This is a genomic window from Exiguobacterium sp. Leaf196 (assembly GCF_001423965.1).
Classification (GTDB): domain Bacteria; phylum Bacillota; class Bacilli; order Exiguobacteriales; family Exiguobacteriaceae; genus Exiguobacterium_A.
Genome location: NZ_LMPV01000006.1, coordinates 173,014 through 230,048, shown reverse-complemented (window position 1 = coordinate 230,048; position 57,035 = coordinate 173,014). Strand labels below are relative to the sequence as shown.

General features: G+C 47.1%; 66 protein-coding genes (2 of these 66 only partly in view). 65 read left to right on the top strand and 1 reads right to left on the bottom strand.

All coding sequences use genetic code 11. The features are described from left to right. The 7 genes from recG to rnc all read left to right on the top strand — a co-directional run. Positions 1–1,880 carry the 3' portion of an ATP-dependent DNA helicase RecG gene (gene recG, locus ASG02_RS07380; RefSeq protein ID WP_056062270.1) on the top strand. Its footprint begins 151 nt before the window's first position, so the window shows 1,880 of its 2,031 coding nt (coding positions 152–2,031); the start codon falls outside the window, past its left edge; it ends in the stop codon at positions 1,878–1,880. A gap of 85 nt (positions 1,881–1,965) precedes the next feature. Continuing rightward, complete coding sequence (gene fapR, locus ASG02_RS07375; protein WP_056062267.1) at positions 1,966–2,535, top strand: transcription factor FapR; 570 nt, start codon at positions 1,966–1,968, stop codon at positions 2,533–2,535. Next, complete coding sequence (plsX, locus tag ASG02_RS07370) at positions 2,532–3,527, top strand: phosphate acyltransferase PlsX (protein WP_056062264.1); 996 nt, start codon at positions 2,532–2,534, stop codon at positions 3,525–3,527. The genes fapR and plsX overlap by 4 nt, the downstream gene beginning before the upstream one ends. A 16-nt stretch (positions 3,528–3,543) precedes the next feature. Then, positions 3,544–4,464, top strand: a complete 921-nt coding sequence (gene fabD, locus ASG02_RS07365; protein WP_056062261.1) for an ACP S-malonyltransferase — start codon at positions 3,544–3,546, stop codon at positions 4,462–4,464. Then, positions 4,461–5,192, top strand: coding sequence for a 3-oxoacyl-[acyl-carrier-protein] reductase (gene fabG, locus ASG02_RS07360; RefSeq protein ID WP_056062260.1), 732 nt, complete (start codon positions 4,461–4,463; stop codon positions 5,190–5,192). Before fabD ends, fabG begins: the two co-directional genes overlap by 4 nt. Before the next feature lie 70 nt (positions 5,193–5,262). After that, positions 5,263–5,502 carry an acyl carrier protein gene (gene acpP / locus ASG02_RS07355; RefSeq protein WP_029342095.1) on the top strand — a complete coding sequence of 80 codons (240 nt, stop codon included), beginning with the start codon at positions 5,263–5,265 and terminating at the stop codon, positions 5,500–5,502. Between the two features lie 56 nt (positions 5,503–5,558). After that, positions 5,559–6,329 carry a ribonuclease III gene (gene rnc / locus ASG02_RS07350; protein ID WP_035406932.1) on the top strand — a complete coding sequence of 257 codons (771 nt, stop codon included), beginning with the start codon at positions 5,559–5,561 and terminating at the stop codon, positions 6,327–6,329. A gap of 70 nt (positions 6,330–6,399) precedes the next feature. Here rnc and ASG02_RS07345 read toward each other — a convergent pair whose 3' ends face one another. Further along, on the bottom strand, positions 6,400–6,600 hold the full coding sequence (locus ASG02_RS07345; protein WP_023468746.1) for a DUF1128 family protein: 201 nt from the start codon (positions 6,598–6,600) through the stop codon (positions 6,400–6,402). 126 nt (positions 6,601–6,726) lie between these two features. Here ASG02_RS07345 and smc point away from each other — a divergent pair, with 126 nt between their 5' ends. The 58 genes from smc to ASG02_RS07055 form a co-directional block, all read left to right on the top strand. Further along, entirely contained in the window at positions 6,727–10,290 is a 3,564-nt protein-coding gene (gene smc / locus ASG02_RS07340) for a chromosome segregation protein SMC (protein ID WP_056062255.1), read from the top strand. Next, positions 10,287–11,291, top strand: coding sequence for a signal recognition particle-docking protein FtsY (gene ftsY, locus ASG02_RS07335; RefSeq protein WP_035406938.1), 1,005 nt, complete (start codon positions 10,287–10,289; stop codon positions 11,289–11,291). The genes smc and ftsY overlap by 4 nt, the downstream gene beginning before the upstream one ends. 99 nt (positions 11,292–11,390) lie before the next feature. Continuing rightward, the gene (locus ASG02_RS07330; RefSeq protein WP_023468743.1) at positions 11,391–11,711 is read left to right on the top strand and encodes a putative DNA-binding protein; all 321 of its coding nucleotides are present in this window, start codon (positions 11,391–11,393) and stop codon (positions 11,709–11,711) included. Between the two features lie 12 nt (positions 11,712–11,723). After that, the gene (gene ffh, locus ASG02_RS07325) at positions 11,724–13,073 is read left to right on the top strand and encodes a signal recognition particle protein (protein WP_023468742.1); all 1,350 of its coding nucleotides are present in this window, start codon (positions 11,724–11,726) and stop codon (positions 13,071–13,073) included. A gap of 93 nt (positions 13,074–13,166) precedes the next feature. Beyond that, the gene (gene rpsP / locus ASG02_RS07320) at positions 13,167–13,442 is read left to right on the top strand and encodes a 30S ribosomal protein S16 (protein WP_023468741.1); all 276 of its coding nucleotides are present in this window, start codon (positions 13,167–13,169) and stop codon (positions 13,440–13,442) included. 62 nt (positions 13,443–13,504) lie between these two features. Continuing rightward, a complete protein-coding gene (gene rimM / locus ASG02_RS07315; protein ID WP_056062252.1) occupies positions 13,505–14,014 on the top strand; it encodes a ribosome maturation factor RimM in 510 nt (169 codons plus the stop codon). Further along, complete coding sequence (gene trmD / locus ASG02_RS07310) at positions 14,011–14,739, top strand: tRNA (guanosine(37)-N1)-methyltransferase TrmD (protein WP_035406944.1); 729 nt, start codon at positions 14,011–14,013, stop codon at positions 14,737–14,739. Before rimM ends, trmD begins: the two co-directional genes overlap by 4 nt. Before the next feature lie 112 nt (positions 14,740–14,851). After that, the gene (rplS, locus tag ASG02_RS07305; protein ID WP_023468738.1) at positions 14,852–15,205 is read left to right on the top strand and encodes a 50S ribosomal protein L19; all 354 of its coding nucleotides are present in this window, start codon (positions 14,852–14,854) and stop codon (positions 15,203–15,205) included. A 104-nt stretch (positions 15,206–15,309) separates the two neighbouring features. Beyond that, the gene (gene lepB / locus ASG02_RS07300) at positions 15,310–15,849 is read left to right on the top strand and encodes a signal peptidase I (RefSeq protein WP_035406947.1); all 540 of its coding nucleotides are present in this window, start codon (positions 15,310–15,312) and stop codon (positions 15,847–15,849) included. Between the two features lie 147 nt (positions 15,850–15,996). After that, a complete protein-coding gene (gene ylqF, locus ASG02_RS07295; protein ID WP_035409511.1) occupies positions 15,997–16,860 on the top strand; it encodes a ribosome biogenesis GTPase YlqF in 864 nt (287 codons plus the stop codon). Positions 16,861–16,911: 51 nt separating this feature from the next. Continuing rightward, entirely contained in the window at positions 16,912–17,664 is a 753-nt protein-coding gene (locus ASG02_RS07290) for a ribonuclease HII (protein WP_056062249.1), read from the top strand. Between the two features lie 12 nt (positions 17,665–17,676). Further along, complete coding sequence (locus ASG02_RS07285; RefSeq protein WP_056062246.1) at positions 17,677–18,543, top strand: flagellar hook-length control protein FliK; 867 nt, start codon at positions 17,677–17,679, stop codon at positions 18,541–18,543. Beyond that, positions 18,540–18,800: an EscU/YscU/HrcU family type III secretion system export apparatus switch protein gene (locus tag ASG02_RS07280; protein WP_056062244.1), complete on the top strand. Its 261-nt coding sequence runs from the start codon at positions 18,540–18,542 to the stop codon at positions 18,798–18,800. Before ASG02_RS07285 ends, ASG02_RS07280 begins: the two co-directional genes overlap by 4 nt. Positions 18,801–18,887: 87 nt before the next feature. Beyond that, positions 18,888–20,048, top strand: a complete 1,161-nt coding sequence (sucC, locus tag ASG02_RS07275; RefSeq protein WP_023468732.1) for an ADP-forming succinate--CoA ligase subunit beta — start codon at positions 18,888–18,890, stop codon at positions 20,046–20,048. Between the two features lie 13 nt (positions 20,049–20,061). Continuing rightward, the gene (sucD, locus tag ASG02_RS07270) at positions 20,062–20,979 is read left to right on the top strand and encodes a succinate--CoA ligase subunit alpha (RefSeq protein WP_056062240.1); all 918 of its coding nucleotides are present in this window, start codon (positions 20,062–20,064) and stop codon (positions 20,977–20,979) included. 82 nt (positions 20,980–21,061) lie between these two features. Further along, entirely contained in the window at positions 21,062–21,889 is an 828-nt protein-coding gene (dprA, locus tag ASG02_RS07265) for a DNA-processing protein DprA (protein WP_035406959.1), read from the top strand. A 48-nt stretch (positions 21,890–21,937) separates the two neighbouring features. Continuing rightward, positions 21,938–24,034 (top strand): type I DNA topoisomerase, encoded by a 2,097-nt coding sequence (gene topA / locus ASG02_RS07260; protein ID WP_035406961.1) that lies wholly within the window; start codon positions 21,938–21,940, stop codon positions 24,032–24,034. Positions 24,035–24,037: 3 nt separating this feature from the next. Beyond that, the gene (trmFO, locus tag ASG02_RS07255) at positions 24,038–25,342 is read left to right on the top strand and encodes an FADH(2)-oxidizing methylenetetrahydrofolate--tRNA-(uracil(54)-C(5))-methyltransferase TrmFO (protein WP_023468729.1); all 1,305 of its coding nucleotides are present in this window, start codon (positions 24,038–24,040) and stop codon (positions 25,340–25,342) included. Positions 25,343–25,487: 145 nt separating this feature from the next. Then, a complete protein-coding gene (locus ASG02_RS07250; RefSeq protein ID WP_231496840.1) occupies positions 25,488–26,393 on the top strand; it encodes a tyrosine recombinase XerC in 906 nt (301 codons plus the stop codon). A gap of 14 nt (positions 26,394–26,407) precedes the next feature. Next, positions 26,408–26,959, top strand: coding sequence for an ATP-dependent protease subunit HslV (gene hslV / locus ASG02_RS07245; protein WP_023468727.1), 552 nt, complete (start codon positions 26,408–26,410; stop codon positions 26,957–26,959). Further along, positions 26,952–28,325 carry an ATP-dependent protease ATPase subunit HslU gene (hslU, locus tag ASG02_RS07240; protein WP_035406964.1) on the top strand — a complete coding sequence of 458 codons (1,374 nt, stop codon included), beginning with the start codon at positions 26,952–26,954 and terminating at the stop codon, positions 28,323–28,325. The genes hslV and hslU overlap by 8 nt, the downstream gene beginning before the upstream one ends. A 16-nt stretch (positions 28,326–28,341) precedes the next feature. Continuing rightward, positions 28,342–29,121: a GTP-sensing pleiotropic transcriptional regulator CodY gene (gene codY, locus ASG02_RS07235; RefSeq protein ID WP_023468725.1), complete on the top strand. Its 780-nt coding sequence runs from the start codon at positions 28,342–28,344 to the stop codon at positions 29,119–29,121. Positions 29,122–29,372: 251 nt separating this feature from the next. Beyond that, the gene (gene flgB, locus ASG02_RS07230; RefSeq protein ID WP_035406967.1) at positions 29,373–29,735 is read left to right on the top strand and encodes a flagellar basal body rod protein FlgB; all 363 of its coding nucleotides are present in this window, start codon (positions 29,373–29,375) and stop codon (positions 29,733–29,735) included. Positions 29,736–29,738: 3 nt separating this feature from the next. After that, positions 29,739–30,137 (top strand): flagellar basal body rod protein FlgC, encoded by a 399-nt coding sequence (flgC, locus tag ASG02_RS07225; protein ID WP_035406970.1) that lies wholly within the window; start codon positions 29,739–29,741, stop codon positions 30,135–30,137. 17 nt (positions 30,138–30,154) lie between these two features. Next, positions 30,155–30,442 carry a flagellar hook-basal body complex protein FliE gene (gene fliE, locus ASG02_RS07220; protein ID WP_035406973.1) on the top strand — a complete coding sequence of 96 codons (288 nt, stop codon included), beginning with the start codon at positions 30,155–30,157 and terminating at the stop codon, positions 30,440–30,442. Positions 30,443–30,470: 28 nt separating this feature from the next. After that, a complete protein-coding gene (gene fliF, locus ASG02_RS07215) occupies positions 30,471–32,039 on the top strand; it encodes a flagellar basal-body MS-ring/collar protein FliF (RefSeq protein WP_056062237.1) in 1,569 nt (522 codons plus the stop codon). Between the two features lie 4 nt (positions 32,040–32,043). Further along, positions 32,044–33,051 (top strand): flagellar motor switch protein FliG, encoded by a 1,008-nt coding sequence (gene fliG, locus ASG02_RS07210; protein WP_035406978.1) that lies wholly within the window; start codon positions 32,044–32,046, stop codon positions 33,049–33,051. After that, positions 33,035–33,760 carry a FliH/SctL family protein gene (locus tag ASG02_RS07205; protein ID WP_035406981.1) on the top strand — a complete coding sequence of 242 codons (726 nt, stop codon included), beginning with the start codon at positions 33,035–33,037 and terminating at the stop codon, positions 33,758–33,760. The genes fliG and ASG02_RS07205 overlap by 17 nt, the downstream gene beginning before the upstream one ends. A gap of 10 nt (positions 33,761–33,770) precedes the next feature. Further along, on the top strand, positions 33,771–35,066 hold the full coding sequence (gene fliI, locus ASG02_RS07200; RefSeq protein ID WP_235514023.1) for a flagellar protein export ATPase FliI: 1,296 nt from the start codon (positions 33,771–33,773) through the stop codon (positions 35,064–35,066). A gap of 12 nt (positions 35,067–35,078) precedes the next feature. Then, positions 35,079–35,513: a flagellar export protein FliJ gene (locus ASG02_RS07195; protein WP_035406985.1), complete on the top strand. Its 435-nt coding sequence runs from the start codon at positions 35,079–35,081 to the stop codon at positions 35,511–35,513. After that, positions 35,510–36,052: a magnesium transporter MgtE N-terminal domain-containing protein gene (locus tag ASG02_RS07190; RefSeq protein ID WP_056062230.1), complete on the top strand. Its 543-nt coding sequence runs from the start codon at positions 35,510–35,512 to the stop codon at positions 36,050–36,052. Before ASG02_RS07195 ends, ASG02_RS07190 begins: the two co-directional genes overlap by 4 nt. 13 nt (positions 36,053–36,065) lie before the next feature. Next, positions 36,066–37,184, top strand: a complete 1,119-nt coding sequence (locus ASG02_RS07185; RefSeq protein ID WP_056062228.1) for a flagellar hook-length control protein FliK — start codon at positions 36,066–36,068, stop codon at positions 37,182–37,184. After that, positions 37,177–37,647, top strand: coding sequence for a flagellar hook capping FlgD N-terminal domain-containing protein (locus ASG02_RS07180; protein WP_035406995.1), 471 nt, complete (start codon positions 37,177–37,179; stop codon positions 37,645–37,647). Before ASG02_RS07185 ends, ASG02_RS07180 begins: the two co-directional genes overlap by 8 nt. Continuing rightward, positions 37,647–38,498, top strand: a complete 852-nt coding sequence (flgG, locus tag ASG02_RS07175) for a flagellar basal body rod protein FlgG (RefSeq protein ID WP_035406998.1) — start codon at positions 37,647–37,649, stop codon at positions 38,496–38,498. Before ASG02_RS07180 ends, flgG begins: the two co-directional genes overlap by 1 nt. After that, positions 38,495–38,731, top strand: coding sequence for a flagellar FlbD family protein (locus ASG02_RS07170; protein WP_035407001.1), 237 nt, complete (start codon positions 38,495–38,497; stop codon positions 38,729–38,731). Before flgG ends, ASG02_RS07170 begins: the two co-directional genes overlap by 4 nt. Continuing rightward, positions 38,706–39,155, top strand: a complete 450-nt coding sequence (locus ASG02_RS07165; protein WP_035407004.1) for a flagellar basal body-associated FliL family protein — start codon at positions 38,706–38,708, stop codon at positions 39,153–39,155. Before ASG02_RS07170 ends, ASG02_RS07165 begins: the two co-directional genes overlap by 26 nt. A gap of 9 nt (positions 39,156–39,164) precedes the next feature. Further along, complete coding sequence (gene fliM / locus ASG02_RS07160; RefSeq protein ID WP_029342065.1) at positions 39,165–40,148, top strand: flagellar motor switch protein FliM; 984 nt, start codon at positions 39,165–39,167, stop codon at positions 40,146–40,148. Between the two features lies 1 nt (position 40,149). Then, complete coding sequence (gene fliY, locus ASG02_RS07155) at positions 40,150–41,268, top strand: flagellar motor switch phosphatase FliY (protein ID WP_035407007.1); 1,119 nt, start codon at positions 40,150–40,152, stop codon at positions 41,266–41,268. Positions 41,269–41,280: 12 nt separating this feature from the next. After that, positions 41,281–41,646, top strand: a complete 366-nt coding sequence (locus ASG02_RS07150) for a response regulator (protein WP_035407009.1) — start codon at positions 41,281–41,283, stop codon at positions 41,644–41,646. Further along, complete coding sequence (locus ASG02_RS07145; protein ID WP_056062223.1) at positions 41,643–42,134, top strand: flagellar biosynthetic protein FliO; 492 nt, start codon at positions 41,643–41,645, stop codon at positions 42,132–42,134. Before ASG02_RS07150 ends, ASG02_RS07145 begins: the two co-directional genes overlap by 4 nt. Further along, the gene (gene fliP, locus ASG02_RS07140) at positions 42,131–42,799 is read left to right on the top strand and encodes a flagellar type III secretion system pore protein FliP (protein ID WP_035407016.1); all 669 of its coding nucleotides are present in this window, start codon (positions 42,131–42,133) and stop codon (positions 42,797–42,799) included. Before ASG02_RS07145 ends, fliP begins: the two co-directional genes overlap by 4 nt. 11 nt (positions 42,800–42,810) lie before the next feature. Further along, complete coding sequence (gene fliQ, locus ASG02_RS07135; RefSeq protein WP_023468705.1) at positions 42,811–43,083, top strand: flagellar biosynthesis protein FliQ; 273 nt, start codon at positions 42,811–42,813, stop codon at positions 43,081–43,083. Further along, positions 43,080–43,847, top strand: coding sequence for a flagellar biosynthetic protein FliR (gene fliR, locus ASG02_RS07130; RefSeq protein WP_035407018.1), 768 nt, complete (start codon positions 43,080–43,082; stop codon positions 43,845–43,847). The genes fliQ and fliR overlap by 4 nt, the downstream gene beginning before the upstream one ends. A 4-nt stretch (positions 43,848–43,851) precedes the next feature. Continuing rightward, positions 43,852–44,943: a flagellar biosynthesis protein FlhB gene (gene flhB / locus ASG02_RS07125; RefSeq protein WP_035407021.1), complete on the top strand. Its 1,092-nt coding sequence runs from the start codon at positions 43,852–43,854 to the stop codon at positions 44,941–44,943. Between the two features lie 14 nt (positions 44,944–44,957). Further along, the gene (gene flhA / locus ASG02_RS07120) at positions 44,958–46,982 is read left to right on the top strand and encodes a flagellar biosynthesis protein FlhA (protein WP_035407024.1); all 2,025 of its coding nucleotides are present in this window, start codon (positions 44,958–44,960) and stop codon (positions 46,980–46,982) included. A gap of 3 nt (positions 46,983–46,985) precedes the next feature. Further along, complete coding sequence (locus tag ASG02_RS07115) at positions 46,986–48,029, top strand: flagellar biosynthesis protein FlhF (protein WP_035407027.1); 1,044 nt, start codon at positions 46,986–46,988, stop codon at positions 48,027–48,029. Beyond that, on the top strand, positions 48,026–48,880 hold the full coding sequence (locus ASG02_RS07110) for a MinD/ParA family protein (RefSeq protein ID WP_056062221.1): 855 nt from the start codon (positions 48,026–48,028) through the stop codon (positions 48,878–48,880). The genes ASG02_RS07115 and ASG02_RS07110 overlap by 4 nt, the downstream gene beginning before the upstream one ends. Positions 48,881–48,901: 21 nt before the next feature. Further along, entirely contained in the window at positions 48,902–50,905 is a 2,004-nt protein-coding gene (locus ASG02_RS07105; protein WP_056062217.1) for a chemotaxis protein CheA, read from the top strand. A gap of 11 nt (positions 50,906–50,916) precedes the next feature. Further along, a complete protein-coding gene (locus tag ASG02_RS07100; protein WP_035407036.1) occupies positions 50,917–51,345 on the top strand; it encodes a chemotaxis protein CheW in 429 nt (142 codons plus the stop codon). Continuing rightward, the gene (locus tag ASG02_RS07095; protein WP_056062215.1) at positions 51,338–51,946 is read left to right on the top strand and encodes a chemotaxis protein CheC; all 609 of its coding nucleotides are present in this window, start codon (positions 51,338–51,340) and stop codon (positions 51,944–51,946) included. The genes ASG02_RS07100 and ASG02_RS07095 overlap by 8 nt, the downstream gene beginning before the upstream one ends. Next, the gene (locus ASG02_RS07090) at positions 51,939–52,421 is read left to right on the top strand and encodes a chemotaxis protein CheD (protein WP_056062212.1); all 483 of its coding nucleotides are present in this window, start codon (positions 51,939–51,941) and stop codon (positions 52,419–52,421) included. The genes ASG02_RS07095 and ASG02_RS07090 overlap by 8 nt, the downstream gene beginning before the upstream one ends. A gap of 13 nt (positions 52,422–52,434) precedes the next feature. Further along, a complete protein-coding gene (locus ASG02_RS07085) occupies positions 52,435–53,208 on the top strand; it encodes a FliA/WhiG family RNA polymerase sigma factor (RefSeq protein ID WP_035407044.1) in 774 nt (257 codons plus the stop codon). 11 nt (positions 53,209–53,219) lie between these two features. Then, on the top strand, positions 53,220–53,648 hold the full coding sequence (locus ASG02_RS07080) for a hypothetical protein (protein ID WP_056062209.1): 429 nt from the start codon (positions 53,220–53,222) through the stop codon (positions 53,646–53,648). Positions 53,649–53,777: 129 nt separating this feature from the next. After that, positions 53,778–54,512: a 30S ribosomal protein S2 gene (rpsB, locus tag ASG02_RS07075; protein ID WP_012370721.1), complete on the top strand. Its 735-nt coding sequence runs from the start codon at positions 53,778–53,780 to the stop codon at positions 54,510–54,512. Between the two features lie 82 nt (positions 54,513–54,594). Next, positions 54,595–55,476 carry a translation elongation factor Ts gene (tsf, locus tag ASG02_RS07070; RefSeq protein WP_056062207.1) on the top strand — a complete coding sequence of 294 codons (882 nt, stop codon included), beginning with the start codon at positions 54,595–54,597 and terminating at the stop codon, positions 55,474–55,476. A gap of 111 nt (positions 55,477–55,587) precedes the next feature. Next, a complete protein-coding gene (gene pyrH / locus ASG02_RS07065) occupies positions 55,588–56,307 on the top strand; it encodes a UMP kinase (RefSeq protein WP_029342047.1) in 720 nt (239 codons plus the stop codon). A 1-nt stretch (position 56,308) separates the two neighbouring features. Beyond that, complete coding sequence (gene frr / locus ASG02_RS07060) at positions 56,309–56,866, top strand: ribosome recycling factor (protein WP_023468691.1); 558 nt, start codon at positions 56,309–56,311, stop codon at positions 56,864–56,866. Between the two features lie 79 nt (positions 56,867–56,945). Next, positions 56,946–57,035: the start of an isoprenyl transferase gene (locus ASG02_RS07055; protein WP_035407050.1), read on the top strand. It continues 651 nt past the right edge of the window; 90 of the gene's 741 nt are visible here — the first part of the coding sequence; the start codon lies at positions 56,946–56,948; its stop codon lies beyond the right edge, outside the window.

The window sequence follows — 57,035 nt, the reverse complement described above, 5'->3', positions numbered from 1 at the left end:
CAATCCATGAGGATAAAGTCAAGTTCATGGGTCAAGTTCAGTCTGAACCACTTGTGCGCTATTACGGCAAAGGAAAGAACCGTTTGACGTTCCGTCTGCTCGTCGAAGAACGATATAGTGTGACCGTGACGATGTTCAACCGGGCATTCTACAAAGACCAATTGCAACTCGGGGCAGAAGTGACGGTCAGTGGCAAGTGGGATTTACACCGGATGACGATCTCTGCGACGGAATTGCAATTCGGGGCAATCGAAGGCGAATTGACACCAGTCTACTCGCTCCGGGGTGACATGCGGATGAAGACATTCCGACGCGTCGTCGACTTGGCATTCAAGGAGACTGAGGCATTAGCTGAACGAATCCCGGATAGCATCCGGAAGACGTATCGGTTGCAAGACCGGATGACGATGTTGAAGTCGCTTCATTTCCCAACGAATCGACAAGAGTTGACGGCTGCTCGTCGCAGTTATGTCTACGAGGAGTGCCTCTATTTCCAGCTGAAATTACAGGCGTTACGTCTTGGACGACGGAAAGGTCGAGGGATGGCCTTGCCTTTACATGAAACGGATATCGCGAATTTCATCAAGAGCCTGCCGTTTCCGCTGACAGGTGCCCAGCAACGTGTGACAAAAGAGATCCTAGACGACATCGGTCGCGGCGAACGAATGAATCGGTTGCTGCAAGGGGATGTCGGAAGCGGGAAGACCGTCATCGCTGCCATCGCCTTGTTCGCGACGGTTCGTGCGGGAAGACAAGGCGCTTTGATGGTGCCGACCGAAATTTTAGCGGAACAGCATGCAGCGTCGCTCGCCCCATTGCTTGAACCACTTGGGATTCGGGTCGGTCTGCTGACGAGTTCAGTCAAAGGAAAAGCGCGCGCGCACTTGCTAGAAGCCCTCGTGACAGGAGAAATCGATGTCTTGGTCGGAACACATGCGCTGATTCAAGACACCGTCCAGTTCAAGGCATTACACCTCGTCATCACCGATGAACAACATCGCTTCGGTGTCGAACAACGGAAACGATTGCGCGCGAAAGCCGAACAGGCAGATGTATTATATATGACAGCGACACCGATTCCGCGTACGCTTGCGATATCGGTCTTTGGAGATATGGATGTTTCGATCATCGATGAGATGCCGGCGGGACGAAAGGAAATCGAGACCTACTGGGCGAAACCGCAACAGATGGAACGCGTTTTCGGGTTCGTCGAGAAAGAATTGTCGCAAGGTCGACAAGCCTACGTCATCACGCCATTGATCGAGGAATCCGAATCACTCGAAGTTCAAAATGCGATCGAATTACATGCGACATTGACCGAACGGTTCAAGCCCTATCATGTCGGTTTGATGCATGGGCGCTTGACTTCTTCAGAAAAAGACGAGGTCATGCAGGCGTTCAAGGACAACACCGTTCAAATTCTTGTTTCGACGACGGTCGTCGAGGTCGGCGTGAACGTTCCGAATGCATCGATCATCGTCATTCATGATGCAGAACGCTTCGGGCTTGCTCAATTACATCAATTAAGAGGACGCGTCGGACGAGGCGATGCTCAGTCGTACTGTATTCTAATTGCTGATCCCTCTTCCGATACCGGAAAAGAACGGATTAAGACGATGACGGAGACGAACGATGGCTTCAAGCTAGCGGAAAAGGATTTGAAACTGCGCGGAGCCGGAAATTTCTTTGGTACCGAACAAAGTGGATTACCGAGATTCGTCTTAACCGATCCAGCACTTGATATTCAAGTCATGGAAACGGCCCGACAAGATGCAGTCCGATTACTGCGATCGGATGCTTTTTGGCAAGCGCCGGAATACGATGTCTTACGTGAATATATCGAACGGCAAGGGCTTCTTGAAGGAGAAAGAATCGAATAATACTTGAAAGTGAACAACAAGGGATATATACTACTGTTAGTACCAGGTAATAATAGTAGTCATCCTTCTTGTGGGAGGAACGTACATGCGGGTACCTAAAAAAGAGAGACAACAAGAATTATTACAGACGATCGAGCAAAATCCGTTCATCACGGATGAAGCGCTGGCGACACGATTTCGTGTCAGTATCCAGACGATTCGTCTGGACCGGATGGAATTAAAAATTCCGGAATTACGGGAGCGAATTAAACATGTCGCGACTGAACGCCTGGATGATGTGCGTACGTTGACTGAAAATGAAGTCATTGGTGATATGATTGACCTGAAACTTGATACATCTGCCATCTCGATCCTTGAGGTTTTGCCGGAACATGCGTTTAGTCGAAATGCAATCGCCCGTGGACATATCTTGTTCGCACAGGCGAACTCGCTTGCGATTGCGCTCATCGATGATGAACTCGCGTTAACGACCCGTGCGAACGTTCAGTTCACACGCTCCGTCCACGTCGGAGAACGCGTTGTCGCGAAGGCATTCGTCAGTTCCCATCGCCAAGATGGACGTTCTGACATCACGGTAGAGAGTTATGTCGGTGAAGAATGTGTCTTTATCGGCGAATTCACAGTGTATCGAAGTAGTAAGGAGGAATCGAAATGATTTTAGCAGTTGACGCCATGGGGGGCGACCATGCACCCCGTGCCATCGTAGAAGGGGTCGTTGCCTATCTGGCAGAACGTCCAAACGACAACATCGATATCCGACTAGTCGGAGATGAGTTGAAGTTACGCTCATACACAATCGAGGATCCGCGCGTGACGATCGTCCACGCAGCATCCGTCATCACCGGAGAAGATGGACCGGTACGTGCCATTCGCCGCAAGAAAGATAGCTCACTCGTTGTGGCTGCAAACCTGGTGAAATCAGGAGAAGCAGATGCCTTGATTTCAGCAGGCAACACGGGAGCGCTCATGACTGCCGGATTGTTCGTCATCGGTCGGATCGAAGGAGTTGACCGTCCTGCACTGGCCCCGACTTTCCCGACACGTAATGGGAAGGGTGTCGTCATCTTAGATGTCGGCGCCAACCCGGATGCGAAGGCAGAGCATTTGCTCGATTATGCCATCATGGGGTCTGTCTACGCAGAACAAGTTCGCGGTATCACACGTCCTAAAGTCGGGCTCCTGAATATCGGATCAGAAGCCGGTAAAGGGAATGCATTGACGAAGGAAACGTATCCGCTACTTGAGACAGCACCGATTCATTTCGTTGGGAACGTCGAGGCGAGAGAAGCGATGAGCGGTGACGTCGATGTCATCGTTACGGAAGGTTTTGCCGGCAACACGTTACTTAAGAGTACTGAAGGGGCAGCCAGTATGATCATGGGTGTCATGAAAGAACAATTCATGAGCTCGTGGACATCAAAGCTCGCCGCTCTCGTACTTAAACCGAAGTTGAAAAAAATGAAGCAGTTGCTCGCCTATGAAGAATATGGTGGTGCCGGACTATTCGGTATTGCGGCTCCGGTCATCAAGGCGCATGGATCAAGTAATGCCTATGCATTCAGCAGAGCGCTCGTTCAAGCTGAAAAGATGGTCGAACAAGAAGTCGTTGCCAAAATCGTTCAGGCGAAAGCAACTGAAGCACGTTAAGAAGGAGTGAGACGAGATGGGGAAAACAGTTTGGATGTTTCCGGGACAAGGGTCACAGACGTCTGGAATGGGACAGACGCTCATCACGCAAGACGAGACACGCCAAGCACTCGCTGACCTCGGAACGCGAATTGGTCTGGATCTGACGACGCTGATGACGACAGGGACGAAGGATGAATTGAAAGCGACGGATATCGCTCAACCAGCCATCGTCGCACACAGTGCATTACTCGCACAGCAGTACGCAGCACAAGGAAATACACCTGATTTCGTACTCGGACACAGTGTTGGAGAATATAGCGCGCTCGTCGCAGCTTCTGTCATCACACCGTCTGAAGCCGTCTATCTCGTCCGCGAACGCGGAAAACTCATGAATCAAGTCACGGGTGGAACGATGGCAGCAGTCATTGGCATGAATGATGTCGAGGCAGCCCATCACGCGGTTGAATCAATTGCGGCAACGGGAGAAATCGTTCAAATCGCCAACTACAACTGTCCTGGACAATTCGTCATCTCTGGACAAATCGCGGCGGTCGAATCTGCCACAGCGAAGTTAAAAGAGCTCGGAGCAAAACGAGTCTTACCACTTGATGTCTCGGGTGCGTTCCATTCGTCGCTCATGACACCTTTCGCACCACGATTCGAAGATATTCTCGTATCATCACCGTTTAAAGCGGCGAAGACGAAATTCATCTCGAACGTTGATTGTGCATTTCACGATCAACCAGACGAATTGATTCGTTTGCTCGTTCAGCAACTCTATTCGCCGGTCCGGTTCGAATCATGCGTCGAGCGTCTCATCGAAGAGGGTGCGGATACGTTCATCGAGTTCGGTCCGTCATCTCCACTTAGCGGTCTCGTGAAACGAATCAAAAAAGATGCGAAAATCATCAGCATCACGACACTTGAGCAATTGGAAGCGGAGGGAATTCGTTGAGTAAAGTAGCACTCGTCACTGGCGCGTCACGCGGTATCGGAGCTGCCATCGCAAAGCGATTGGCAACAGATGGTTTCCGTGTCGTCGTCAACTATGCAGGAAGCACGGACAAGGCGGAAGCTGTCGTCCGTGAAATCAAGGAAGCAGGCGGTGAAGCACTCGCGATTCAAGCGAATGTCGCTGAAGCGGATGCTGTCAAACAGATGATCAAACAAACGATTGATGCGTTCGGTCAACTGGATTGTGTCGTCAATAATGCCGGCATCACGCGCGATGGTTTACTGATGCGTATGAAGGAAGCAGACTTTGATGCCGTCGTCGATACGAACCTGAAAGGGGCGTTTCTTGTCACACAGGCCGCGACACGTCCATTGTTAAAAACAAGCGGTCGTATCATCAATATCGCATCAGTCGTCGGTATTTCTGGAAATCCAGGGCAAGCGAACTATGTCGCAGCGAAAGCGGGTCTGATCGGGCTGACGAAATCCGTCGCACGTGAACTCGCTAGTAAGGGCGTCACAGTCAATGCCATCTGTCCAGGCTTCATCGAGACGGACATGACGGATGAATTGACAGAAGAACAGCGGAACCTGTCACTCGGGCAAATTCCGTTGAAACGCTTCGGTCAAACCGACGATATCGCTTCACTCGTCAGCTTCATTGCTTCAGATGAAGCACGATACATCACAGGTCAAACTCTAGCCGTCGATGGCGGCATGACAATGTAACACAACTAACGGTAGTACTTTGCCAAATCGGCAATCATCTTATATACTCAACTCATGGAGGGATTTTAAAATGACAAAAGAACAAATCTTAGTAGACGTACAAGAAGCAATCGCAGAAAAATTAGGTAAAGAACAAAGTGAAATCACACTTGATAAGTCGTTCAAAGACGACCTCGGAGCTGACTCTCTTGAAGTCATGGAACTCGTCATGGACTTAGAAGACAAGTTCGAAATCACGATCGAAGATGAGCAAGCAGAAAACTTGAAGACTGTCGGCGATGTCGTCAACTACATCGAAACACAAGTCTGATCATTGAAGCTGACCCACCGCAATTTGCGGTGGGCTTTAGCTGTTTAGGAGGAACTATGACGAATCAAAAAGGACGTCGTGTCCGAAAAGGACCCTATGTAAAACGACGCAAGGATGCTCGGACGCTCGCTCAGATCGAGCAAAAATTCGAAGCGTTACAAGAGCGTCTGAATATCAGGTTTTCTAATGTTGAGCTATTGAAACAAGCCTTCACGCACTCTTCGTTCGTCAATGAACAACGTGAGTCGGAAGGGGATAACGAACGCCTAGAATTTTTAGGGGACGCTGTCTTAGAGTTGACGGTGTCACGCTATCTATTCGAACACTACCCGGAACGTTCCGAGGGGGAATTAACGAAATTGCGAGCGGCGATCGTCTGTGAACCGTCACTCGTCCAATTTGCGAATCACTATCAGTTTTCCGATATGATTCTGTTAGGTAAGGGGGAAGAACTGACCGGTGGTCGGAATCGTCCAGCCTTACTTGCGGATGTCTTCGAATCCTTCATTGGCGCCTTGTATCTTGACCAAGGCATCGAAGCAGCCGAACGATTCCTCGCCGAAGCGGTTTTTCCGAAAGTGGCGACAGGCTTTTTCGAAGAACAGACAGATTTCAAGAGTCAATTACAGGAAGCGATTCAACGTGTCGGTTTAGGTGTCATCGAGTATGAAATTATCGAGGAACGCGGTCCGGCGCATAGTCGGGAGTTCATCTCTCGTGTTCAAGTCGCGGATGAGCTCGAAGGGATTGGAACGGGGCGTTCGAAAAAAGAGGCAGAACAACAAGCGGCAAAACAAGCCTTACTTGAATTAAAAAAACAGTTTTAAGCAACAAAAGGCCGACCATCTCTCGAACGCACAAGAGATGATCGGCTTTTATCGTGTGGTGCTTACTCGATTAAACAGTCTTAAGGGATTTCAGTTCGTCGACGATCGCGTCGACCTCTGCAAGTGATAGCGAGTCTCGCATCATGACGAACTCATAAATCTCTTTTAAGTCCTCATTTTTTGAGCCATCGAACTGTTCTGCTTTAATGACCCCTTTGTTGATGATATTCAATTTATCTAAGATTGCTTCAATCATTTGTTCAATCGTCATCGTGTTATTCGCTCCTCTTCTTCTTGTTTCGCATGATACTACCTTAAAACCTATCATGTTGCTAGCGTTTCGGCTATGGTAAACTGAAAGAAATTCAAAAGAAATTTAAACATACGGGTGATCAAGATGTACTTAAAACGAATTGAAATCAATGGCTTCAAATCATTTGCCAATCGAACTGAACTAGAATTCCTTCCGGGTGTCACGGCAGTCGTCGGACCGAACGGAAGTGGAAAATCAAATATATCGGACGCTGTCCGTTGGGTGCTCGGAGAACAATCTGCGAAGTCACTACGTGGGGCGAAGATGGAAGACGTCATTTTTGCCGGCAGTTTGTCTGAACACCGAAAACAATTTGCAGAAGTGACGCTCGTCTTAGATAACGAGTCGGGAACGGTCGCGTTACCTTATCAGGAGATCAGTGTTACACGTCGTGTCAGCCGTAATGGCGATAGCGATTATTTTTTAAATAAAAAACCATGTCGCCTGAAGGATGTCCTTGATTTGTTCATGGACACAGGCTTGTCGCGTGACGCCTTTGCGATTATCGGACAGGGTCGGGTCGAACAAGTCATTTCCGGAAAACCGGAAGAACGTCGTGCTGTCATTGAAGAAGCAGCAGGCGTCTTGAAGTATCGTCATCGCAAAAAGCAAGCCGAGCGGAAATTAAGTGATACGGAAGCGAATCTATCGCGTGTCGATGATATTTTATATGAACTTGGTGGACGAATCGAGCCGTTACGTGAACAAGCGGCGCTCGCGAAAGAGTATCTCGTCGCTCGAGAACGGCATGATGTACTGGAACGTGGCATCTTGGCGCATGAAATCACGACGTATCAGACGGAGCTCGAAACACTGGCGCGTGATATCGCACAATGTGAAGAACGTCTTGCATCTCAAAAGACAACTCACGAAGAGACCGTCGTGTCCCGGGAGAAACAAGAAGCGACGCTTGAAGAAGAACGACAACAAGAAAACGCTTTGCAGGAGCAACTTCGACATGTCTCGACGCGACTTGTTGAGATCCAAGGTGCCCTTAACCTAGCAAAAGAACGTGAAAAACACGGGACCGAGACGAAAGAGCGACTCGAACAAGAGGTCGCGATCGTCGAAGAACGCGTCAAGGAACTAGAACTCGAACTAACCGCTTTACAGGAACGCCAAGCAGAAGTCGATCAGGAAGCAAAACGGATTACGGCTGAGCGAGAACGAGCTGATCAAGCGTTGACACAAACTGATCGTGATTTTGATAAGGAAGCCGAAGCATTACGTTCGGAAGCCTTTGAAGTGGCGAGCCGATTGGCTGCGACGAATAATGCCTATAATCGGGCGAAGCAAGATCTCATGCAGGCAGAAGAACAACAACGTTCCTTTACGGTGGATAGCGGTACGAAGCAGTCGACCCGTCGTCAACTTGAGGAAGACGTCGCTCGATTAGAAGCGGACGTTGCTTCGATCCGGACAGAATTAGATCAAGTGACTGAGGAAGAGGCAACGGCACTCGCAGCACGAGACGAACAACAACATGCGTTACGCCAAGTTGAACAGTCCGTTGCGGATTTAGAGCGACGTCGTCATAAGACGGAAGATCGGATTGAATTTCTTGAATCCGTCAAAGCCGACTATAGCGGTTATTTCGGTGCCGTTAAGACGATATTAAAACAACGAGATCATTACCCAGGTATTCACGGAGCGGTCGCGGAGTTGATTTCGGTCCCTGCGCGATTTGAAGCGGCAATCGAGACGGCGCTTGGTGGGGCAATGCAAAACATCGTCGTTGATACCGATGCGACAGGACGTCGTCTAATCCAGGAACTGCGACGCTTAAATGCCGGTCGAGCGACGTTCATGCCGCTCGCCTCACTCCAAACACGTGAAGTCAACCGTTCGGTGCGAGAACAAGTCGGGGAGATGTCTGGATTCGTCGGGATCGCAAGTGATCTTGTGACGACAGACGAGACGCTGACGAAATTAAAGATGAACTTACTCGGTACGACACTCGTCGTCGAATCACTTGAACAAGCGAACCAAATTGCCCGTTCGACAGGACATCGCTATCGTCTCGTCACGCTCGAAGGAGATGTCGTCAACGTCGGTGGAACGATGACCGGCGGAAGTCGGAAAAAAGGCACACCATTGTTCAGTCAATCGCGCGAGCTCGACGAGTTAAAAGAGGGACTGACGCGAGGGCAAGCGGTCATTCGAGAGCAGATGCGCCGCTTGGAAGATCTAAGAGCGGCGATTCAGACGCTTGATGCTACTGCTCGGACGCGGACAGAAACGATTCAAGAATTACAAGGACAACTCGAGCAATCGCGGGATACGTTGGCAGATGCGAAGCGTCACCTCGCCGTCATGACGTCCGAATTATCGGTTGAAGACCGGCAGATGGCACGTGTGCTCGAACAAGAACAGGAAGCACGCCGTATCATCGAAATGTCAGAAGTCGAGATCGCGAAATGGACGGAACGTCAAACAGAGCTCAGACAAGCACTTGATCGTCTTAAGGATGCTCAAGCTCGTGGTGCCGTCACGATGGACGAACTGAAGAAGGAACAAGCAGAAGCAGTTCTTGAAGAGCGGACGATTCAAATGAAACAAGCGCAACTCACGCAAGATATCGAGCGTCTGACGGAACAGGTCAGTCACGCGAAGCTTGAACGTGGTCATAAACGCCGTGACTTGCGTCATGTCCTCGAAGGATTCGACGAAGCGAAAATCGATGCCTTGCACGCGGAACAGCGCGAACAGGAACAGGAACAACAACGGGTCGAGACCGAACTCGTCGCGATCGGGCAACGGATTCAAGTGCAGGCAGAATCCTTGCGCTTAATTCGAATTCGCGAAGCGAAGACGAAGGACGATCAACAAACGACGAAACAGGCACTTGAGCAATTACGACTCTCACAAGGGAAAACGAGTACACGCCTTGAGACAAGACAAGAAATGCTCGAAGAGATGGGATTACTGCTCGAGTTGATCGCTCCGCTCGATCAATCGTATGATGAGGCGAAAGAGGAAATTCATCTGCTCAAGCGTCAACTCGAAGAAATCGGCATCGTCAATATCGGTGCAATCGAAGAATTCGCGGAAGTCGATGAACGGTTTACGTTCCTATCGGCGCAACGAGATGATCTCGTCGCCGCTAAAACGGATCTCTATGGTGTCATTGAAGAGATGGACCGGGAAGTCATTCGATTGTTCCGACAAACGTATGATGCCGTCCGTGAGCATTTCCGAGAAACGTTCCGGGAGTTGTTCGGGGGTGGAGAAGCCGACCTTGTACTCGTCGATCCGACTGATCTACTGACGAGCGGAATCGATATCGTCGCGAAACCGCCAGGCAAAAAGCTACAAAATTTGTCGCTCTTGTCAGGTGGAGAGCGTGCCTTGACGGCGATCGCTCTCTTGTTCGCGATTCTAAAGACCCGTCCTGTCCCATTCTGTGTCCTCGATGAAGTCGAGGCGGCACTTGATGAAGCGAACGTCGCGCGATTCGGCGAATTCGTCCATCAGCTAGCGCGCGAGACACAGTTCGTCATCATCACCCATCGGAAAGGAACGATGGAGGCGGCAGACGTCTTGTACGGCGTCACGATGCAGCAAAACGGGATATCTGAAGTGTTATCCGTTAAACTAGAAGAGGCACGACGTACATTAAGTGAAGAACCAAAGGAGATTAAACAATGAGTTTCTTTAAAAAACTGAAAGACCGCTTGACGACTTCGACGCAAGAAGTCACGACGAAATTCACACAAGGACTGACGAAGACACGCGATGGACTGGCAAGTGCCGTCAATGATCTCGTCTATCGTTTCCGCGAAGTCGATGAGGATTTCTTCGAAGAATTAGAGGAAGTATTGATTCAAGCCGACGTCGGCGTGACGACGACAATGGATTTGGTCGAGGAGTTAAAGACAGAAGTTAAACGACGTAACGTCAAGGATCCAAAAGAAGTACGTGATGTCCTCGTTGAAGTCGTCGCGAAGATGTTAGTTGAAGAGGAAGAGACAGCACTCGATCTCGATCATGAGCTGAACGTCATTCTCTTCGTCGGTGTTAATGGGGTCGGGAAGACGACGACGATCGGGAAACTTGCGAACCGCTTGAAACAAGAAGGCAAGAGCGTCATGTTAGCAGCGGGTGATACGTTCCGTGCGGGTGCAATCGATCAACTGCAAGTCTGGGGCGAACGCTCCGGTGTACCGGTCATCCGTCAAGGAGAAGGATCGGATCCGGCCGCTGTTGTTTACGACGCTGTCCAAGCAGCTAAAGCACGTAAGGTCGATGTCCTGATTTGCGATACGGCAGGACGCCTTCAAAACAAGGTCAACCTGATGAACGAACTTGAAAAGGTCAAACGTGTCATCGAACGTGAAATTCCAGGCGCTCCTCACGAAGTATTGCTGGCGCTTGACGCGACGACAGGACAAAACGCGATGGTGCAGGCGAAAGCCTTCAAACAAGCGACGAACGTCAGCGGGATCGTCTTGACGAAGCTTGATGGAACGGCAAAAGGTGGAATCGTCCTTGCGATCAAGAACGAATTGAACCTCCCGGTCAAGTTCGTTGGTCTTGGTGAAAAAATCGATGATTTACAACCGTTTGATGCAGAACAATTCGTGTATGGATTGTTCGGTGATGTCTTTGAAGAAAAAGAAAACGTTGACACGGAAGAAAGCGCAGAATAAGCGACGTTTCATGTAAAGAAAAAAACTTGACAACACACTGTGAGGGCTGTACTATACTATCTGTAAAGGAATTTCACTTAACATTGCGGAGGTGCTCGGATGACACTTGATAAAACGAACCGGATGAACTATCTGATTGACTTTTATCAGGAGCTTTTGACGCCAAAACAACGGAATTACATGTCACTCTATTACTTAGATGACTTTTCCTTAGGTGAGATCGCCGATGAGTTTGAAGTCAGCCGACAAGCAGTCTACGACAACATAAAACGCACGGAAGCCATGCTCGAGCAGTATGAAGAACGACTATCCCTGTTCAAGAAACACGAACGGCGAAAGCAGTTACTCGATCAGCTGAAGCAATGCGACCTTCCGGGTGAAGCCCTAGTGATCATTGAGACATTGGAGCAATTAGAGTAGGAGGCATTCTTAATGGCATTCGAAGGATTATCGGAACGGCTTCAAGCCAGTCTCGCTAAAATGCGAGGTAAAGGTAAGATTTCTGAAGCAGACGTCAAAGAGATGATGCGCGAAGTTCGCTTAGCGCTACTCGAAGCCGACGTCAACTTCAAGGTCGTCAAACAATTCGTAAATGATGTAAAGGAACGTGCCGTCGGACAGGACGTCATGACATCTTTGACGCCAGGGCAACAAGTCGTCAAGATCGTCCATGATGAATTGACGAATCTGATGGGTGCGGAAGTGTCACCATTGACGCTTGCGAACCGTCCTCCGACCGTCATCATGATGACAGGTCTGCAAGGGGCAGGTAAAACAACGACAACGGGTAAGCTTGCCAATCATTTACGTAAAAAACATAATCGTAGTCCTTTGCTTGTTGCGGCGGATATTTATCGTCCGGCAGCAATCAAACAATTAGAGACACTCGGGAAACAATTGGAGTTGCCGGTCTTCTCAATGGGAGATCAGGTCAGTCCGCAAGAAATCGTTACCGGTGCACTCGATTATGCAAAAGAGCATCATCACGATATCGTGTTGATCGATACGGCAGGTCGTCTGCACGTCGATGAGGAACTAATGCAGGAACTCGTTGATGTTAAAGAGATCGCCAAACCGCATGAAATCTTCCTTGTCGTCGATTCGATGACGGGTCAGGACGCCGTCAACGTCGCAGAAAGCTTCAACGAGAAGCTTGGCGTGACGGGGGTTGTTCTGACGAAGCTCGACGGAGATACGCGAGGTGGTGCAGCACTCTCCATCAAGGCAGTCACCGGAGCACCGATTAAATTCGTCGGTCTTGGAGAGAAGCTCGATGCCATCGAACCATTCTATCCCGAGCGGATGGCGTCTCGGATTCTAGGCATGGGAGACATGCTGACACTGATTGAAAAAGCAGAGTCACAAATGGACGCTACGCGTGCCAAAGAGTTAGAAAGCAAAATGCGCGATGCATCGTTTACATTCGATGATTTCATCGAGCAGTTGCAGCAAGTGAAACAGATGGGTCCACTCGACGAACTGTTGGGAATGATCCCTGGGGCAGGTAAAGGGAAGATGAAGGGGTTGAAAAACGCCCAAATCGATGAGAAGCAACTCGTGTATGTCGAAGCGATTATCCAATCGATGACGAAACGAGAGCGGACTGAACCTGAAATCTTGAATGCGAGTCGTCGGAAGCGGATTGCCCGTGGTAGCGGACGCAGTATCCAAGAAGTCAACCGTCTCATTAAACAGTTCGAAGACATGCGGAAAATGATGAAACAATTTTCCGGACAGATGGGCAAAGGGAAAAAGAAAGGCTTTGGCCTTCCATTCTTTTAAAAGTCTTTTCTCTTTTGCTGTAACGTTGTATACTAATGAAGTTGTCAATTTGACTAAACGAAAAAATCATCTATTATTTGGAGGGACTTACGAATGGCAGTTAAAATTCGTCTTAAGCGCATGGGCGCAAAAAAATCACCTTTCTACCGTGTGGTAGTAGCAGACTCACGTGCACCACGTGATGGTCGTTTCATCGAGCAAATCGGATACTACAATCCAGTTGCTAAACCAGAAGCAGAAGTTAAAATCAACGAAGAGCTAGCTCTTAAATGGCTCTCTGAAGGTGCTAAACCTTCGGACACAGTTCGTAACCTCTTCTCACAAGCTGGTATCATGGAGAAATTCCACAACGCGAAACTCGCGAAGTAAGACGTTAGGAGGTGAGCAAAAGCTTACCTCCTTTTTTTAATTCAAGAAAGGAAGTGAAATGAATGGAATGGTTGGAAATTGCGAAAATCGCCAATACACATGGTCTAAAAGGTGAATTAAAGTTACTCGCGAGCACGGATTTTCCGGAGGAACGCTTTAAAGTCGGGAAGGAAGTTTTTCTTGGATCTGACGGAACGTACACACCGGTGACAATCAGTGGTTACCGAAAACACAAACAATTCATCATGGTGACGTTCAAAGGGATGCACCATATCAATGACGTCGAGAAGTATAAAGGATTGAAACTCTATGTCCACGCAGAAGATTTACAAGACTTAGACGAGCATGAATTTTACTATCATGAGATCATCGGTTGTACGGTTTATGACGGTGAGACGAAAATCGGAGTCGTATCCGACATTCTTGAAACAGGCGCAAATGACGTCTGGACGATCAAACGCGATGGGAAAAAGGATGTCCTAATCCCGTATATCGAGCAAGTCGTTGCTTCCGTCGATGTCGAGCAAAAACGTATCCAAATCACACCGCTTCCAGGATTGATTGAAGAATGAACATCCGAGTGTTGACGCTGTTTCCGGAAATGTTTTCAGCGCTCGATCATTCAATAGTCAAACGAGCGCAAGATGATGAACGTGTCAGTCTTGAAACAATCAATTTTCGAGACTTCTCGACGAATCGTCATGGTAAAGTCGATGATTATCCGTATGGTGGGGGAGCAGGCATGCTGTTGACCCCTCAACCCGTCTTCGACGCGATGGCGAGTCTGCCGGAAGGAAAACGACGAATCATCGTCATGACACCGACCGGTAAACGTTTTTCGCAACGGATGGCAGAAGAGTGGGCACAAGAAGAAGAACTGGTCTTCCTATGTGGTCATTACGAAGGATTTGATCAGCGGATTCATGATCACCTTGTAACGGATGAGGTCTCGCTTGGGGACTTCGTCTTGACGGGAGGGGAACTGGCTGCGATGACAATGATTGACGCTGTCGTCCGTCTCTTGCCAGACGTCCTCGGTGCGTCTGAGAGTCACGAAGACGATTCCTTTTCGACGGGACTTCTTGAATATCCACACTATACACGTCCTGCTGAATATGCCGGATACCAGGTACCCGACGTCTTGTTATCAGGCAACCATGCCCGGATTGCAAAATGGCGACGGGAACAGTCGCTGAAGCGGACATTTGAGCGTCGTCCGGATCTGTTGGCTGACGCTCCATTAACCGAGGATGATCGTCTTTATTTAGAATCGATTTCAGGATTGTCAAACGATTGAATCTATGATAAGTTAAAACATGTGGCAAAAGCCACCCATTAACGATGTTCCGCTGTCGGATGCTGAAAGCAAATGAAGATAAGAACATTGGTGAAAAAAGGAGAAATCATTCATGAACACACAACAATTGTTCCGTGAACTTACACAAGAACAAATCAAGTCAGACGTCCCTGCGTTCCGTCCTGGGGATACAGTCCGTGTACACGTTAAAGTCGTCGAGGGTACGCGTGAGCGTATTCAGCTCTTCGAAGGCGTAGTCATCAAACGTCACGGTGGCGGCATCAGTGAAACATTCACAGTCCGTAAAATTTCTTACGGAGTTGGCGTTGAGCGTGCTTTCCCGCTCCACTCACCACGTGTTGCACAAATCGAAGTTGTTCGCTACGGTAAAGTCCGTCGTGCGAAACTTTACTACCTCCGTAACCTTCGTGGTAAAGCGGCGCGTATTAAAGAAATTCGTCGTTAATCATGTGAAAAAGTGGCTTGTCTCCGGACAAGCTTCTTTTTTTTGTTGTTTATGCGTATACTAGTCCATAGGAAGAAATTGCGTTAATCAAGGGAGTGGAATTCGTGAAGGAGTTATTCAGTTGGGTAAAAGCGCTCGTCGTAGCGCTTGTCATCGCGTTCATCATTCGAACGTTCCTGTTCGTACCCGTCATCGTCGATGGGGAATCGATGATGCCGACCTTACACAATGCGGATCGGATGATCGTCAATAAGATTCCGTATTATTTTAATGAACCAGAAAGAGGCGATATCGTCGTCTTTCATGCAACGGAAACACGCGACTATATCAAACGAGTGATCGCTGTTCCGGGAGATACGATGTATTATAAAGACGATACGTTGTACGTCAACGATAAGAAAGTAGCTGAACCGTATTTAAAAGAGTACAAAGCTCAGATGAATGGTGTTCCATTGACGGAGGACTTTACACTTGAGGAACGGACAGGAAAAACGACTGTTCCAAAAGGGAAGGTATTCGTCATGGGAGATAATCGTCAAAATTCAAAAGATAGTCGTGATATCGGTTTTGTGGATGAGGATCAAATCGTCGGAACGACGAACTTCGTATTCTATCCATTCAATGATGTACGCTCTGTCGATTAAAACGAAAGAAGATGAGACGCTTACCGTGAAAAGTAAGTACCTCATCTTCTTTTCTTGTCTTAAGTTGCGTATACTAGAGAGTGGATGTTTTTTCAAGTATCGTATGATCAGCAAGAAGTCCAGGAATATATGAACGAGGTGAAGGATATGACGATTCAATGGTTCCCCGGTCACATGGCCAAAGCACGGCGGGAAGTTACAGAAAAATTAAAGTTGATCGATGTCGTGATCGAACTTGTCGATGCACGTCTTCCAATGTCGAGCCGTAACCCGATGGTCGAACAAATCACGGCAGGTAAGCCACGATTGATCGTCCTCAACAAAGCGGATATGGCGGACAAACGAGTGACCGAACAGTGGATGCACGCATTACGGGCAGATGGTGTTGATGTCGTCGCGGTCGACGCGAAGCACAATAAAGGATTGAATCAAATTCATGAAGGTGCTTTACGACTAATGAAAGAAAAACATGCACGAATGCGGGAGAAAGGTCGGAATCCGAGTGCGATTCGTGCCTTGATCATCGGCATTCCAAACGTTGGGAAGTCGACACTCATCAATCGACTCGCCGGTCGGAACATTGCGATCACGGGTGACCGCCCAGGTGTGACGAAACGCCAGCAATGGATCAAGATGAAGACAGGCGAGATGGAATTACTCGATACACCAGGTATCCTCTGGCCGAAGTTCGACGATCAAGTCGTCGGGTATCGGTTGGCAGCGACAGGAGCGATCAAGGATGATATCTTAAACATCGACGATATCGCGCTGTTTGCCCTTCGTGAGCTAAAGACGCGTTATCCGGAGCAGTTACGTGAGCGTTATCGTCTCGACGAAGTATCAGGAGAAGCGGTTGATGTACTCGAAGCCATCGGTAAAAAGCGCGGATTCGTTTCAGGTGGCTACGTCGATTTCGAACGGACGAGTGAAATGCTTCTGCATGAACTACGGACGGAAAAGCTAGGGCGTGTGACGCTCGAAACAGTGGAAGAATGGGAAACGCATGCATAACGGACTTGGACATCCTTCGATGTCCAAGTTTTTTTCAAAGGAGCGAAACAGATGAAGATTACGGAATTAAAGGAACGTCTACACAACATCACGATCGAGGAGTTTTCACAATTGAAGCAGGAACTCGCATCGGACGCGCGAAAAGGGGTGCATACACTGTTTCGTCAGACAGAACGACGATTTGCCCTCGAAGAGCAACAACGGATCGATTTCAAGGAGCAGTTCACGTTCGAAGAACAGTATCATCAGCAAGGATATAGACGGATTGCCGGAGTGGATGAAGTGGGACGGGGACCGCTTGCTGGTCCAGTCGTCGCGGCAGCTGTCATCTTACCAGAAGGGTTCTATCATCCAGGACTAACGGATTCAAAACAAATGAGTAAAATACAACGACAAGCGGCATTTAAACACCTACAAGACGTTGCAGAGATTGCGGTCGGCATCATCGAACCAGCTGAAATTGACGAGATCAACATCTATCAAGCATCGAAACGGGCAATGCAAGTCGCGGTTCGTCAACTCAAACCTGAGGCCTTGCTGGTTGATGCGATGACACTCGACGACGACACACCACAACTCTCTCTCATCAAAGGAGATGCGAGAAGTGTCTCCATCGCTGCAGCAAGCGTCGTCGCAAAAGAGACACGAGATGCGATGATGGAACAATACGCGATCGAGTATCCGGGATACGGATTTGAAACTCACGCAGGTTACGGGACTGCGACGCATTTACAAGCACTTGATACACTGGGCGTCACACCGATTCACCGAAAAACATTCCGTCCTGTCAAAGAACGTCTCTAGGAGGGATCGAGCATGCACATCGAACATCGTGCCTTACTACCATTTAAAATCATCGATCATGCGAACTTACCGTTACGGGAAGGCGCAAACATCGTCGGCAAAGTATTAAAACTGTTGCCGGACGGATTAATGGAACTACAGGTCGGTCAACGCGTCTTGACGGCAGGGACGACGGCTGAACTAAAAGAAGGGAGCATGTATCGCTTTCAAGTCGTTTCAGCAGAAGGACAACCGGTCTTAAAAATCATCTCGACTGAGTCTGTCCCGCAAAAATCAGCATTACCCCAGTTACTCGATTCCTTTTTACAGCGCCAGATGGTACCGACTGCGGAAACACGGGAACTACTAAGGCAAATCGGTCAACCCGTGACGGAAGGAGAAGCGAAGCAGTTAAAACACGCTCTTACTGAACTCGTTCAATTGGCAAAGGGCGACGAGGCAGGTCGATCGCTTGATCGAAAGACGAGTGATCAAATTTTAGCGCAACAACTCGTTCAAGCAACAAATGAAGTAGGAAAAGGAGTATATTTATTTCAATTACCTCAATTCGGACCTTTCGAAGATGTTGATCTCATGATGGAAGCACCGTTCGAACGAACGTTTGATCCAAATCATGCCCGGGTCGTCTTATACTTACAATTACCGACGCTTGGTGAGGTCGCAATTGATGTCTTGATCGTAGACCGGAACGTTTCGATTTCCGTCTTTCATCCATACGCACACGTCAATACGTTCATGCAAGCCTATACGCCTCAGATTCAAGCACGACTCGAGGAACAGGGCTATGCGTTGACGCGATTCGATTGGGTCGAACAGACGAAAGAACGCATACCACATGATATCTCGACGCGTAATGGAAGGGTGGATCTCCATATATGAAAAAAGCGATTGCTCTATCATACGAAGAACAAATGCATGCGCCGAAAGTCGTCGCTAAGGGATCAGAACACATCGCGGAACGGATTTTAGAAGAGGCATTAAAGCACGATATTCCGATCCGGCAGGACGAAACGCTGATGACGTTACTGGATGCTGTTCAAGTATCAGAACAGATCCCAGAAGAACTATACGGTGTCATTGCCGAATTATTCGCCTTTTTATATCGTCTTGATCAAAATGGAATTCTGAAAAAATAAAGCTTTCGGTCGATAACGATAGACAGCGCTTCCAATTTTAACTACAATGAAAGAGCCGAAACTAAAGGGGTTAAGGGGGATTTTTTCATGAATGTACATGAGTATCAGGCAAAAGAATTACTTCGTTCGTACGGGGTACCCGTACCAAACGGAATCGCAGCCTTCACCGTCGAAGAGGCGGTCGATGCATCAGAACAATTGTCAGGCCCGATTAAAGTCGTCAAAGCTCAAATTCACGCGGGGGGACGCGGTAAAGCAGGTGGCGTCAAGCTTGCGAAATCGCAAGAAGAAGTGAAGGAATATGCGACGGAGTTACTCGGCAAAACGCTCGTCACGCACCAAACAGGTCCCGAAGGAAAAGTCGTTCAACGTCTTCTCGTCGAAGAAGGCTGTGCGATTGATAAAGAATACTATCTTGGAATCGTACTTGATCGTGTGACAGGACGTGTCGTCATCATGGGATCAAGCGAAGGTGGTATGGACATCGAAGAGGTGGCGGAAGCGACACCGGAAAAAATCATTAAAGAAGTCGTCGATCCTGCAGTTGGTCTTCAAGGATTCCAAGCGCGTAAACTTGCGTTCGCAATGGGTGTTCCTGTGAAGCTCGTCAACAAGTTCGTCGGTATGGTCACGAAACTTTATAATTTCTTCGTCGACAAGGATTGTTCAATCGCAGAAATTAACCCACTCGTTACGACGAAGGATGGCGAAGTTCTCGCGCTGGACGCGAAGTTGAACTTCGACTCGAACGCATTATATCGTCATGCGGACATCGTGGCGTTACGTGATGAAACAGAAGAAGATCCACGCGAAGTCGAAGCATCGAAGAGTGATTTGAACTACATCGCGCTCGATGGAAATATCGGCTGCCTCGTCAATGGTGCTGGTCTTGCCATGGCAACGATGGATATCATCAAACACTTCAGTGGTGATCCTGCGAACTTCCTTGATGTCGGTGGTGGTGCGACGAAGGAGAAGGTAACAGAAGCCTTCAAACTGATCTTGTCGGATGAGAACGTTAAAGGGATTTTCGTTAACATTTTCGGTGGAATCATGAAATGTGACGTCATCGCAGAAGGTATCGTTGCGGCGACAAAAGAAGTCGGTCTCGAATTGCCGCTCGTCGTTCGTCTTGAAGGGACGAATGTTGATGCAGGAAAACAAATTCTCAAAGATTCAGGTCTAGCGATTACAGCAGCTACATCAATGGCAGACGGCGCAGAAAAAATTGCTGCGCTCGTGAAGTAAGGGGGAGCTAAAGATGAGTATTTGGGTGAACGAATCGACGAAAGTCATTATTCAAGGGATTACAGGTAATCAAGGGATGTTCCATGGTGAACAGATGATCGACTACGGAACAAACCTCGTAGGTGGTGTCACACCAGGAAAAGGCGGTACGGAAGTACTTGGTGGTGTTCCTGTCTTCGATACGGTCGCACAAGCGGTCGACAAAACAGGTGCGAACGCATCGATTATCTACGTGCCACCAGCATTCGCAGCAGATGCGATCATGGAAGCAGCAGATGCGAACATCGCATTAATCATCTGTATCACGGAAGGTATTCCAGTCCTTGATATGGTTAAAGTAAAACGTTACCTTGATGGCAAGCCAGTTCGTCTTATCGGACCAAACTGTCCAGGCGTCATCACTCCAGGTGTCGCAAAACTTGGTATCATGCCAGGATACATCCATACACCGGGACATGTCGGAATCGTTTCGCGTTCTGGAACGTTGACGTATGAAGCCGTTCATCAATTGACGACGGCAGGCATCGGTCAATCGACAGCTGTCGGTATCGGGGGCGACCCAGTCAATGGAACAGACTTCATCGATACGCTAAAAGCGTTCAATGAAGATCCAGAAACAAAAGCCGTCATCATGTTAGGTGAAATCGGTGGAACAGCGGAAGAAGAAGCGGCTGAGTGGGTCAAAGCGAACATGACGAAGCCAGTCATCGGTTTCATCGGTGGTCAAACGGCTCCTGCCGGTAAACGGATGGGTCACGCAGGTGCGATCATTTCCGGCGGTAAAGGAACAGCTGCTGAAAAAATCAAGACACTCCGTGCAAACGGAATTGAAGTGGCAGAAACACCAGCTGTCATTGGTGAGACGTTAATCCGTGTCATCAAAGAAGCAGGGATCTATGACGAGTGCGTGACGAACAGCACAGTCAAATAAATCAAAAAAAGAGCTGTCCTGATCAAATCAGGACGGCTTTCTTCTATATAAATAAGAAGCTTAAAGAAGGAGCGTTGATCTCATGAATCGAGAACTGTATGTCCGCTTCGCCATGTGTCAGGTACCATATCCGATTGTTCAATTGATTGAACGGTTCGGAATCGTTCCAAGCCATGAATTACCCGTTTCAAATCGGCTTCGAAAACGATATGAACAAGCACTGCAACTTGATCGGATCGAAGAGTCGATTCTAGTTAAAGGAGATCCACTGTTTCCAACCGTACTACTGACGATTCCTCAACCTATCTATGCCCTCTTTTACCGCGGTGATCCGTCCCGCCTAACTCTTCCACGCATCAGTATCATCGGTAGTCGAACTCCCTCACCGCAACACCTTTCCCGCATGCATTTTCTACAACCCTTCTTTCATCCAGATCTCGCCACCGTTTCCGGAGGCGCATATGGCATCGATGCCCTCGTCCATCGTCTATCCTTAAAACATCAACAGACAACAATTGCGGTTCTGGCCGGCGGACTTGATCGTCTATATCCTACTTCCCATGCTGCTCTTTTTGAACGTATCTTCTCGAATGGTCTTCTTCTCTCCGAATATCCACCTGGCACACCCATTCAAAAATTTCAATTTCTAGAACGAAATCGGATTATTGCCGGCTTGTCCTCGTCGTTGATCATCGTCGAGGCAGCAAAACGAAGTGGTACGATGAACACAGCAAGTCACGCGCTCGATCAAGGAAAAGATGTCTATTGTTTACCGGGGTGTCCGACTGAAACGTTCTTTGCCGGAACGAATCAATTGATCGCAGAAGGAGCGATTCCACTCCTTGATCCGGAAGAAGTTTCAAAAACTATTCGGCTGAACGTTGACAAATGGGAATCGAGACTACTATGATAAGTGAGATTAAAATACGGAGTACGCCTCTAATAGGGAGCGATTGCAATGGCAAAATATCTAGTAATCGTCGAGTCACCCGCTAAGGCAAAAACCATTAAACGTTATCTCGGATCCAACTATACCGTGAAAGCGTCGATGGGGCACGTCATTGACTTGCCGAAAAGCCAAATGGGAGTCGACGTCGAACATGACTATGAACCGAAATATATCACGATCCGTGGTAAAGGTCCGGTCTTAAAAGAACTCAAGACAGCTGCGAAAAAAGCACAAAAAATCTATCTCGCAGCCGACCCCGACCGTGAAGGGGAAGCGATCGCATGGCATTTAGCCAAAGCATTAGGCGTTGATGAATCAACAGAGTGCCGCGTCGTTTTCAATGAAATCACGAAAGATGCCATCAAGGATTCGTTCAAGCGACCACGCAAGCTCAATTATGATCTTGTGGATGCACAGCAAGCACGTCGTATCTTGGACCGCCTTGTTGGTTATAGCATGAGTCCGTTATTATGGAAGAAGATCAAAAAAGGTTTATCTGCAGGACGTGTACAATCGGTTGCCGTTAAGATGATTATCGACCGGGAACAAGAAATCAATGCGTTCATGCCAGAAGAATACTGGACGATCAAACTCGAACTCGATGCAAACGGTGAAAAGCTCGAAGCAAACTTCTACGGAGTCGATGGTAAGAAACGTGAACTTCATTCGCAAGAAGAAGTCGATCAAATCTTGAATCAACTCTCAGAAGACTTCACAGTTGATTCCGTCACGAAAAAAGAGCGGAAACGGAATCCAGCGTTACCGTTTACGACTAGTTCTTTGCAACAGGAAGCAGCACGTAAACTGAATTTCCGAGCGAAGAAGACAATGATGATCGCACAACAGCTATACGAAGGAATCGAGATCGGAAAAGAAGGTACGGTCGGTTTGATCACGTATATGCGTACCGATTCAACACGGACGTCTGAATCGGCGAACCTCGAAGCACACGGGTTCATCGAGCAGGCGTATGGAAAAGAATACATCGCAAGTGAAAAACGCAAAGAAAAGAAATCAGCGAACTCACAGGATGCGCACGAAGCGGTTCGCCCGACTTCGACAATGCGTGAACCACAACTCGTTAAATCGTATCTATCGCGTGACCAATTCCGTTTATATAAACTGATCTGGGAACGATTCGTCGCAAGTCAGATGGCGCCAGCAATTCTCGATACCGTCAAAATCGACCTTGTCTCGAACGATGTTATGTTCCGTGCGAACGGATCAACTGTTAAATTCCCAGGCTTCATGAAGGTTTACATCGAAGATACCGATGATGAGGCCGTCACCGACGTCAAGGAAGGATTACTTCCTCCACTTGATAAAGGGGAAGAGTTGAAACAATCAGCAATCGAACCGAAGCAACACTTTACTCAACCACCACCACGTTATACGGAAGCGCGTCTTGTCCGGGCGATGGAAGAACTCGGAATTGGTCGTCCGTCGACGTATGCGCCGACACTTGATACGATTCAAAAACGGGGTTACGTGACGCTTGAAGAGAAGAAATTCTTACCAACGGAACTTGGTGAACTCGTCATCGATATGATCAGCGACTATTTCCAGGAGTTCATCACTGTCCAGTTCACGGCAGACATGGAAGCTTTACTCGATGCGATCGAAAAAGGCGACATGCAGTGGACGGAAGTCGTCGATCCAATCTATAAATCCTTTGCGAAACGTCTGACACGAGCGGAAGCAGAGATCGAGAAGATTGAAATCAAAGATGAACCAGCTGGAGAAGATTGTGAAGTCTGTGGTCATCCGATGGTCATAAAGATGGGACGTTATGGTAAGTTCATGGCGTGCTCGAATTTCCCAGAGTGTCGTAACACGAAACCAATCCAAGTCGAGATTGGTGTGAAGTGTCCGACATGTGGAACCGGTGATATCGTCGAACGACGAAGTAAAAAAGGACGTTTGTTCTACGGTTGTTCGAACTATCCGGAATGTGAGTTCGTTTCGTGGGATAAACCGGTCGAAGAACCATGTCCGGTATGTAGCAGTATGATGGTACAAAAGAAAATCAAGAACGGTGTGAAAGTAGAATGTACATCTTGTGGACATCATGAAACACGCATCGATCAGGAGCAAGAGGAGGAATGACCGTTGAAACGTGTAACGGTAATCGGCGCGGGACTTGCAGGTTCTGAAGCAGCATGGCAACTTGCAAAACGCGGCGTACAAGTAGATTTATATGAAATGCGGCCAGTCAAACAGACACCCGCGCACCATACAGACCAATTCGCAGAACTCGTCTGTTCGAACTCACTTCGGGCAAATCAGCTGACGAACGCAGTCGGTGTATTAAAGGAAGAAATGCGTCAGCTCGATTCCTTGATCATGAAGGCGGCAGACTTAGCGAGCGTCCCAGCAGGTGGAGCACTTGCTGTCGATCGGCATGACTTTGCAGGATACGTGACGGAAACGTTAAAAAACCATCCGAACGTTACAGTCCACCATGAAGAAATCGAAGCGATTCCAGATGGTCCGACGATCGTTGCGACGGGTCCGTTGACGAGTGCGGCATTATCGGAATCACTTAAACAATTCACAGGCGAAGATTACCTGTACTTCTTCGATGCAGCGGCACCGATTCTCGACGGGGATACAATCGATCGTGAGAAGGTGTACCTAAAATCGCGTTACGATAAAGGAGAAGCTGCCTACTTGAATTGCCCAATGACGGAAGAAGAATTCCAACTCTTCTATGACGAGCTAATCAATGCGGAAGTCGTTCCGTTGAAGGAATTCGAAAAAGAGATTTACTTCGAAGGATGCATGCCTTTTGAAGTACTCGCTTCTCGTGGTCCGAAAACGCTCTTATTCGGACCAATGAAGCCAGTCGGACTCGAAGATCCGAAAACAGGAAAACGACCATATGCTGTCGTTCAACTGCGTCAAGACAATTCAGCAGGGACACTGTTTAATCTCGTCGGCTTCCAGACACATTTAAAATGGGGCGAACAAAAGCGGATCATTCGTTTGATTCCAGGTCTTGAAAATGCAGAAATCGTCCGTTATGGTGTTATGCATCGGAACACGTTCGTCAACTCACCGAACTTGTTGAAACCGACGTATCAAACACGTACGCGTGACGACTTGTTCTTTGCTGGTCAAATGACAGGGGTCGAAGGATACGTCGAGTCAGCAGCATCCGGATTGACTGCCGGAATCAATGCGGCGCGTCTTGTTAACGAGGCAGAACCGGTTACATTCCCGCAAGAGACGATGATGGGTGCAATGTCGCATTACATCACGACGACGGAAGGGAAAAATTTCCAGCCAATGAATGCCAACTTCGGTTTGGTTCCGGCACTTGTCGGTCACCCGGTTCGGATGAAAAAACCAGAGAAGTATGCGCTCTATGCAGAGCGAGCGCTTGAAGCGATCAAAGATTTCACGGATATGTGATTGTTGATGGGGAGAAAGGCGTGATTCAGCGCTCTTTCTCCCCATTTCTTAATTTGTCATAAAAGCGTGATAATTTCGTTAATTTTTCGGTTTTTGGTCTATTGTCAGACTACTTGGTCTGTGCTATGCTAAGGGCGATTCGAGAATGAAATGGTCAGAAGGGGGCGCATTCATGGGGATAGACACTGCTTTTGAGCGACTGCTAGAAGATTTCATGCGGTATGTTCATATTGAACGTCAATTATCTCCGAATACAGGTCGCTCTTATGATCAAACACTTCGACAATACGCCGCTTTTTGCCGCGATCATCAATTACGATCGATTGAATTGGCAAGTGCACGGCGTTATTTGTATGCTCTTTACGATCAGGAGCTGGCGCGAGCAACGATTGCGCAAAAAGTTTCCTGCCTCAAACAATTTGGTCGTTTTTTGACACGTGACACCGATGAACCTAATCCATTCGATGGATTAAAAGCACCAAAACGACAACAAGGACTTCCGACATTCCTTGTCCCAACGGAATATGAACGTTTCCTCGATGCATTTCGATCGAGTGATACGCTTGGTAACCGGAATGTCGCGTTAGTGGAACTTTTATATGCGACGGGTATGCGAGTCAGCGAGGTCGTTCAACTGGATCTTCGTGATCTCGCAACTGATCATTCCTACGTCCATGTGTATGGAAAAGGTGGGAAAGAGCGCATTGCGCCAATTGGAACCTTTGCGAAAGATGCATTAGAACTGTACTTACCATCACGAGATCCAGTTGCAGGTCATGAGCAAGCATTGTTCTTGTCTCATTCAGGACGTCGATTGACGACGGATGCGATTCGGAAAATCATGAAAAAAGGGGAACAACTCGTTGGGAAACATGTGACACCCCATGCGCTTCGTCATAGTTTCGCGACGGATTTGCTAGAAAGAGGAGCCGATTTGCGAGCGGTCCAGGAGCTACTTGGACATGCATCTCTTTCGACGACCGGTCAGTATACACACGTAACAACGGAACGATTACGACATGTTTATCAACAAGCACATCCTCGTGCCTAAGGGAGGAAACATTGATGTTTCATGCAACGACGATTTTTGCGATTCAACATAACGGACAATCCGCGATGAGTGGAGACGGACAGGTGACTTTCGGAAACCAAGTCATCATGAAGAAAAGTGCGAAAAAAGTACGGCGCCTCTATGGTGGCAAAGTCATTGCCGGATTTGCTGGAAGTGTCGCGGACGCGTTTACACTCTTTGAAAAATTCGAAGCGAAGCTTGAAATGTATAACGGGAACTTACAACGGGCAGCTGTTGAACTGGCGAAGGAATGGCGAGGCGATAAGATGTTGCGTCAACTAGAAGCACTCTTACTCGTCATGGATGGAACACATCTGTTACTTGTATCCGGAAACGGAGAAGTCATCGAACCGGATGACGGCATTCTTGCGATCGGTTCAGGTGGTAATTATGCGCTTGCTGCAGGTCGCGCGTTAGCTCGACACGCAAGTCATCTCACGGCAGAAGAAATCGCTCGTGCGGCGCTTGAGACGGCTGGAGAACTCTGTGTCTTTACGAACGATCAAATCATCTTAGAAACGATCGGAGGCAATGACCATGCATGAATTGACGCCAAGACAAATCGTCGAGAAGTTGAATGAACATGTCATCGGACAAGCTGATGCTAAACGTGCGGTGGCGATCGCTTTACGTAATCGATACCGTCGACAATTACTCGATGCATCGATGCGGGATGAAGTCACGCCAAAAAATATCCTGATGATCGGACCTACCGGTGTCGGAAAAACAGAGATTGCGCGACGTCTCGCGAAACTCGTCCGAGCGCCGTTCGTCAAAATCGAAGCGACGAAGTTCACGGAAGTAGGATATGTCGGTCGCGACGTAGAATCGATGGTACGAGATCTTGTGGAAGCGTCTCTACGTCTTGTCAAAGATGAGAAAAAAGAAGCGCTTAAAGATCGGGCGGAGGCAGTGGCGAACGAACGAATCGTTGATGCGTTGTCTGGCAAAAAAGCGTCATCTGGTCTCGGTGGTGGAACGAATCCGTTTGAGATGTTGTTCGGTGGGAACCAAAAGCAGCAAGAGCCAGATACATCGGAAGCAACAGCTGATCGTTCGCTACTCCGTCAGCAATTGCTGACAGGTCAACTCGAAGATCGAATGATCGAGGTCGATGTTGAAGAACGTCAAGTTGATTTATTCTCCGGACAACAAGGCATGGAGGGGCTCGCAAATCTTCAGGATATGCTTGGACAAGTCATGCCGAAGAAAACGAAGAAGCGCCAGCTCACAGTTAAAGAAGCACGTCCGATTTTGACCGCAGAAGAAGCGGAACGATTGCTTGACTTAAATGAAGTTCATGACGAAGCGGTCCGCCGTGCAGAACAAATGGGCATCATTTTCGTTGATGAGATTGATAAGATTGCGACAAAGGGACATGATTCAGCAGGTGTTTCACGAGAAGGTGTTCAACGAGATATTTTGCCGATCGTTGAGGGATCGACGATCGTCACGAAATATGGACCAGTCAAGACGGATCATATCTTGTTTATCGCTGCCGGTGCATTCCATATGGCGAAACCGTCTGATCTAATTCCTGAACTCCAAGGTCGTTTCCCGATCCGTGTCGAACTCGACAGTTTGACGGAAGATGACTTTGTTAAAATTTTAACTGAACCGAATCAAGCATTACTCAAACAATATAAAGCATTACTAGGGGCAGAGCACGTTCATGTCACCTTTACAGAAGAGGCCATTCGTGAAATTGCACGGATTGCTGCACAGGTAAACGATGAGACGGATAATATCGGAGCGCGGCGCTTGTATACGATCATGGAGCGCGTACTTGAAGAATTATCCTTCGAAGCAGCAGACATGCCTGAAACGGATGTAACGATCACGCCACAATACGTGACGGATCGTGTTGGAAAAGTAGCAGATGATCGAGACTTAAGTCAGTTCATCTTATAAAGTGGAGGAAGAAAAAATGAATTTATTGGCGAAAACGCGGAAGCTGAATACGATGTTACAACAAGAAGCAAGCACACATGTTGATTTCAAGGTCATGGCTGATCGGCTCAGCGAAGTCATGGAATCGAACACATTCATCGTAAGTCGACGCGGTAAGTTACTAGGTATCGCAATTAAGCAACAAATCGAAAATGACCGGGTCCGTGGTTTCTTGGAAGAACGCCAATTCCCGGAAGATTACACGAAAAAACTATTTAACGTCACTGAAACGACAGCAAACATTGCCATCGATAGCGAACACACGGCATTCCCAGTCGACAACCGTGATACGTTCGAAACGTCGAAAACGACGATCGTACCAATCATCGGTGGTGGAGAACGCCTTGGTACGCTTGTCCTAGGCCGTATGGTAGAAGATTTCAACGAAGAAGATCTCGTGCTTGCAGAGTATGGGGCGACAGTCGTTGGGATGGAAATCCTTCGTGAGAAGGCTCATGAAGCGGAAGACAAGGCACGTAAGAAAGCAGTCGTTCAGATGGCGATCAATTCGTTATCTTATTCAGAACTCGAAGCAATCGAACATATCTTTGAAGAACTCGAGGGTAATGAAGGACTACTTGTCGCTTCAAAAATTGCCGATCGTGTTGGTATTACGCGTTCTGTTATCGTCAATGCACTTCGTAAACTCGAAAGTGCAGGAGTCATCGAGTCACGTTCGCTTGGTATGAAGGGAACGTATATTAAAATCTTAAATGATAACTTCCTATATGAATTAGAGCGAATTAAATCAAACTAAAAATAGAAAATGGCTATTAATAAATAAGAGACCTAGTAAAGTACTAGGTCTCTTTTGTTTGACTAGGTATTATTTATCATTTTTATAAGAAAAGGGAATAAAAAACAGAATATTAGCATCTCATTACCCTATTTTTCAAAAAACTTCTTTTCAAACATTGACCTATTTGTTTCAATTATTTCAGATGTGTTACTAATGACTTAATATTTGTCGCAAATTCGAATAATAGTTCCATGAGTGGAGGAAAGAACATGAATTGGTTAGGGTCTGACTACAGTTTGATGACGCAAGCCGTCAATCGAACGGTCATGGCACAAGAAGTTATTGCTAAAAATATCGCGAATGTCGATACACCGGGTTATAAGGCGAAGCGAGTGGCGTTTGGAGATGTTCTCGATTCAGAGATGAAGATGAGCCTGAAACGTCATGCAACAATCGGAACGACCGGTAGTATCGTCGATCGACCAAATACGATGCGTAATGATGGAAACGGTGTCGATATCGATCTTGAGATGTCTGAATTATCACGCAATCAAATTGAGTATGAGGCGCTCGTGGAGCAATTAAATCGTAAGTTCTCGGGTATCCAGTCTGTCATCCGGGGAGGAAAATAATCGATGAGTATGTTCAATGGCTTTCATACATCTGCGTCTGGGCTTACTGCCCAGCGTTTACGACTGGATACTGTCTCAGCAAACATCGCCAATGCTCAAACGACACGTGGTGAGCTTGTCAACGGTCAATGGCAACCCTATGCGAGGAAACTTGCTGTTTTAAAAGAAACTGCTAATGGGGTCACGGTCAGCGAATTGAAGAAAGATCCTGAACCGTTCAAATTAGAATATAATCCGACGCATCCAGATGCGGATGAACTTGGATACGTCAAGATGCCGAATGTCGATCTATTGAAAGAAATGGTCGACATGATGGGAGCGACACGTTCTTACGAAGCGAACGTAACGGCCTTAAATGCAACAAAAGCGATGCTCGTCAAAGCGATGGAGATCGGTAAATAAATAGAGGAGATGACGGGATGGCAATTCAACCTATTCAAAACATGCAAATGGTCTTACCCACTCAGACAATCGCGAAGACGACACCAAGTGATTTCAGTGAGGTGCTCAGCGAGGCGATGAACGGACTGAATGCAACACAGCAAGCCTCATCTCAAGCGCGTGTCGACCTAGCGACAGGGAAGACGACGGATCTACATAACATCATGATTAAAACAGAAGAGGCATCGCTTTCTATGCAACTCGCCCTTGAAGTCCGAAACAAAGGCATCGAAGCATACCAAGAAATGATGCGTATGCAACTGTGACTGTTAAGGAAAGCGTGGGAGATGTTGAATGAACGAACGAATAAAAGCTCGATTCGGAGCTATGAATACGACATGGAAAGAGTGGTCACTTGCGAAAAAAGCGATGATTCTTGGAAGCATCGTCGTCGTTTTAGCAGCGTTGATTGTCGCCATTATCTGGTTATCTAAACCAACGATGACGCCACTTTATTCGAAATTGTCACCTCAAGAGGCAGGGCAAGTAACAGAAAAGCTAAATGAGGATGGAATCGCGTCGGAAGTCGTCAGCTCAGCAAACGGTGTGACGATTCTCGTTCCGGAAGCAAACGTGGAAAACTTGAAAGTCGAATTAGCAACGGCAGGTATTCCGAAGTCTGGTCAGATTGATTATTCCTTCTTTAGTGAGAATGCTGGATTTGGTACGACAGATAAAGAAATGAATATTCTTGAACGCGATACGATGCAGACAGAACTTGAAAACTTGATTACACAAGTTAACGGGATTGAGTCTGCAAAAGTCATGATTACTCTTCCAGAAAAGAGCGTCTTTCTCTCCGATGAAAAAGAATCTTCAACGGTTTCTGTCGTCTTGACTTCTAGTGCGGGTAGTAATCTGAACAATCAAACAGTCCAAGGTCTTTACCATCTGATTGCAAAGAGTATCCCGAACTTAAAAGAAGAAAATATTACGATCATGGATCAGTACTTTACGTACTACGAGCCAGGTAACGCTACGCAAACAGCGGGCGGGACAGATCCGATGGCGCTGAAAAAAACGACGGAAAACGATTTACGTAAACAGATTCAACAAATGTTGTCTGTCGTTCTCGGCCCACAAAAAGCGCTCGTTTCGGTTACGGCAGATGTCGATGTCACGAAACGTCAGGAAGAACAAAAGCTTGTTGAACCAGTAGATCCCGATAAAATCGAAGGGATTGTCACATCGGCAGAAAAAGTAGCAGAGGCGTATACAGGGTCTGCGAATGCCGGAACAGCAGGTACGGGACAAAATGAGACGACGAACTTCCCAGCAGGTACTGGAACGACCGGTGATACGAGTGAGAAGACGCACGACATCATCAACTATGAAGTCAATCGCATCACGAAACAGATTACAGGTGCTCCTTATGAAATTCGGGATTTAGGAATTCAAATCATCGTCGAGCCGCCAAAAGGTCAAAATCAAATCGATCCGCAATTACAGACGGATTTACAAACGATGATGTATTCCATCATCCGGACGTCGTTAACGAAGACGGATGCGAAAACGACGCTGACGGATGCAGAACTTGCTAATAAAGTCGTTGTCATGTCTCGACCGTTCGCTAAAACAACGACGGCGACGAAAACGACGACAATGACACCGATGTGGGTATGGTTCGCGCTTGGTGGTGCAGCAATCCTCGTCATTGGAGCAGTCATTCTCCTCATGCGTCGACGGAGAGCGAATGAAATCGAAGAACTTGAGGAATGGACGCCGATCGAAACCGAAATTCCTGAACTCTCAACAGAAGATACAAGCGATGGTGCGGTCAAACGCAAACAGCTTGAGAAACTCGCCGCGTCTAATCCGGATGAGTTCGCAAAATTATTACGTACTTGGTTAGCGGAGGATTGATGAGATGAAGAAGCTAGAAATGAACAGTCGTGAAAAGGCTGCGATTCTCATGATTTCGTTAGGTCCTGAAGTCGCTGCCAGTGTATATAAACATTTATCGGAAGAAGAGATGGAATGGTTAACCCTTCAAATCTCTAGCATGAAACGGATTGATCCAGAAGAGAAGTTAGTCGTCCTTGATGAGTTTCATGAACTAGCGATGGCGCAGAACTATATCACGCAAGGTGGAATCGGATTTGCTAAATCTGTCCTTGAAAAAGCACTTGGCGAAGAAAAAGCGATGGAACTCATCTATCGCCTGACGTCGACGTTACAAGTCCGTCCGTTTGAGTTTGCACGCAAGGCAGATCCGAAACAGCTTCTGAACTTCATTCAAAATGAACATCCACAAACGATCGCACTTGTTCTTGCTCATCTCGATCCTGCAAAATCAGGTCAGATTCTCTCGGAGCTCCCGGCAGAAGCACAGTCCGATGTAGCAAGACGGATTGCGACGATGGACCGGATGAATCCGGAAATCATCAGCGAGGTAGAACAAATTCTTGAACGGAATCTATCACAAGCAGGGATGCAAGATTTTGCTCAATCGGGAGGCATCGAGGCTGTCGTTCAAGTATTAAATGGCGTCGACCGCACAACGGAACGAACGATTCTCGATACGCTCGAGATTCAGGATCCAGAACTTGCGGAAGAAATCAAAAAACGGATGTTCGTCTTCGAAGACATCGTCACACTCGATGCTCGGGCGATACAGCGAATCATTCGCGAAGTCTCAAACGAGGATTTACTATTGGCACTCAAAGTATCGTCAGACGATGTCAAAGACATGGTCTATCGCAACATGTCACAACGGATGGTCGAGTCGTTCAAAGAGGACATGGAATTCATGGGTCCTGTGCGTCTCCGAGACGTCGAAGAAGCTCAAAGTCGAATCGTCGGAATCATCCGCCGCTTAGAGGACATGGGTGAGATCGTCGTTGCTCGTGGTGGAGGAGATGATATTGTTGTCTAACGTCATCAAAAGACAAGCAGTAATTGAACGACAGGAGCGAACGCTCGTGCAGGTTCGGACTAGTCAGGAAGAGCCTACGATCGTTCCAGATACATTCTACGAAGAGAAGATGGCAGAAGGACACGCTGAGTTAGAGCGCCTTCGACAGGCGATGCTCCTAGATTTCGAACAGCGTCAACAGCAGTTCGAGCAAGAACGCCTTCAAGCGTTAGAAGAAGCACGTCAACAAGGGTATCAAGCTGGATTTGAAACAGGACATGCGGAAGGACAAGCAACGTTTGAAGAGCAGATTGCCAAAACGAATTCGTTTGCTGATCGCCTAGAAGAGCAGAGTCAAGAACGATTGATGCGACTAGAACATGAATTATGTGTCCTCGGACTCCAAGTGACACATCAATTTTTAGAACAGTTACATGATGAAGAGGAAGAAGCGTTATACCAATTGTTACATCAATTGATCATTCAGTTCCGCGATCGTGAAAAAATCATCATCTATGCGTCACCGGCGGATTTTGAACGGGTCGTGTTACTTGAAGAACGACTACAAGGCGTTCTAGGTGCCAACGCAACGATTCAATTGCGATTTGATCCAGCGTTAAAGGCACGCGATTATCGGATTGATTCGGAGAATGGAGCGATCACTGGCGGTTTAACCAGTGGCTTTGAAGCATTGCAAACCAAAATCAATGAGGTTTTACATCATGTTTAATCTCAATGCGATGCAGGCCGCGGTTCGAGAAATTCGCTCAGAAGAACTTGTACAGCACTCTGGTAAGGTCGTCCAAGTGATCGGGTTGATGATCGAATCGCGAGGACCGACAGCAGTGGCAATCGGTGAGCGGTGTTTAATCCAAATCCAACAACGTCAGACAATCGAAGCAGAAGTCGTCGGATTTAGAGAAGGGCATGTCCTACTCATGCCATACGGTGAAACGACATCGATTGCTCCAGGCTCGATTGTTCTTGCGACAGGAAAACCACTCCACGTTCCAGTAGGGAACGAACTGATTGGTAAGGTGCTTGATGGTCTAGGAAGACCACTAGATGGTGAGTCATTAGAAAATTTACGCACGACATCGATCGTTCGTAAACCACCTAGTCCACTCGAACGTCCTCGCATCAATGATGTTCTCTCGACTGGCATCCGTGCCATTGATGGACTGTTGACAGTCGGTCAAGGACAACGTGTGGGTTTGTTCGCAGGATCAGGTGTCGGAAAATCGACATTACTCGGGATGATCGCGAAACGATCGACAGCAGACATCAATGTCATCGCTTTGATTGGTGAACGAGGACGTGAAGTCAAGGAATTTGTAGAGGCAGAACTTGGTGAAGAGGGGATGAAACGATCTATTTTAGTCGTAGCAACGAGCGATCAACCTCCACTTGTTCGTCTAAAAGGTGCCTATACGGCAACGGCAATCGCTGAATATTTTCGAGATCAAGGGAAAAATGTGGTCTTGATGATGGACTCAGTTACTCGTTTTGCGATGGCACAGCGGGAAATCGGTCTTGCAACAGGTGAACCCCCTGCGTCGAAAGGATATACACCAAGCGTATTCGCTCTGCTTCCTCAGCTACTTGAACGGAGCGGGAAAACACAAGACGGTTCGATTACTGCTTTCTACACAGTCCTCGTCGATGGAGACGACATGAATGAACCAATCGCCGACGCCGTACGAGGGATCTTAGACGGTCACTTCGTTCTGGATCGTAACCTTGCGAACAAAGGGCAGTTCCCAGCGATTCATGTCTTACGGTCCATCAGCCGTGTCATGAATCAAATTACGACATCTGAACAAAAGACCGCTGCTGTCGCATTTCGACAATTGTTATCGACGTATCTCGATTCGGAGGACTTAATCAATATCGGAGCATACAAAACAGGAACGAACCCGGAAATTGACCGTGCCGTCGATACGTATCCGGAGCTGATTCGTTTCTTGAAACAACAAATTCATGAAGACAGTGATTTCGAAGCGGCTTGTCATCAACTCATGGCAACGATTCAGTAAGGAGGACGAATGATGAAGACGATCTATGAACGAATCATTCCTTTAGCTGAAGCGGAGAAGGATCGCGTCGCTAAAGAACTGAGCCTTCATAAAAAGCAATATGAGCTTGAAGTCGAAAAATTATATCATCTGCTCGTTCGATATGAGTCCTTTCTGAAGGCACAAGATGAGATTGGCGTCGTGGAACTGACGTCTTCGCAATATCGAGAACGCGCTCGGGATGTCGTGAAGCAGGAAATCGAACGACAGCAATTGTACGTGACACAATCGAAAAATCGTTACGAACGTACACAAGAAGCACTCGAACGAGCGTTAATCGAAGAGAAGAAATTTAGTCGTCTCCAAGAGAATCATACAGTCGAAACGAAACGAATCGAAGCATTGACGGAACAAAATCAATTAGATGAACTGGCATTGTTACAGTTTGGAAGAGGACGGATGATATGAGTGAAAATAAAACATCAAAAGGGTGGATTTTACCTTTATTGGTCATTCCTTTGATTTTAATCTTGTTGACGGCTTATTTCGTATTGAATTATGCGAATGGACGTCCACTACTATCCTTACCGTTCGCAACCGAAAAAACGACTACGAATCAGGCGAATCCATCAGCAGAACTCGAACGTCGTCTGAAAGTAGCGAATCAAGAGATCAAAAAATTACGCAATCAAAGTAAGGAACAATCGGATACCTTAAAAGCGAAAGAGCAGGAAGTTGAACGTTTGATTGCTGAGAGGGATCAGTTAAAACAGACACCTGCGCAAACAACGGATCAAACAAAAACGACGAAGAAAAAAACAGCATCCGTGACGGATGTATATGCTGAAATGGCACCAAAGGATGCTGCGCTGATTTTAAATGAACTCAGTCCGACCGAAGTCGTACCAATCATCGAGGACATCGATGCGGAACAACAGGCGGCGATCATTGCCAAGATGGATGCTAAGAAAGCAGCCGCCTTGACACAGTTACTCGCGACGAAGTAAGGAGGGAAGCCTGATGAACATGACGGAAGTAACACAACCATCCTTCCCGACCTTAAATACAGGATCAGGAAAAAAAGGAGAGATGACTACGGTTGGTGGTCAATTCGCCTCATTACTTGATTATCTGACAAAACTGCCGACGGCGTTACCGTCATCAGTCTCAGCGGATGCGATGACACTCGAGCCGGAAACGGAGACGCAACCCTTACCGGACTGGATGCAACAACTTGTAGACCAGCCGGATGAGATTCTCTCCTTACTGAAACAACCAGAAGTAGAGGCGTTAAAACAAGACCCAAAGAAAATGGAGCAACTTCTAGCGTTCGTCAAACAATTGCTCGAAGGAAATATGGAGCAGGCGAAAGGTCAGTTCGATCAATTGCCACCATCACTTCAACAGTTCGTCTTGCAGACAATGACGAATGATACGATCAAAGTAAAAGATTATGACACGAACATGTTAAAGCAGTCGCCAGTTTCAACAATGGACAGAGTGGTTTCTGCGATGCCAGTGAAACAGACACTCCCGCAAACTGGTTCTGTTGTCGAAACGATCAAGCCGGACACTGTAGCTGTAGCCGAGCAGGCAAAAGGAAAAACACCGCTGCCGTTAGCATTCGCTTCACTCATGCGAAAAGCGACCATGCCCGTTGATCCAGAAGGAAAAGCCGCACCGCCTCCGATGAGTATGCCGATTTACAGAGGCACTCCGTTGCAAACGATTCGTCCAGTGCCGCTACCTGTCTCAGAACAGATTCAACAACGGATTGAAGCCGCACTGCAGCAAGCACCCTTCATAAAAGGTGCGGATGGGTCCACACGATTGTCGATTCGCCTGTACCCAGAGCAACTTGGTGAGGTTGTCGTTCAACTCGATCGTAAAGAAGGGGCATTGACTGTCAAACTATTTGCGAGCACCGAGCAAGCAAAACAATCAATCGAGCAACAACTTGGGAAATTACAAACCGTCTTGCATCAACAGACGCCAGTCGTAAAGATCGAGACGGGGATGATTGCTTCGAGTGCGCGGGAGTTCCAACAATCTTTCACACGTGATCAGCAGGAGCATGAGTCACCGTATCAAGAGACACCCGTTCCAGTAGACGAAGAAGAGGAGGAAGACGATGACTGACGCAATCAAAACGGATAGTAGTTCATACCAGCTTCCTGAAAAATCACAGGTACCGACGAATAAAGCGATGGATAAGGATATGTTCATGAAAATTCTGATTGCCCAGCTTTCGAATCAAGATCCAACAGCACCGATGGAAGACAAGGATTTCATCGCTCAAATGGCCCAGTTTTCTTCGCTGGAACAGATGCAAGCAATCGGGAAGACGATGGATACGATGGTCTTGAACCAACATGCAACAGCATTGCTGTCCTACAGCAATCTGATTGGTAAAAAAGTCAGTTATGAAGCGGAGTCGAAGACGACGGATGCTTCAGGTGCTGAGCAGACGACCACCGTCGAAGAGACAGCCAGTGTCGTTAGTGTAAAACGGGATGGCCTGGATATCATGGCCGAACTATCGAACGGAAAACAGATCAGTGTTTACGAGTTGACGCAGATTCAATCAAAGGAGGAAAAATAATGTTACGTTCAATGTATTCAGGAATCAGTGGGCTTAAGAACTTCCAGACAAAACTGGATGTCGTCGGGAATAACATCGCGAACGTCAACACGTTCGGTTATAAAAAAGGACGGGTGACGTTTAAAGACCTCGTCAGTCAATCGGTCGGCTCATCATCTGGTGCAGGCGGCAATGTCGGTGGGACGAACCCGAAACAGGTCGGTCTTGGAGCATCGATGTCAACAGTCGATAATGTGTATAACCAAGGTGCGCTTCAGAATACAGGTCGCGTCCTCGATGTCGGGATCTCTGGGGAAGGATTCTTCCAGGTCGTCACGGCGGAAGGGATTCGTTATACCCGTTCAGGTAACTTCTATACGGATCTTGATGGAAACTTAGTTACAGGTGACGGAAACTACTTAATCGGTACCGGGACACAAGCAGCTGCAAACGGTACTCCGCCAGTACCACTCCCGGAAGCAGGTGGTGCAGGATTCCAAAAACTAAAAGTACCAACGGATGCACGTAACTTATCGATTGGTAAAGACGGTCTCGTCACTTACGTCGATACGACGGGAGCATTGCAAAACGTCGGTTATATCACGATCGCGAACTTTGCTAACCCGGGTGGTCTAGAAAAATCAGGTGTCAACGTATTCGCCGCATCACAGAACTCAGGTCCACCGGTACTCGGAACACCGAGCTTGAACGGAATGGGACAGTTGACGTCGGGAACGCTTGAGATGTCGAACGTCGACTTATCAGAAGAATTCACGGAGATGATCATTGCTCAACGTGGTTTCCAGGCGAATACACGAATCATCACGACATCGGACCAGGTTCTTGAGGAACTGGTCAATTTGAAACGATGATCACGTTAACGACGTTACGTAACGCACCACTCGTACTGAACGCCGTGTTGATCGAATCCGTCCGTTCTACACCGGATACGACGATTCAACTCATCGGAGGACAGATTTATGTCGTGAAGGAATCAATGGAAGAGGTCAAAGCAATCGCAATCGCTTTTTATCAACAAATCGGATTAGCGGGCTTGAACAGTGTAAGGAGGCTCGAAGATGGCCGAGGAAAAGAAGAAGAGTAAACTGAAAATCCCCTTGATCATGATCATTGTTGCAGCATTGATGATCGGGGCAGGATACATGATCATGAATTATTTTTTAGCAAATGACACGACGGAAGCAAAAGTTGAACAACCGACAGGTGAAGAACTTGATGCACGAAGTCTGCAAACGGACGACTTGACAACGAACATCGCTGACGAACGTTTCTTAAATGTCCAGTTCACGATCGTCACCGATGATCAAGCAACGCGTGACGATTTAGAATTACGAAAGTTTCAAATCAATAACATCATCTTGGGTGACCTTTCGGCTATGAAAAAGTCGGACTTAGACTCAAAAGCGGATATGGAGAAGCTTGAAGAGCGGTTACGGATGCAATTCAAAAAGCTCATCCAAGAAGGCGATGTCCAGCGTGTCTACACGACGAAAAAAATCATCCAGTGAGGTGGCAGCATGAGCGAAGTATTATCCCAACATGAAATCGATGCCTTGCTATCAGCCATTTCAAGCGGAGATATGGAAGTCGAGGAAATCCGAAGTCAAGAGGAGCAGCGTCGAGTCAAGGTCTATGACTTTAAACGAGCACTCCGTTTCTCAAAAGATCAATTACGGAATTTGACGCGTATTCATGAACAGTTCGCCCGAGTCTTGACGACACATTTTTCTGCACAACTTCGGACATATGTTCAGTTCACGGTTAATACGGTCGAACAACTTCCGTATGATGAATTCATTCATTCCATTCCGAACATGACGTTGATCAATCTAGTCAATCTTCATCCGCTCGATGGAAAAGTCTTATTTGAAGTCAATCCGAACATCGCCTATGCGATGCTCGATCGTTTACTTGGGGGACCAGGTGAAGGAATGAACAAGATCGAGAATTTGACGGAAATCGAGACACGTATACTAACACAACTGTTCAAGCGTGCCTTCGTTCAATACGGGGCAGCTTGGGAGTCGGTAACAGAAGTCGAAGCGGAATACGATGATTTGGAAATCAATCCGCAGTTTCTGCAACTGGTCTCTCCAAATGAGACAGTCATTCTCGTCTCGATTTACGTAACGGTCGGAGAAGTGAGCGGTACGTTGAATGTCTGCTTGCCGTTCGTGACCCTTGAATCCGTTCTTCCGAAATTATCAAGTCATTATTGGATGCAACAAGAAAAGCGAACGACAGCAGATAATCAAGAGTCTGAACACATGCAAACGCAGTTGATGAGTTCCGTCGTCGATTTAAAAGCAGTGCTCGGCCAAACAGAGCTTTCGTTTGGTGAATTGTTACACCTCGAAGTAGGCGATTGTTTATCCCTGAAGACACGAGCCTCGGATGCCGTCGATGTATTCGTCGACGACCGGAAGATGTTCAAGGCGCGACCGGGATTAAACGGGAAACACCTCGCTTTGCAAGTCTTACAACGAATTGAGGAGGAATAACATGAGCGATATGCTTTCGCAAGATGAAATCGATGCGTTATTACGCGGAACGCCATCCACCGATGAACCGCAAGAGCCAGACGTAAAGGAAATACTAGATGACATGGAGATTGATGCATTAGGGGAGGTCGGAAATATCTCACTTGGTAATTCGGCAACGGCCTTATCGGCATTGTTGAATCAAAAAGTAGAGATTACGACACCGCACGTCCGAATGATCTCCATGGAAGAATTACGCAGTCGTTATCCGATTCCGCACGTTGCGCTACGTGTCGGTTATACGGAAGGGTTCAAAGGAGAAAACGTCCTGATCCTGACACAGCGAGATGCTTCCGTCATCGCGAACCTGATGATGGGAGGCGATGGCGTCATCGACGAGTCACTGGAGATGGACCCGATTGCTCTATCTGCCGTACAGGAAGCGATGAACCAGATGATGGGAGCAGCTGCTACCTCGATGTCGACTGTATTCTCGATGCGAATCGATATTTCGCCGCCAGCAGTTGAAATCTTCGACTTTTCTCAAGATAAGAGTATCGTCGATAGCTTTTCTCTTTGGGAGAACATGGTCATCATCGAGTTTGATCTTAAGATTGGCACGATGATCGATTCAAAAATCGTTCAATTAGCACCACTGGACTTCTCGAAACAATTGATTCAAAAACTCTTTAGCGCGAGTACGACTCAACAAGCAGAGCCTGCACCACAAGTAACGGAGCAAGCACAACCATCACCATCACCACCATCGGCGCCAGCAATGGCACAACAAACTACAGTTGCATCACCTGAACCGAAAGCAACGCCAGTCGGTGTCAGTCCGGTTCAATTCAGCCAATTAGGTGAGATGGAAGTAGAGGGTACGCCAGGAAATATTGGGATGTTATATGACGTTCCGTTGAACGTCACGGTTGAGTTAGGACGGACACGTCGCTCCGTTCGTGACATATTGGAATTGACACAAGGTTCCGTGATTGAGCTGGATAAACTGGCAGGAGAACCGGTTGACGTTCTCGTCAACAATACATTGATCGCAACAGGTGAAGTGGTCGTCATCGAAGAAAACTTCGGTGTACGCATTACAGAAATCGTAAATACAAAAGAACGTCTTCGGATGTTCTAAGGAGGAACTAATATGAGTGCAAAAGTATTAATCGTAGACGACGCCGCTTTCATGCGGATGATGATCAAGGAAATCTTATCGAAGAACGGCTATGATGTCGTCGGTGAAGCAGAAAACGGACGCGAAGCGGTCTCTAAGTACAAGGAATTGACACCGGACCTCGTCACGCTAGACATTACGATGCCTGAAATGGACGGAATCTCTGCGCTTAAAGAAATCAAAGCATTTAACCCTGCCGCTAAAGTCATCATGTGTTCAGCGATGGGGCAACAGTCGATGGTCATCGATGCGATTCAAGCAGGTGCAAAAGATTTCATCGTTAAACCGTTCCAAGCGGATCGCGTGCTTGAAGCGGTCTCGAAAACTGTCTCGTCATGAAAAAAGTGACTTTGCTGATTTGTCTCCTGTTTCTGCTTGCGCTTCCTGTGCAAGCGGAAACAGTCGAAGAAAAATTGAATCCAACTCAGAGCGATACACCAACGACTCAGCAAGTCGATGAGAGTCCTTCCATGGCGTTGACTATCTTCAAAGGAGTCGTCGTTCTCGTCGTTTTGATCGGCGGATTCATCCTTGTGACACGATTCATTCATGAACGGACACGAGGTGTGAGACATTCTGGTCGATTGACTCACCTAGGTGGTGTACCACTAGGAAAGGATCGATCCGTCCAGTTAGTGAAGGTGCAGGACAAGATTTATGTCGTAGGTGTTGGAGAGAACGTACAGTTGTTAGATACACTTGATGATTTAGAGGGATATGAGCCGATGGATCTTGAAGAGTCTTCATCTAAAACGGGATCTTCACCGTTTCTTGAGACGTTCAAACAACAACTCGAACAATTGCAAAAGAATCGAGGACGCTCATGAACACGATTGAAAATCTAATCTCACTTGATACTCCTTCAGGAACGGCGACATCGATCAAACTACTCGTATTGCTGACATTATTGTCGTTAGCCCCTTCATTACTGATCTTGATGACTTGTTTTACGCGTGTCGTCGTCGTGTTGTCTTTTGTCCGTTCTGCCCTTGGAACACAACAAACGCCGCCGAACCAGCTACTCGTTGGACTGGCACTGTTCATCACGCTGTTCGTCATGTCACCCGTTTTATCAGAATTGAACACGACAGCCTTGAAACCGTATATGGCAGATAAAATCAGTCAAGATGAGGCATTTGATAAAGCTGGGGATACGATGAAGCGATTCATGTCGAAACACACGCGAACGAATGATTTAGAGTTGTTCTTAAAATACGGCAATTATGAAAAACCGAAAAAGATTGAAGATATCCCACTCGTCGCACTCGTTCCAGCATATGCGATTAGTGAATTAAAGACGGCTTTTCAAATCGGATTCATGATCTTCATTCCATTCCTTGTCATTGATATGGTCGTCTCGAGTGTCTTGATGTCGATGGGGATGATGATGTTACCGCCGGTCATGATTGCCTTACCGTTTAAACTTTTGTTATTTATTTTAGTCGATGGCTGGCACCTGATCGTTGAATCACTGCTCGTCAGTATGCGTTAGGGGGAGAGAAGATGACTCAAGAAATGATTATTCAGTTGGCAAGCTCTGCTGTCTGGACATTACTAAAAGTATCAGCTCCCTTATTACTGGTCTCGCTCGTCGTCGGTCTGCTCGTCAGTATTTTGCAGGCGACGACACAGATTCAGGAACAGACGCTATCGTTCGTTCCAAAGATCGTTGCCGTATTTTTAGCACTCGTTTTTTTCGGACCATGGATCATGCAGGAATTACAGACCTTTACGATTGACTTATTTAAGCAAATCGCTGAGGTTTCCCGCAAATGACGTTACTATCTTTCCTGAGTGTTTTTTTGCTCGTCTTTGGACGAATCGTCGGTTTTCTTGTCGCGGCTCCATTGTTTTCCTCAAAGCAATTACCAGCGCAACATAAATTAGCGCTTGCGGCCGGTCTTGCTTACTTTGCGAGTTACGCTGTAAAGACAGACGTTCGAGTAGAAGACTTCGATTTTTTCTTTCGGATGGGAACGGAAGTTTTAGTGGGTCTAGCGCTTGGTTTACTTGCTAGTTTTTTATTGTATGCGCCACAAATTGCCGGTTCGATCATCGATTTGCAGATGGGTCTCGCGATGGCTTCCGCTTATGACCCGATGTTTGGTGGACAGTCACCGATCGTCGGAAGATTTTATTACATGTTGACGTTACTTGTTCTACTCGCTTCTGATATGCATTTAATCCTGCTTGACGGAATCTACACGAGTTTTCAAATCTTTCCGCCGGGCAGTCTGCTTGCGGTATCGGGCGACGCTGGGATGAGTCTTGTCATTCGGGTCGTTGGGCTTGCCATGTTAACTGCGTTACAAATGGCGATGCCACTTGTCGTTTCCCTATTTTTAGTGGATCTCGCACTCGGATTCCTCGCGAAGACGGCACCTCAGTTCAACATTTTCGCGATTGGTTTTTCCGTCAAACTGCTGATGGGATATGTGATTCTATTTTTATTAGCAGGTGCAACGATCACAGGAATCGGTCGATTCGTTCCGTTGTTGCAGGATGTACTTGCAGATGCCATTCGATTACTAGGAGGTTGAGGACATGCATTCATATCGATTACGCCTTGATCTTCAGTATTTCGCTGGTGAAAAGACGGAAAAGGCGACACCTCGAAAGCGGGATGACTCCCGTAAGAAGGGACAAGTCGCAAAATCAGCAGATTTAACAAGCAGTTTCATGTTGTTCGCCATGTTTCTCGTCCTCTATTTTTTTGGTCCGTTTCTAGGACGGCGTTTCGTTCTCGTCCTGCAAGATGGTCTTAGTGCTAGTCAAGTCCTGCAAGCGGTTGAAGAAGGACGAGTTGAACAGATTCTCATCGAGATGCTGATGCAAATGGGGATTTTAGTCGCACCTTTCTTTTTAACAGCGGTCGTGATTGGTATTCTCGGAAACTTCGTCCAAATCGGTGTGCTCTTAAGCGGTGAGGCGATTCAGCCGAAACTGGACCGGATCAATCCGCTTCAAGGCGTCAAACGGATCGTGAGCGTCAAAGCACTTGTCGAGTTTTTGAAATCGGTCTTTAAATTGCTGGTGATCGGTGTAACAAGTGGAACAGTCTTATGGAACAACAAGGTCGAGATCTCGAGATTGACCTCGGAACCGATTGGCGATGCGTTAGCTATCATTGGTCATTTAACATTTTTACTCGGTTTATCGGTCAGTATCGCCTTGATTGCATTAGCCATTCTTGATTTTGCCTATCAGAAATTTGATTTCGAGAAGTCGATCCGAATGAGTAAGCAGGATTTAAAGGATGAGCATAAAAACACAGAGGGTGACCCTCAAATCAAAGGAAAGATTAAACAACAACAACGGGAGATGGCGATGCGGCGGATGATGCAAGAAATACCAAATGCCGACGTCGTTATCACGAACCCGACCCATTATGCGGTAGCGATCCAATACGATGACGGTAAACATATGGCACCGATCGTCGTTGCAAAAGGCGTAGATGCCGTCGCGTTCCGGATTCGGGAGAAGGCGACAGCAGCTGAGGTCCCGATTGTTGAAAACCGTCCGCTCGCGCGGGCGTTGTTCGCTCAATCAGAAATTGGTATGGCAGTGGATGAAACGTTCTATCAGGCGCTCGCTGAAACACTCGCCTTTGTCTATCAACTGAAACAAGCAAAATGAAAGGATGAAGCATCATGAGTATATCAACAAGAGATTTAACGGTCCTGCTAGGCGTCATCATGATCGTCTTCATGCTCGTCATTCCACTGCCCGCTATCATGCTCGATTTTTTAATCATCATCAATATTCTCATTGCCTTGATGGTATTGCTCGTTGCGATGAATGCCAAAGAGGCACTAGAGTTTTCTGTCTTTCCAACATTGTTATTGATCGTTACCTTGTTTCGTCTTGCGCTTAACGTTTCGACGACACGGGCAATCCTGTCAAACGGAAACGGTGGCGAAGTCATTGAAGCATTTGGTGATTTCGTCGTCGGCGGAAATGCCCTCGTCGGCTTCGTCGTATTCTTGATTCTCGTCTTAATCCAGTTCCTCGTCATCACGAAGGGTTCGGAACGGGTCTCAGAAGTGTCGGCACGTTTTACGCTTGATGCGATGCCAGGGAAACAGATGGCAATCGACGCCGATTTGAATTCCGGTATGATCGATGAATTACAAGCTCGGACCCGCCGCCAAAAAATCCAATCTGAAGCAGACTTTTACGGTGCGATGGATGGTGCCTCGAAGTTCGTTAAAGGAGATGCGATCGCCGGGATCATCATCGTCATCATCAATTTAATCTTCGGTATGATCATCGGTGTCGTTCAGCAAGGTTTACCGATGGCGGACTCAGTCAAACTGTATACGTTACTGACGGTCGGAGACGGACTTGTCAGTCAGATTCCAGCCCTTTTAATTTCGGTGGCGACCGGGATCATCGTCACGCGCTCGACTTCAGACGGAAACCTCGGTGAAGATGTCATCGGTCAATTGGCACGGACACCTTTACTTGTCGGAATCGCAGCTGGGGCGATCTTCTTACTCGGATTGTTCACGGCGATTCCCGATTACGTCACGATGCCGATTGCAATCCTGTTCGGCTTCTTCGCTTGGCGGATGAAGCAGACGACGAAGACGATGCAAGAAGAAGTTGCGGTTGAAGAAGCACCGAGTGAAAACTTACGATCAAGCGAATCAGTCATTTCCTTACTCAATGTCGATACGATTGAATTCGAATTCGGTTACGGATTGATTCCACTCGCTGATGAAGCCCAAGGCGGCGATTTACTCGATCGTGTCGTCATGATTCGTCGGCAACTAGCGCTTGAACTTGGATTCGTTCTACCGACCGTTCGGATTCGCGATCATCTGCAGTTATCCCCGAACCAGTATCGAATCAAGATTCGCGGAAGTGAGATGGCAAGTGGTGAGCTTTTACTGGATCATTACTTAGCGATGAGCCCAGGTGTCGATGATCCAGAAATTCGAGGTATCGAAACGGTCGAACCAGCCTTTGGTATGCCAGCACTCTGGATTGATGAACAGACACGTAGTCGAGCAGAGATGTCAGGGTATACGGTCGTTGATCCACCATCTGTCGTCGCGACACATTTGACGGAGCTCTTGAAGAAACATGCCGCTGAATTACTCGGACGAGAAGAGACGAAACAATTGGTCGACCATTTGAAGGAATCGCATCCGATTCTAGTCGAAGAAGTCACACCACAGCTGTTATCGATCGGTGAACTTCAAAAAGTATTCGTTCAATTACTAAAAGAAAAAGTCTCGATTCGAAATCTACCATTGATTTTCGAAACGCTCGCAGACTATGCAGCTGTGACGAAAGACAGCGAATTGCTCGCGGAATATGTTCGTCAATCCTTATCGCGTCAAATTACGGAACAGGTCATGCAAGGAGATGTCTTGCACGTCGTGACGATCTCAAGTGAGATGGAACTGGATATCCAGTCGGCCATCCAAAAGACTGAGTTCGGTAATTATTTAGCGCTTGATCCCGAAAAGGCGACACGTTTCATCGAGACGTTGCAAGAGCGAGCAATGGAATTCGAACGATACGGGGCGCATCCGATCATCCTGACTTCTCCAAGTATCCGGATGTTCGTTCGTCAATTGACAGAACGCTATTTTCCAGATATTCCGATTTTGTCCTATAACGAATTAATGCCGACGATCGAAGTCAAGAGTATTGGGGTGATTTAAGAGATGATAGTCAAAAAAGTCACGGCGGATTCTGTTAGCGAGGCCATGGAACGGATCAAACGCGAACTCGGGAACGATGCCATTATATTAAATACTCGCCACATCAAAGTGGGCGGATTCTTTGGTTTATTTGCGAAGAAAAAAGTGGAATTGGTTGCATCGGTGGATGAACATGTCTCAAGCGAACCTGTCGTCTCGAAGCAAGCAACGAGTCGACAGGAGGTTGTGGAAATTATCCAACCAGTACCAGTGCGTCCGACGATTGTTACGGTCGGCGAGCGACCATTGCCAAAAGAATTGCGACATTATGCGCCGTTACTGGCTGAACCAGCGTTACAGCAGGTATCTGAACGATTACACGAACGGTTATTGACTGCGTATTATCAAACACAACAAACGGAGTTAACGGATCTCTTGACGGAAGAAGTGAAAGCGTCATTACGCGTCACACCGTCGACTGCACGGTATGTCATGTTGACAGGACCGACTGGTGTCGGAAAGACAACGACCATCGCTAAGCTTGCTGCTCACCATGCTCTCATTAAAAATCAACGAGTTGGACTCATCACGACCGATACATACCGGATCTCAGCGATTGAACAATTAAAAACATATGCAGACATATTAGGCATTCCGATTCATGTCGCATATGACTTGGATGATTTCGAACGAGCCAAGCAGGCGTTAGCATCGTGTGACATCGTACTTGTCGATACAGCGGGGCGAAATTTCTTAGACGAAGCGTATGTGGAGCAGTTACGAAGTCGGCATGATTTTGCGGATACGGATGTATTCTTGGTTCTTAGTTTGACCTCGAAATACCGAGATTTATTACAAATCCACGACCGTTTCGGCAAGATTCCCTTATCTGGAATCGTCTTTTCGAAAGCAGATGAAACAAGTGAACTCTGGTCGATATTCGGACTCGCGACCGAGACGAAGTTGCCGATCTATTGTGTGACGACGGGGCAAGAAGTGCCGGAAGACATCACGTTCGCTACGGCGGATGAGTTATCCCGAATGATTGTCGAGAGAGGGATGAGATGATGCGAGAAGATCAAGCACGTGTCTTACGATCTAAAGTGACCGTCAAGGAAACGAAGACGATTGCCATCGTGAGTGGAAAAGGTGGCGTCGGAAAAACGAATGTCGCGGTGAATCTTGGCGTGGCATTATCGTTGCAAGAAAAACGAGTGCTTTTGATTGATCTTGATATTGGAATGGCGAACATCGGGATTCTATTCGGTAAAACGTCGAAATCATCTTTAATGGAATGCGTCAAACGACGAGAATCACTCCAGCACGCAATCGTGGAACAGTCTCCGTCTCTTCATTTCATTCATGGCGGAAGTGGTTTTGCAGAATTGACGAATCTGACGAAGGAAGACGTGATGTTCCTTCTACGGGAGTTCCAATTTTTCTATGAATATGACTATGTGTTACTCGATTTAGGAGCCGGTGCGAATCATCAGACATTTGATTTCATCAGTAGTGCAGACGAAGCATGGTTGATTGTCACGCCAGAGCCGACTTCGATCATGGACGGATATGCGTTTGTCAAACTGGCACACCATCATGCGACGGATCTTCCGATTTCCGTTGTTGTCAATCGGGCGACGAATGGTGGGGAAGCGCTTGAAACGTTTGATCGATTAGCACTTGTCAGCCAACAGTTCTTGCAAAAACCTCTTCGCTTTACCGGTTTTTTACCAGAAGATCCGACAGTCGTTAAAGCAGTCAAGGCACAGATGCCATTTTATTTAATGGATCGAACGAGCGACGTCAGTTGGCGGCTCGATCACATCACGACATCGTTAACAGGTGTACAAGTCAAGGAACGGAAGTTTTTAGATCGATTGTTACATCGTCTGAAAAAAAGAAAAGATCATGTCCGTTAAGATTAAAGGAGGGTATCAGTCATGGACTTAAATGAATATGTAGGGTTGTTCCTCGATGAGGCGATGGAGCATTTACAAGCAATCAATACAAGCTTATTAGTTTTTGAGGAGCGGCTAGACGACGAGGCGGTCATCGATCAAATTTTCCGTTCTGCCCATACGTTAAAAGGAATGGCAGGAACGATGGGATACGACGCAATCTCTGATTTAACGCACGAGATGGAGAGTGCCCTTGATTTAGTCAGATCGAAAAAACAACCTGCTACTGCTGAACTGATCGATGTTCTCTTCGTAGCCGCCGAGCAACTAGAGACGATGGTAGAAGACATCAGTCGAGGTGGGAAAGGAAAGCTTGACGTCACTGAAACAGTGGGACGTTTACAGCAGTTCATTCGTCCCGAGCAAGAAGAAATCGTTCCAGTTACACCTATAGTTGCTTCACAAACCTTTGAGTGCGACGTTTACTCGGAGGCAGTCGTCAAACAATCGATTGCATCCGGTTATCAAGCGTATATCGTCCACGTCGAACTCTCGGCGGACGTCATCTTAAAAGCGGCACGCGTTTATATGGTGTTTGATCGTTTACAACAACTCGGAGATGTCATCTTATCGAACCCGACATCTGATGAACTGGAGCAGGAGCATTTTGAGACGACGTTCTCAGTCTTGTTCGTGACGCAACAAGATCAGGTGACGATTCAAGAAGCGATTGCTTCTGTATCCGAAGTTGCGATAGTAACGATCGACACATTCGAGACAACACCTGAAGCGGAGGTGGCGACGTCCACACTGCCGCAGGAAGTTCCTGTGACGACATCAGTCTCTGCATCAGTAGCTTCACCAGAATCATCCGACCAGACAGACCTATCTGCGCCTGTCGCTTCGAAAACGATTCGTGTTAACCTCGAGCGAATCGATCGTTTGATGAACCTGTTCGAAGAGTTCATCATCGATCGCGGACGTTTGGAGCGTATTGCAGCAGAAGTCAGCTCACCTGAATTGACAGATACGGTCGAACGGATCAAACGAGGTACGAATGAATTGCAATCGCTCGTCCTAACGTTACGGATGATGCCGATCGAACAAGTGTTCAACCGATTCCCACGAATGGTGCGTTCCGTTTCGAAAGATGTCGGAAAACATATCAAATTACACATTACGGGTGCCGAGACGGAACTTGACCGTACAGTTATCGATGAGATCGGTGATCCACTCGTCCACTTGATCCGAAATGCCATTGATCATGGGATTGAGAACAAGGCAGAACGTATTTTAGCAAATAAGCCGGTCGAAGGAAATCTTTCACTACGTGCTTATCACTCAGGAAACCGGGTCTTCATCGAGATTGAAGATGATGGAGCCGGTATCAATCACGAACGTGTCACACGGATCGCGATTGAAAAAGGATTGATCACGGAAGAAGAAGCAATGCAATTAACGATGGAAGAGGCTTCGATGCTGTTATTTGCACCTGGTTTCTCAACGGCAGAAGAAGTCACCGACTTGTCTGGTCGTGGTGTTGGTCTCGATGTCGTCAAATCGAAGATCGAGTCACTGGGCGGAGAAGTGTTCGTCGAGACACGTCGAGGAGAAGGAACGATTTTCCGAATCAGTTTACCACTGACGCTATCGATCATCTCAGCCATGCTCGTAGAACTCGGACAAGAGACGTATGCGATTCCATTGACTGCCATCATCGAAACAACCTCTTTACGTAAATCAGCCATTCTACAAGCACACCGGGAAAAAGTATTTGATTTCCGTGGGCAGTTGGTTCCGCTTATTTCGTTAAATGAGGTTTATGGGTTGCCGCAACATGAGGCAGAAGCCTATTCGGTCGTCGTCGTCCGGAGTGGTGAAAAATTAGCTGGTTTGATTGTATCTGAATTGATTGGTCAACAAGAGATCGTCATGAAACCACTTGGCAGTTATCTTGAAGGAATCCGTGCCATTTCTGGTGCGACGATTCTTGGAGACGGGCAAGTCGCGTTGATCATTGACAGCAATGCACTATTACGGAAGTGAGGGGAACGAAGATGGAACAAAAATGGGTTGTTTTTCAATTAGAAGATAATGCATACGGTATTGATGTACAGTCTGTTCGTTCAATCGAACGGCTCATCCCGATCACGCGGATTCCGAACGCTGCATCTTATGTCAAAGGAGTCATCAATTTACGCGGTGTCGTTACGCCCGTGATTGATTTGCGTGCTCGTCTTGGATTCGAGTTAGCGAAAGAGACAGAAGAGACACGCATCATCATCGCCACTTTAGAGCATGGAGATGCTGGATTCATCGTCGACCGGGCAAACGAAGTCGTCGAATCAACGGATGTTCGCATTGAACCGCTCAGTGAACAAAAGCAGGAGGATGCCTCATATTTGACTGCAGTCGCCAAAGGCGATCAGCAATTGTTCTCGTTGATTGAACCGAATCGCTTATTTGAGGACATTGTTCATGCTTAACCCAAACGAACGTGACATCTTAAGAGAAGTCGGCAACATTGGAGCCGGTCACGCGGCAACAGCACTTTCTACTTTACTCGGACAGCCGATTGAGATCGAAGTTCCTTCCACTGAGCTGGAGGATTTCACGACGATCGTCGAGCGAAGTGGAGGGGCTGAGACGTATACTGCTGGTGCATTATTACGTTTTTCTGGAGACATTCAAGCCACGTTACTCTTTTTGATGCCACTACGCGATGCAGAAAAACTTGTGAGTCAATTGATGCAGACGGAATTCCACTTTTTTTCTGAATCCCACGAAATGGGGGTTTCCGCATGGGAAGAAATTGGGAATATTTTAATAGGAGCGTATGCTCGGGCTATCTCCGATTGGCTTAACTTATCGTTACATGTCAGTGTTCCTGCATCGGCGTTTGATATGGTAGGTGCGTTACTTGAAGTAGCCTTACTTGAATCAACGACTCCTGGAAATATGGCTGTCTATATTGACACGCACTTGTCTAGTGCAGGAAACGATTTGACCGGACATTTACTTTTGTTGCCTGAAGCTAACGCCTTTCAGACGGTCTTTGAACGATTGGGTGTGGACATGAATGGATGAAATCGTACGGATTGGCATTGCGGAGTACGCCATCAGTAAGCACCCCGTCATTTTACGAACGGCAGGTCTTGGATCGTGTGTAGGCGTTGTCATCTACGACCAGGAACAAGGGTTATCGAGTATGGCACATGTCATGTTACCTGATTCAGCTATCAGTCGGAATCGGGAGCTTGAAGTCGGGAAGTTTGCCGATACGGCAATTTTAGAAGTAGCCCGCCAACTTCGAGCAAGTGGTGCCATCCGATTACGTGCGAAGATTGCTGGCGGGGCTCAGATGTTTCAATTTAAATATGAACATGAATCAATGCGGATCGGTGAGCGAAACATCGCTGCGGTCAAAGCAATGCTTCAACAAGTCAAAATTCCACTCGTTGCTGAAGATGTTGGCGGCACGAATGGACGAACGATCGAGTTCCACTCACAATCAGGGCGTCTCGTCATCCGGACGGTGAATGTCGGGACGCTGGAAATCTAGAGGAGGAATGGTCATGCGTGAGGAATTACAACAACTTTGGGATCGATGGCTGACTACACGCGATATTGCGGTGGCAGACCTGTTACTTCACAATTATGAACCACTTGTTCAATACCACGTTCAGCGTTTAAGTGCGACATTGCCTAAAAGTGTCGATCGAGACGAGTTGAAAAGTTTAGGGATGATGGGATTGTACGATGCGCTTCAAAAATTCGATCAAAATCATAATAATAAATTCGACACGTATGCCGCCTTTCGGATTCGAGGAGCTATTTTAGATGGGCTTCGTAAAATCGATTGGTTACCACGTTCCTTACGCGAAAAAGCAAAGCGGGTCGAGGCAGCTGTCGAGATCCTAGAACAATCCTTGCAACGGACGCCGACGATAGAAGAAGTCTCTTCTATCGTCAATATGACACCAGACGAGGTCAAGGGTGCGTTAGCAGAAAGTTATTTCGCGAATGTATTATCGATCGATGAAGCAGTCACGTTACAAGATGAGGGAAAAGCGATGACCGTCTCCTATCTTGATCCGGATACCGCTACACCAGAAGATATGTTGTTAATGCGTGAGTTGATTGCTAAACTGGCAGAGGAAGTCGAAGGGTTATCAGAAAAAGAACAACTTGTCGTTTCTTTGTTCTACTATGAGGAATTGACGCTTACTGAAATTGGTGAAGTTCTCGGACTCTCGACTTCCCGTATTTCGCAAATCCATTCCAAAGCGCTTCGTAAGTTGAAAAATGCGCTCGGAAGTGCCTATTTAGCAGATCGTGTCGCCATGTGAAAGGGAGAATTATGACTGTCGTTTATATCTTATTAGCTGCACTCGTCTGTTATGCCCTGCTAGTTTTATTTCGTCAGCAGGCGGCGCTCAAAGACCGGATCACACATTTAGAACGCGAAAAAAACGAGACGGAACAAGTGTTATTACATTTCATGGAGCACGTCAACGCCATGACGGATACATCTATATATGAGACAACCGAACCCGTTGATCAAGTACCGGATGCGTCTTTACAAATAGTGCAGGTTGCTACAAATGAGAAGCTAGAAACCGTCGAAGTCGAACGGTCCGTTTCAAAGGAACCATCGTTAACGGATATCAAGCAGGCGCTACGAGAAGGAGCAGATCTTGAGACGCTTGCACGATCTTTGAATCGGGGGACCGGCGAGGTGGCTTTGATTGCTAAACTTTCTCATCAAACGAAGGTTGCCCCTCGGTAATCTTTATGCTATATTAGTCTACGGTGTTAATTACGCACGCATGTATCGCCAGCTGCGGTGCCTTTAATAGGTTAGCTGGACAGACGATCATCGCGGAGGACATCCAAAACCCAAAAGGAGGAATTCATCATGGCAGTAATCTCGATGAAACAATTGTTAGAAGCTGGTGTACACTTCGGTCACCAAACACGCCGTTGGAACCCAAAAATGGCAAAATACATCTTCACAGAACGGAACGGAATCTACATCATCGACCTTCAAAAAACGGTCAAAAAAGTAGACGAAGCATATAACTTCATCCGTGAAGTAGCGTCTGAAGGCGGAAACGTTCTTTTCGTTGGTACGAAAAAACAAGCTCAAGACACTGTGAAAGAAGAAGCGATCCGTGCAGGTCAATACTTCATCAACGAACGTTGGTTAGGTGGAACTCTCACGAACTTCTCTACAATCAAAAAACGTATCAACCGTTTGAAACAACTCGAAAAAATGGAAGAGAACGGTACATTCGAAGTTCTTCCTAAAAAAGAAGTCATCATTCTTAAAAAAGAAATGACTCGTCTTGAGAAATTCCTTGGCGGTATCAAAGATATGCCAGGCGTTCCGGATGCACTCTTCATCGTTGACCCACGCAAAGAGCGTATCGCGATTGCAGAAGCACACAAACTCAACATCCCAATCGTTGCGATTGTTGATACTAACTGTGATCCAGACGAAATCGACTACGTCATCCCAGCGAACGACGATGCGATCCGTGCAGTCAAATTGCTCACTGGTAAAATGGCTGACGCAATCCTCGAAGTTAAACAAGGCGAAGATAACGTAGCACCTGAAACTACTGAAGAAGTAGTAGCAGACGCTGAGTAATTCGTGATGCCAGGTGATAAAGGGAATCGACCTTTTATCACCTTTTTTTTGAAACTAAGGATGTTATAAGGAGGAATATCGAATGGCTATTACAGCAGCAATGGTTAAAGAACTTCGTGAAAAAACAGGTGCAGGTATGCTCGACTGCAAAAAAGCACTCGTTGAAACTGACGGTGATATGAATGCAGCAGTAGATTTCTTGCGTGAAAAAGGAATCGCTAAAGCAGCAGCAAAAGGCGATCGTATCGCAGCTGAAGGATTGACTGCAGTTGCAGTTGATGGCAACAAAGCGGCACTCGTCGAAATCAACTCAGAAACAGACTTCGTTGCAAAAAACGAACGTTTCCAAACGCTCGTTCAAAACATCGCAAACGCTGTTCTCCGTAACGGTTCAGAAACAGCTGAAGCGGCTCTTGCTTCTGAATATGAAGCAGGTAAAACAATCGACACATACATCTCAGAAGAAGCTTCAACAATCGGAGAGAAAATCTCACTCCGTCGTGTAGCGCTCTTCACAAAAGCAGATGATGCAGTCTTCGGTTCTTACCTCCACATGGGTGGACGCATCGGTTCAGTTGTCGTCATCGAAGGTACGACAGACGAAACAGTTGCAAAAGACGTTGCAATGCACATCGCAGCAGCACGTCCACTTTACGTTGACCGTACTTCTGTCACAGAAGAAGAAAAAGCACGTGAAGAAAAAGTCCTCACTGAGCAAGCATTGAACGAAGGAAAACCAGCTAACATCGTTGAAAAAATGATCGTTGGTCGTATGAACAAGTTCTTCGAGGAGATCTGCCTTGTCGATCAAACGTTCGTCAAAGATCCAGACTTCAAAGTTGGTAAATATGTAGAGTCTAAAGGCGGTAAAGTCGTGTCATTCGTACGCTTCGAAGTTGGAGAAGGTATGGAAAAACGCGAAGAGAACTTCGCTGAAGAAGTTATGAACCAACTTAAAAAATAAGAATCGGGATCATCCTGATGACAAGAGAAGGAACACGTATGCTTCAATCCACTTTCGTGTGGAAGTGGTTCGTGTTCCTTTTTTACGGAATTTAGCAAGGGGGACATAGTCATGCAACCGAAATATAACCGGATTGTGTTAAAATTGAGCGGAGAAGCGCTCGCAGGAGATCAAGGGTTTGGAATCAATCCTGTCATCGTCAAATCTATCTCGGAACAGATTCGCGAATTAGTTGAACTGAACGTTGAAGTAGCGGTCGTCGTCGGAGCTGGAAACATTTGGCGTGGCAAAACAGGTGCAGAACTTGGGATGGACCGGGCCAACGCCGATTATATGGGGATGTTAGCGACAGTCATGAACTCGCTTGCGCTTCAAGACAGCTTGGAAGATGTAGGTGTCGAGACACGCGTCCAAACATCTATCGAGATGCGCCAAGTAGCAGAACCGTACATCCGCCGCCGTGCGATGCGTCACCTTGAAAAAGGACGCGTCGTCATCTTTGCAGCAGGTACAGGGAACCCGTACTTCTCGACAGATACGACAGCTGCTCTTCGTGCAGCTGAAATCGAAGCAGAGGTCATCTTAATGGCGAAAAACAACGTCGATGGTGTGTACTCAGCTGACCCGAATGTTGATCCAGAAGCGAAGAAATTCGAGACGCTCTCTTACTTGGACGTCTTAAAAGATGGACTTCAAGTTATGGATTCTACAGCAACTTCACTTTGTATGGACAATGACATCCCGCTCATCGTCTTCTCGTTGATGGAAGAAGGTAACATCAAACGTGTCGTCATCGGTGACGAAATCGGGACAATCGTAAGGGGGAAATAATATGTCAAAAGAAATCTTAAAACAAGCCGAAGAACGGATGGAGAAAGCACATCTTTCACTTAAGAAAGAACTTGCGACGCTCCGCGCAGGTCGTGCAAACGTTGCGATTTTGGATCCCGTTCAAGTCGAATACTACGGTTCACCGACACCGCTCAATCAAGTAGCGAACGTCAACACACCAGAAGCACGTCTGATCTTGATCACTCCTTGGGATAAATCAATGGTCAGCGAAATCGAAAAAGCGATTCAACGTGCTGATCTTGGTCTTGCGCCGTCGTCTGATGGTACGGTCATCCGTCTTGCGATTCCACCATTAACGGAAGAGCGCCGGAAGGAACTCGTCAAACTCGTCAAGAAGTATACGGAAGAAGGTAAAGTTGCCCTCCGTAATATTCGTCGTGATACGAACGAGCAGTTAAAGAAACAAGAAAAAGATGGTGCATTGACAGAAGATGATCTGCGTGGATACACAGAAGATGTTCAGACGTTGACAGACAAGTTCGTTAAACAACTTGATCAGACGGCAACGGAAAAAGAACAAGAAATCATGGAAGTATGACGCGACGGATCGTCATGGGGGGGACTCTTTGTCACACGAAGAGTCCCTTTCTTCATAATTGAGAGAGGAGGAAGTGCGGATGTTTCAATGGTTGAATCAGACGAAAGAAACCGAAACCTATGATCGGGTACCAGAGCATGTCGCTATCATCATGGACGGAAACGGTAGA

Bases quoted from the DNA above. Each gene is read 5' to 3' on its own strand.
- ASG02_RS07280 (WP_056062244.1), top strand. From the start codon at position 18,540: ATGAAAAAAGCGATTGCTCTATCATACGAAGAACAAATGCATGCGCCG.
- ASG02_RS07110 (WP_056062221.1), top strand. From the start codon at position 48,026: ATGATGCGAGAAGATCAAGCACGTGTCTTACGATCTAAAGTGACCGTC.
- ylqF (WP_035409511.1), top strand. From the start codon at position 15,997: ATGACGATTCAATGGTTCCCCGGTCACATGGCCAAAGCACGGCGGGAA.
- fliE (WP_035406973.1), top strand. From the start codon at position 30,155: ATGGCAATTCAACCTATTCAAAACATGCAAATGGTCTTACCCACTCAG.
- plsX (WP_056062264.1), top strand. From the start codon at position 2,532: ATGATTTTAGCAGTTGACGCCATGGGGGGCGACCATGCACCCCGTGCC.
- rpsP (WP_023468741.1), top strand. From the start codon at position 13,167: ATGGCAGTTAAAATTCGTCTTAAGCGCATGGGCGCAAAAAAATCACCT.
- flhA (WP_035407024.1), top strand. From the start codon at position 44,958: ATGAGTATATCAACAAGAGATTTAACGGTCCTGCTAGGCGTCATCATG.
- ASG02_RS07165 (WP_035407004.1), top strand. From the start codon at position 38,706: ATGGCCGAGGAAAAGAAGAAGAGTAAACTGAAAATCCCCTTGATCATG.
- pyrH (WP_029342047.1), top strand. From the start codon at position 55,588: ATGCAACCGAAATATAACCGGATTGTGTTAAAATTGAGCGGAGAAGCG.
- trmD (WP_035406944.1), top strand. From the start codon at position 14,011: ATGAACATCCGAGTGTTGACGCTGTTTCCGGAAATGTTTTCAGCGCTC.
- ASG02_RS07205 (WP_035406981.1), top strand. From the start codon at position 33,035: ATGATATTGTTGTCTAACGTCATCAAAAGACAAGCAGTAATTGAACGA.
- acpP (WP_029342095.1), top strand. From the start codon at position 5,263: ATGACAAAAGAACAAATCTTAGTAGACGTACAAGAAGCAATCGCAGAA.
- frr (WP_023468691.1), top strand. From the start codon at position 56,309: ATGTCAAAAGAAATCTTAAAACAAGCCGAAGAACGGATGGAGAAAGCA.
- rplS (WP_023468738.1), top strand. From the start codon at position 14,852: ATGAACACACAACAATTGTTCCGTGAACTTACACAAGAACAAATCAAG.
- fliY (WP_035407007.1), top strand. From the start codon at position 40,150: ATGAGCGATATGCTTTCGCAAGATGAAATCGATGCGTTATTACGCGGA.
- flgC (WP_035406970.1), top strand. From the start codon at position 29,739: ATGAGTATGTTCAATGGCTTTCATACATCTGCGTCTGGGCTTACTGCC.
- ASG02_RS07285 (WP_056062246.1), top strand. From the start codon at position 17,677: ATGCACATCGAACATCGTGCCTTACTACCATTTAAAATCATCGATCAT.
- sucC (WP_023468732.1), top strand. From the start codon at position 18,888: ATGAATGTACATGAGTATCAGGCAAAAGAATTACTTCGTTCGTACGGG.
- ASG02_RS07330 (WP_023468743.1), top strand. From the start codon at position 11,391: ATGACACTTGATAAAACGAACCGGATGAACTATCTGATTGACTTTTAT.
- ASG02_RS07345 (WP_023468746.1), bottom strand. From the start codon at position 6,600: ATGACGATTGAACAAATGATTGAAGCAATCTTAGATAAATTGAATATC.
- fliG (WP_035406978.1), top strand. From the start codon at position 32,044: ATGAAGAAGCTAGAAATGAACAGTCGTGAAAAGGCTGCGATTCTCATG.
- hslU (WP_035406964.1), top strand. From the start codon at position 26,952: ATGCATGAATTGACGCCAAGACAAATCGTCGAGAAGTTGAATGAACAT.
- hslV (WP_023468727.1), top strand. From the start codon at position 26,408: ATGTTTCATGCAACGACGATTTTTGCGATTCAACATAACGGACAATCC.
- fapR (WP_056062267.1), top strand. From the start codon at position 1,966: ATGCGGGTACCTAAAAAAGAGAGACAACAAGAATTATTACAGACGATC.
- ASG02_RS07180 (WP_035406995.1), top strand. From the start codon at position 37,177: ATGACTGACGCAATCAAAACGGATAGTAGTTCATACCAGCTTCCTGAA.
- rnc (WP_035406932.1), top strand. From the start codon at position 5,559: ATGACGAATCAAAAAGGACGTCGTGTCCGAAAAGGACCCTATGTAAAA.
- fliQ (WP_023468705.1), top strand. From the start codon at position 42,811: ATGACTCAAGAAATGATTATTCAGTTGGCAAGCTCTGCTGTCTGGACA.
- fabD (WP_056062261.1), top strand. From the start codon at position 3,544: ATGGGGAAAACAGTTTGGATGTTTCCGGGACAAGGGTCACAGACGTCT.
- fliF (WP_056062237.1), top strand. From the start codon at position 30,471: ATGAACGAACGAATAAAAGCTCGATTCGGAGCTATGAATACGACATGG.
- ASG02_RS07145 (WP_056062223.1), top strand. From the start codon at position 41,643: ATGAAAAAAGTGACTTTGCTGATTTGTCTCCTGTTTCTGCTTGCGCTT.
- sucD (WP_056062240.1), top strand. From the start codon at position 20,062: ATGAGTATTTGGGTGAACGAATCGACGAAAGTCATTATTCAAGGGATT.
- ASG02_RS07100 (WP_035407036.1), top strand. From the start codon at position 50,917: ATGGAACAAAAATGGGTTGTTTTTCAATTAGAAGATAATGCATACGGT.
- smc (WP_056062255.1), top strand. From the start codon at position 6,727: ATGTACTTAAAACGAATTGAAATCAATGGCTTCAAATCATTTGCCAAT.
- ASG02_RS07115 (WP_035407027.1), top strand. From the start codon at position 46,986: ATGATAGTCAAAAAAGTCACGGCGGATTCTGTTAGCGAGGCCATGGAA.
- ftsY (WP_035406938.1), top strand. From the start codon at position 10,287: ATGAGTTTCTTTAAAAAACTGAAAGACCGCTTGACGACTTCGACGCAA.
- topA (WP_035406961.1), top strand. From the start codon at position 21,938: ATGGCAAAATATCTAGTAATCGTCGAGTCACCCGCTAAGGCAAAAACC.
- ASG02_RS07290 (WP_056062249.1), top strand. From the start codon at position 16,912: ATGAAGATTACGGAATTAAAGGAACGTCTACACAACATCACGATCGAG.
- ASG02_RS07190 (WP_056062230.1), top strand. From the start codon at position 35,510: ATGAGTGAAAATAAAACATCAAAAGGGTGGATTTTACCTTTATTGGTC.
- fliR (WP_035407018.1), top strand. From the start codon at position 43,080: ATGACGTTACTATCTTTCCTGAGTGTTTTTTTGCTCGTCTTTGGACGA.
- fliM (WP_029342065.1), top strand. From the start codon at position 39,165: ATGAGCGAAGTATTATCCCAACATGAAATCGATGCCTTGCTATCAGCC.
- tsf (WP_056062207.1), top strand. From the start codon at position 54,595: ATGGCTATTACAGCAGCAATGGTTAAAGAACTTCGTGAAAAAACAGGT.
- ASG02_RS07185 (WP_056062228.1), top strand. From the start codon at position 36,066: ATGAACATGACGGAAGTAACACAACCATCCTTCCCGACCTTAAATACA.
- ASG02_RS07150 (WP_035407009.1), top strand. From the start codon at position 41,281: ATGAGTGCAAAAGTATTAATCGTAGACGACGCCGCTTTCATGCGGATG.
- ASG02_RS07085 (WP_035407044.1), top strand. From the start codon at position 52,435: ATGCGTGAGGAATTACAACAACTTTGGGATCGATGGCTGACTACACGC.
- rpsB (WP_012370721.1), top strand. From the start codon at position 53,778: ATGGCAGTAATCTCGATGAAACAATTGTTAGAAGCTGGTGTACACTTC.
- codY (WP_023468725.1), top strand. From the start codon at position 28,342: ATGAATTTATTGGCGAAAACGCGGAAGCTGAATACGATGTTACAACAA.
- ASG02_RS07195 (WP_035406985.1), top strand. From the start codon at position 35,079: ATGAAGACGATCTATGAACGAATCATTCCTTTAGCTGAAGCGGAGAAG.
- fliP (WP_035407016.1), top strand. From the start codon at position 42,131: ATGAACACGATTGAAAATCTAATCTCACTTGATACTCCTTCAGGAACG.
- ASG02_RS07105 (WP_056062217.1), top strand. From the start codon at position 48,902: ATGGACTTAAATGAATATGTAGGGTTGTTCCTCGATGAGGCGATGGAG.
- ffh (WP_023468742.1), top strand. From the start codon at position 11,724: ATGGCATTCGAAGGATTATCGGAACGGCTTCAAGCCAGTCTCGCTAAA.
- ASG02_RS07090 (WP_056062212.1), top strand. From the start codon at position 51,939: ATGGATGAAATCGTACGGATTGGCATTGCGGAGTACGCCATCAGTAAG.
- rimM (WP_056062252.1), top strand. From the start codon at position 13,505: ATGGAATGGTTGGAAATTGCGAAAATCGCCAATACACATGGTCTAAAA.
- flgB (WP_035406967.1), top strand. From the start codon at position 29,373: ATGAATTGGTTAGGGTCTGACTACAGTTTGATGACGCAAGCCGTCAAT.
- ASG02_RS07170 (WP_035407001.1), top strand. From the start codon at position 38,495: ATGATCACGTTAACGACGTTACGTAACGCACCACTCGTACTGAACGCC.
- flhB (WP_035407021.1), top strand. From the start codon at position 43,852: ATGCATTCATATCGATTACGCCTTGATCTTCAGTATTTCGCTGGTGAA.
- ASG02_RS07080 (WP_056062209.1), top strand. From the start codon at position 53,220: ATGACTGTCGTTTATATCTTATTAGCTGCACTCGTCTGTTATGCCCTG.
- fliI (WP_235514023.1), top strand. From the start codon at position 33,771: ATGCAGGCCGCGGTTCGAGAAATTCGCTCAGAAGAACTTGTACAGCAC.
- dprA (WP_035406959.1), top strand. From the start codon at position 21,062: ATGAATCGAGAACTGTATGTCCGCTTCGCCATGTGTCAGGTACCATAT.
- ASG02_RS07095 (WP_056062215.1), top strand. From the start codon at position 51,338: ATGCTTAACCCAAACGAACGTGACATCTTAAGAGAAGTCGGCAACATT.
- ASG02_RS07250 (WP_231496840.1), top strand. From the start codon at position 25,488: ATGAAATGGTCAGAAGGGGGCGCATTCATGGGGATAGACACTGCTTTT.
- flgG (WP_035406998.1), top strand. From the start codon at position 37,647: ATGTTACGTTCAATGTATTCAGGAATCAGTGGGCTTAAGAACTTCCAG.